Annotated in this window: 61 protein-coding genes and 1 tRNA gene (2 of these 62 only partly in view); 16 read left to right on the top strand and 46 right to left on the bottom strand. The window is 67.8% G+C overall.

Annotation, left to right across the window (positions count from 1 at the left end; all coding sequences use genetic code 11):
• Positions 1-1,425 carry the 5' portion of a membrane-bound PQQ-dependent dehydrogenase, glucose/quinate/shikimate family gene (locus WC597_RS07150; protein WP_372692644.1) on the bottom strand. Its footprint begins 987 nt before the window's first position, so the window shows 1,425 of its 2,412 coding nt (coding positions 1-1,425); it begins with the start codon at positions 1,423-1,425; the stop codon falls past the left edge of the window.
• Between the two features lie 228 nt (positions 1,426-1,653).
• Here WC597_RS07150 and WC597_RS07155 point away from each other — a divergent pair, with 228 nt between their 5' ends.
• From WC597_RS07155 to WC597_RS07175, 5 genes are all read left to right on the top strand, one after another.
• Positions 1,654-3,081, top strand: coding sequence for an NAD(P)-dependent oxidoreductase (locus WC597_RS07155; RefSeq protein ID WP_372692742.1), 1,428 nt, complete (start codon positions 1,654-1,656; stop codon positions 3,079-3,081).
• Positions 3,078-7,643, top strand: coding sequence for a glutamate synthase large subunit (gene gltB, locus WC597_RS07160; protein WP_372692645.1), 4,566 nt, complete (start codon positions 3,078-3,080; stop codon positions 7,641-7,643). The genes WC597_RS07155 and gltB overlap by 4 nt, the downstream gene beginning before the upstream one ends.
• Before the next feature lie 29 nt (positions 7,644-7,672).
• Complete coding sequence (locus tag WC597_RS07165; protein ID WP_372692646.1) at positions 7,673-8,986, top strand: ammonium transporter; 1,314 nt, start codon at positions 7,673-7,675, stop codon at positions 8,984-8,986.
• 127 nt (positions 8,987-9,113) lie between these two features.
• Positions 9,114-9,536 carry an Hsp20 family protein gene (locus WC597_RS07170; protein WP_372692647.1) on the top strand — a complete coding sequence of 141 codons (423 nt, stop codon included), beginning with the start codon at positions 9,114-9,116 and terminating at the stop codon, positions 9,534-9,536.
• A 64-nt stretch (positions 9,537-9,600) separates the two neighbouring features.
• Positions 9,601-9,852, top strand: a complete 252-nt coding sequence (locus WC597_RS07175; protein ID WP_159846327.1) for a DUF1150 domain-containing protein — start codon at positions 9,601-9,603, stop codon at positions 9,850-9,852.
• A 36-nt stretch (positions 9,853-9,888) separates the two neighbouring features.
• Here the strand turns inward: WC597_RS07175 and ptsN are convergent, their stop codons facing one another.
• The 8 genes from ptsN to WC597_RS07215 all read right to left on the bottom strand — a co-directional run bounded on the left by ptsN (position 9,889) and on the right by WC597_RS07215 (position 15,804).
• Positions 9,889-10,353 (bottom strand): PTS IIA-like nitrogen regulatory protein PtsN, encoded by a 465-nt coding sequence (ptsN, locus tag WC597_RS07180; RefSeq protein ID WP_372692648.1) that lies wholly within the window; start codon positions 10,351-10,353, stop codon positions 9,889-9,891.
• A 77-nt stretch (positions 10,354-10,430) separates the two neighbouring features.
• Positions 10,431-11,093, bottom strand: a complete 663-nt coding sequence (hpf, locus tag WC597_RS07185) for a ribosome hibernation-promoting factor, HPF/YfiA family (RefSeq protein ID WP_372692649.1) — start codon at positions 11,091-11,093, stop codon at positions 10,431-10,433.
• A gap of 62 nt (positions 11,094-11,155) precedes the next feature.
• Positions 11,156-12,655 (bottom strand): RNA polymerase factor sigma-54, encoded by a 1,500-nt coding sequence (gene rpoN / locus WC597_RS07190; protein ID WP_372692650.1) that lies wholly within the window; start codon positions 12,653-12,655, stop codon positions 11,156-11,158.
• Between the two features lie 251 nt (positions 12,656-12,906).
• Positions 12,907-13,695 carry an LPS export ABC transporter ATP-binding protein gene (lptB, locus tag WC597_RS07195; protein WP_372692651.1) on the bottom strand — a complete coding sequence of 263 codons (789 nt, stop codon included), beginning with the start codon at positions 13,693-13,695 and terminating at the stop codon, positions 12,907-12,909.
• A gap of 28 nt (positions 13,696-13,723) precedes the next feature.
• A complete protein-coding gene (locus tag WC597_RS07200) occupies positions 13,724-14,236 on the bottom strand; it encodes an LptA/OstA family protein (protein WP_372692652.1) in 513 nt (170 codons plus the stop codon).
• Complete coding sequence (gene lptC / locus WC597_RS07205) at positions 14,233-14,892, bottom strand: LPS export ABC transporter periplasmic protein LptC (RefSeq protein ID WP_372692653.1); 660 nt, start codon at positions 14,890-14,892, stop codon at positions 14,233-14,235. Before lptC ends, WC597_RS07200 begins: the two co-directional genes overlap by 4 nt.
• Before the next feature lie 7 nt (positions 14,893-14,899).
• Positions 14,900-15,514 (bottom strand): ribonuclease D, encoded by a 615-nt coding sequence (locus WC597_RS07210; protein ID WP_372692654.1) that lies wholly within the window; start codon positions 15,512-15,514, stop codon positions 14,900-14,902.
• A gap of 203 nt (positions 15,515-15,717) precedes the next feature.
• Positions 15,718-15,804, bottom strand: a tRNA-Leu gene (locus WC597_RS07215).
• Between the two features lie 224 nt (positions 15,805-16,028).
• On the opposite strand from WC597_RS07215, the gene WC597_RS07220 reads away from it, so the two are divergent.
• The 3 genes from WC597_RS07220 to WC597_RS07230 all read left to right on the top strand — a co-directional run bounded on the left by WC597_RS07220 (position 16,029) and on the right by WC597_RS07230 (position 18,902).
• Positions 16,029-16,883 carry a WecB/TagA/CpsF family glycosyltransferase gene (locus tag WC597_RS07220; protein WP_372692655.1) on the top strand — a complete coding sequence of 285 codons (855 nt, stop codon included), beginning with the start codon at positions 16,029-16,031 and terminating at the stop codon, positions 16,881-16,883.
• Positions 16,884-16,981: 98 nt separating this feature from the next.
• Complete coding sequence (locus WC597_RS07225) at positions 16,982-18,313, top strand: FAD/NAD(P)-binding protein (RefSeq protein WP_372692656.1); 1,332 nt, start codon at positions 16,982-16,984, stop codon at positions 18,311-18,313.
• A 55-nt stretch (positions 18,314-18,368) separates the two neighbouring features.
• Positions 18,369-18,902, top strand: coding sequence for a polysaccharide biosynthesis/export family protein (locus tag WC597_RS07230; protein ID WP_372692657.1), 534 nt, complete (start codon positions 18,369-18,371; stop codon positions 18,900-18,902).
• A gap of 182 nt (positions 18,903-19,084) precedes the next feature.
• On the opposite strand, the gene fliE is transcribed toward WC597_RS07230, so the two are convergent.
• From fliE to flgB, 3 genes are read right to left on the bottom strand one after another with little or no spacing between them, the layout of a single operon-like run.
• A complete protein-coding gene (gene fliE / locus WC597_RS07235; RefSeq protein ID WP_159846359.1) occupies positions 19,085-19,387 on the bottom strand; it encodes a flagellar hook-basal body complex protein FliE in 303 nt (100 codons plus the stop codon).
• A 10-nt stretch (positions 19,388-19,397) separates the two neighbouring features.
• Positions 19,398-19,820: a flagellar basal body rod protein FlgC gene (gene flgC / locus WC597_RS07240; protein WP_372692658.1), complete on the bottom strand. Its 423-nt coding sequence runs from the start codon at positions 19,818-19,820 to the stop codon at positions 19,398-19,400.
• 13 nt (positions 19,821-19,833) lie between these two features.
• Positions 19,834-20,238: a flagellar basal body rod protein FlgB gene (flgB, locus tag WC597_RS07245; RefSeq protein WP_372692659.1), complete on the bottom strand. Its 405-nt coding sequence runs from the start codon at positions 20,236-20,238 to the stop codon at positions 19,834-19,836.
• A 144-nt stretch (positions 20,239-20,382) separates the two neighbouring features.
• On the opposite strand from flgB, the gene WC597_RS07250 reads away from it, so the two are divergent.
• The 3 genes from WC597_RS07250 (at position 20,383) to WC597_RS07260 (ending at position 22,031) form a co-directional block, all read left to right on the top strand.
• Entirely contained in the window at positions 20,383-20,658 is a 276-nt protein-coding gene (locus tag WC597_RS07250; protein WP_372692660.1) for a FliO/MopB family protein, read from the top strand.
• A complete protein-coding gene (gene fliP / locus WC597_RS07255; protein WP_372692661.1) occupies positions 20,655-21,638 on the top strand; it encodes a flagellar type III secretion system pore protein FliP in 984 nt (327 codons plus the stop codon). The genes WC597_RS07250 and fliP overlap by 4 nt, the downstream gene beginning before the upstream one ends.
• A 114-nt stretch (positions 21,639-21,752) precedes the next feature.
• Positions 21,753-22,031, top strand: coding sequence for an HU family DNA-binding protein (locus tag WC597_RS07260; RefSeq protein ID WP_087120554.1), 279 nt, complete (start codon positions 21,753-21,755; stop codon positions 22,029-22,031).
• A 78-nt stretch (positions 22,032-22,109) separates the two neighbouring features.
• Here the strand turns inward: WC597_RS07260 and WC597_RS07265 are convergent, their stop codons facing one another.
• Positions 22,110-24,953 carry a tetratricopeptide repeat protein gene (locus WC597_RS07265; RefSeq protein WP_372692662.1) on the bottom strand — a complete coding sequence of 948 codons (2,844 nt, stop codon included), beginning with the start codon at positions 24,951-24,953 and terminating at the stop codon, positions 22,110-22,112.
• A gap of 329 nt (positions 24,954-25,282) precedes the next feature.
• Here WC597_RS07265 and WC597_RS07270 point away from each other — a divergent pair, with 329 nt between their 5' ends.
• Positions 25,283-25,672: a DUF983 domain-containing protein gene (locus WC597_RS07270; protein WP_372692663.1), complete on the top strand. Its 390-nt coding sequence runs from the start codon at positions 25,283-25,285 to the stop codon at positions 25,670-25,672.
• Here WC597_RS07270 and WC597_RS07275 read toward each other — a convergent pair.
• The 14 genes from WC597_RS07275 to tolB all read right to left on the bottom strand — a co-directional run bounded on the left by WC597_RS07275 (position 25,669) and on the right by tolB (position 38,717).
• Positions 25,669-26,190 carry a nucleotidyltransferase family protein gene (locus tag WC597_RS07275; protein WP_372692743.1) on the bottom strand — a complete coding sequence of 174 codons (522 nt, stop codon included), beginning with the start codon at positions 26,188-26,190 and terminating at the stop codon, positions 25,669-25,671. The genes WC597_RS07270 and WC597_RS07275 overlap by 4 nt on opposite strands.
• 50 nt (positions 26,191-26,240) lie before the next feature.
• A complete protein-coding gene (thiD, locus tag WC597_RS07280; protein WP_372692664.1) occupies positions 26,241-27,041 on the bottom strand; it encodes a bifunctional hydroxymethylpyrimidine kinase/phosphomethylpyrimidine kinase in 801 nt (266 codons plus the stop codon).
• Positions 27,038-27,382, bottom strand: a complete 345-nt coding sequence (locus WC597_RS07285; protein WP_372692665.1) for a multidrug efflux SMR transporter — start codon at positions 27,380-27,382, stop codon at positions 27,038-27,040. The genes thiD and WC597_RS07285 overlap by 4 nt, the downstream gene beginning before the upstream one ends.
• A gap of 42 nt (positions 27,383-27,424) precedes the next feature.
• Positions 27,425-27,781, bottom strand: coding sequence for a DMT family protein (locus WC597_RS07290; protein ID WP_372692666.1), 357 nt, complete (start codon positions 27,779-27,781; stop codon positions 27,425-27,427).
• Between the two features lie 65 nt (positions 27,782-27,846).
• Positions 27,847-28,650, bottom strand: a complete 804-nt coding sequence (gene folP, locus WC597_RS07295; RefSeq protein WP_372692667.1) for a dihydropteroate synthase — start codon at positions 28,648-28,650, stop codon at positions 27,847-27,849.
• On the bottom strand, positions 28,647-28,949 hold the full coding sequence (locus tag WC597_RS07300; RefSeq protein WP_372692668.1) for a winged helix-turn-helix domain-containing protein: 303 nt from the start codon (positions 28,947-28,949) through the stop codon (positions 28,647-28,649). Before WC597_RS07300 ends, folP begins: the two co-directional genes overlap by 4 nt.
• Positions 28,950-28,952: 3 nt before the next feature.
• Positions 28,953-29,606, bottom strand: a complete 654-nt coding sequence (locus tag WC597_RS07305; protein WP_372692669.1) for a hypothetical protein — start codon at positions 29,604-29,606, stop codon at positions 28,953-28,955.
• A 62-nt stretch (positions 29,607-29,668) separates the two neighbouring features.
• A complete protein-coding gene (locus WC597_RS07310; protein WP_372692670.1) occupies positions 29,669-30,883 on the bottom strand; it encodes an acyltransferase family protein in 1,215 nt (404 codons plus the stop codon).
• A 322-nt stretch (positions 30,884-31,205) separates the two neighbouring features.
• Complete coding sequence (ftsH, locus tag WC597_RS07315) at positions 31,206-33,164, bottom strand: ATP-dependent zinc metalloprotease FtsH (protein WP_372692672.1); 1,959 nt, start codon at positions 33,162-33,164, stop codon at positions 31,206-31,208.
• Positions 33,165-33,250: 86 nt separating this feature from the next.
• Positions 33,251-34,498 carry a tRNA lysidine(34) synthetase TilS gene (tilS, locus tag WC597_RS07320; RefSeq protein WP_372692674.1) on the bottom strand — a complete coding sequence of 416 codons (1,248 nt, stop codon included), beginning with the start codon at positions 34,496-34,498 and terminating at the stop codon, positions 33,251-33,253.
• Positions 34,489-35,334: a tol-pal system protein gene (locus tag WC597_RS07325; protein ID WP_372692675.1), complete on the bottom strand. Its 846-nt coding sequence runs from the start codon at positions 35,332-35,334 to the stop codon at positions 34,489-34,491. Before WC597_RS07325 ends, tilS begins: the two co-directional genes overlap by 10 nt.
• A 41-nt stretch (positions 35,335-35,375) precedes the next feature.
• On the bottom strand, positions 35,376-36,518 hold the full coding sequence (locus tag WC597_RS07330; protein WP_372692676.1) for a DUF3667 domain-containing protein: 1,143 nt from the start codon (positions 36,516-36,518) through the stop codon (positions 35,376-35,378).
• A gap of 126 nt (positions 36,519-36,644) precedes the next feature.
• On the bottom strand, positions 36,645-37,208 hold the full coding sequence (pal, locus tag WC597_RS07335; protein ID WP_372692677.1) for a peptidoglycan-associated lipoprotein Pal: 564 nt from the start codon (positions 37,206-37,208) through the stop codon (positions 36,645-36,647).
• A 144-nt stretch (positions 37,209-37,352) separates the two neighbouring features.
• Positions 37,353-38,717 carry a Tol-Pal system beta propeller repeat protein TolB gene (gene tolB, locus WC597_RS07340; protein ID WP_372692678.1) on the bottom strand — a complete coding sequence of 455 codons (1,365 nt, stop codon included), beginning with the start codon at positions 38,715-38,717 and terminating at the stop codon, positions 37,353-37,355.
• 143 nt (positions 38,718-38,860) lie between these two features.
• Between tolB and WC597_RS07345 the strand changes: the two genes are divergently transcribed.
• Both WC597_RS07345 and WC597_RS07350 read left to right on the top strand, forming a co-directional pair.
• A complete protein-coding gene (locus WC597_RS07345) occupies positions 38,861-39,094 on the top strand; it encodes a CopG family transcriptional regulator (RefSeq protein WP_372692679.1) in 234 nt (77 codons plus the stop codon).
• Complete coding sequence (locus WC597_RS07350; protein WP_372692681.1) at positions 39,091-39,531, top strand: TA system VapC family ribonuclease toxin; 441 nt, start codon at positions 39,091-39,093, stop codon at positions 39,529-39,531. Before WC597_RS07345 ends, WC597_RS07350 begins: the two co-directional genes overlap by 4 nt.
• Here WC597_RS07350 and WC597_RS07355 read toward each other — a convergent pair.
• The 17 genes from WC597_RS07355 to WC597_RS07435 form a co-directional block, all read right to left on the bottom strand.
• Complete coding sequence (locus WC597_RS07355; RefSeq protein ID WP_372692682.1) at positions 39,528-40,403, bottom strand: hypothetical protein; 876 nt, start codon at positions 40,401-40,403, stop codon at positions 39,528-39,530. The genes WC597_RS07350 and WC597_RS07355 overlap by 4 nt on opposite strands.
• A gap of 5 nt (positions 40,404-40,408) precedes the next feature.
• Positions 40,409-40,873, bottom strand: coding sequence for an ExbD/TolR family protein (locus WC597_RS07360; protein WP_372692683.1), 465 nt, complete (start codon positions 40,871-40,873; stop codon positions 40,409-40,411).
• Positions 40,874-40,876: 3 nt separating this feature from the next.
• Entirely contained in the window at positions 40,877-41,629 is a 753-nt protein-coding gene (gene tolQ, locus WC597_RS07365) for a protein TolQ (protein ID WP_372692684.1), read from the bottom strand.
• Between the two features lie 139 nt (positions 41,630-41,768).
• Positions 41,769-42,200, bottom strand: a complete 432-nt coding sequence (locus tag WC597_RS07370; RefSeq protein WP_372692685.1) for a hypothetical protein — start codon at positions 42,198-42,200, stop codon at positions 41,769-41,771.
• Between the two features lie 204 nt (positions 42,201-42,404).
• A complete protein-coding gene (ybgC, locus tag WC597_RS07375; protein ID WP_372692686.1) occupies positions 42,405-42,872 on the bottom strand; it encodes a tol-pal system-associated acyl-CoA thioesterase in 468 nt (155 codons plus the stop codon).
• A gap of 291 nt (positions 42,873-43,163) precedes the next feature.
• Complete coding sequence (locus tag WC597_RS07380) at positions 43,164-43,547, bottom strand: hypothetical protein (protein ID WP_372692687.1); 384 nt, start codon at positions 43,545-43,547, stop codon at positions 43,164-43,166.
• Positions 43,544-45,010 (bottom strand): alpha/beta fold hydrolase, encoded by a 1,467-nt coding sequence (locus tag WC597_RS07385; protein WP_372692689.1) that lies wholly within the window; start codon positions 45,008-45,010, stop codon positions 43,544-43,546. The genes WC597_RS07380 and WC597_RS07385 overlap by 4 nt, the downstream gene beginning before the upstream one ends.
• A 98-nt stretch (positions 45,011-45,108) precedes the next feature.
• Positions 45,109-45,360: a BrnA antitoxin family protein gene (locus tag WC597_RS07390; protein ID WP_372692690.1), complete on the bottom strand. Its 252-nt coding sequence runs from the start codon at positions 45,358-45,360 to the stop codon at positions 45,109-45,111.
• Complete coding sequence (locus WC597_RS07395) at positions 45,338-45,613, bottom strand: BrnT family toxin (protein ID WP_372692692.1); 276 nt, start codon at positions 45,611-45,613, stop codon at positions 45,338-45,340. Before WC597_RS07395 ends, WC597_RS07390 begins: the two co-directional genes overlap by 23 nt.
• Positions 45,610-46,641 (bottom strand): Holliday junction branch migration DNA helicase RuvB, encoded by a 1,032-nt coding sequence (gene ruvB / locus WC597_RS07400; RefSeq protein WP_372692693.1) that lies wholly within the window; start codon positions 46,639-46,641, stop codon positions 45,610-45,612. The genes WC597_RS07395 and ruvB overlap by 4 nt, the downstream gene beginning before the upstream one ends.
• 88 nt (positions 46,642-46,729) lie before the next feature.
• Complete coding sequence (gene ruvA / locus WC597_RS07405) at positions 46,730-47,347, bottom strand: Holliday junction branch migration protein RuvA (protein WP_372692694.1); 618 nt, start codon at positions 47,345-47,347, stop codon at positions 46,730-46,732.
• A gap of 166 nt (positions 47,348-47,513) precedes the next feature.
• Complete coding sequence (ruvC, locus tag WC597_RS07410) at positions 47,514-48,032, bottom strand: crossover junction endodeoxyribonuclease RuvC (protein ID WP_372692695.1); 519 nt, start codon at positions 48,030-48,032, stop codon at positions 47,514-47,516.
• 59 nt (positions 48,033-48,091) lie between these two features.
• Positions 48,092-48,463: a hypothetical protein gene (locus WC597_RS07415; RefSeq protein ID WP_372692696.1), complete on the bottom strand. Its 372-nt coding sequence runs from the start codon at positions 48,461-48,463 to the stop codon at positions 48,092-48,094.
• A gap of 23 nt (positions 48,464-48,486) precedes the next feature.
• A complete protein-coding gene (locus tag WC597_RS07420) occupies positions 48,487-49,005 on the bottom strand; it encodes a hemerythrin domain-containing protein (protein WP_372692697.1) in 519 nt (172 codons plus the stop codon).
• Between the two features lie 75 nt (positions 49,006-49,080).
• On the bottom strand, positions 49,081-49,455 hold the full coding sequence (locus WC597_RS07425) for a DUF86 domain-containing protein (protein WP_372692698.1): 375 nt from the start codon (positions 49,453-49,455) through the stop codon (positions 49,081-49,083).
• Positions 49,445-49,741 carry a nucleotidyltransferase family protein gene (locus WC597_RS07430; protein ID WP_372692699.1) on the bottom strand — a complete coding sequence of 99 codons (297 nt, stop codon included), beginning with the start codon at positions 49,739-49,741 and terminating at the stop codon, positions 49,445-49,447. Before WC597_RS07430 ends, WC597_RS07425 begins: the two co-directional genes overlap by 11 nt.
• A 58-nt stretch (positions 49,742-49,799) precedes the next feature.
• Positions 49,800-50,573 carry a YebC/PmpR family DNA-binding transcriptional regulator gene (locus WC597_RS07435; protein WP_372692701.1) on the bottom strand — a complete coding sequence of 258 codons (774 nt, stop codon included), beginning with the start codon at positions 50,571-50,573 and terminating at the stop codon, positions 49,800-49,802.
• 136 nt (positions 50,574-50,709) lie between these two features.
• Between WC597_RS07435 and WC597_RS07440 the strand changes: the two genes are divergently transcribed.
• A complete protein-coding gene (locus WC597_RS07440; RefSeq protein WP_159846453.1) occupies positions 50,710-50,910 on the top strand; it encodes a hypothetical protein in 201 nt (66 codons plus the stop codon).
• 91 nt (positions 50,911-51,001) lie between these two features.
• On the opposite strand, the gene WC597_RS07445 is transcribed toward WC597_RS07440, so the two are convergent.
• Both WC597_RS07445 and WC597_RS07450 read right to left on the bottom strand, forming a co-directional pair.
• Positions 51,002-52,576, bottom strand: coding sequence for a carboxylesterase/lipase family protein (locus tag WC597_RS07445; protein ID WP_372692702.1), 1,575 nt, complete (start codon positions 52,574-52,576; stop codon positions 51,002-51,004).
• Positions 52,577-52,744: 168 nt separating this feature from the next.
• A complete protein-coding gene (locus WC597_RS07450; protein ID WP_372692703.1) occupies positions 52,745-53,179 on the bottom strand; it encodes an acyl-CoA thioesterase in 435 nt (144 codons plus the stop codon).
• A 136-nt stretch (positions 53,180-53,315) separates the two neighbouring features.
• Between WC597_RS07450 and WC597_RS07455 the strand changes: the two genes are divergently transcribed.
• Positions 53,316-54,294 carry the 5' portion of a zinc-dependent alcohol dehydrogenase family protein gene (locus tag WC597_RS07455; RefSeq protein ID WP_372692704.1) on the top strand. 152 nt of this gene lie beyond the right edge of the window, so only the first 979 of its 1,131 coding nucleotides appear in the window; it begins with the start codon at positions 53,316-53,318; its stop codon lies beyond the right edge, outside the window.

Genomic DNA, 54,294 nt, shown 5'->3' on the forward strand with positions numbered 1-54,294 from the left:
GGTCGGCATGTCGACCAGGGTCACCTGCGAGCCCAGGTCATAATCCCACACGTCGCGACGCACGGTCTGGTAATGCCAGCGCGGCTTGCCCGTCGTGACATCCAGCGCGACCAGCGAACTGGAATACTGGTCTTCCTGAGGCCGGCGCAGGCTGGAATAATAGTCGGCGGCCGAGTTGCCCATCGGCAGATAGACCAGGCCCAGGGCCTCGTCCGCCGTCGCCGTGGTCCACATGTTGGGCGTGCCGGGGGTATAGGTCTGGCCCGCCGGCGGCGTGGTGGTGGTTTCGGGACGCATCATGTCCCAGGCGAAGCGCAGCTGGCCGGTGATGACGTCATAGCCCTGGATCACGCCCGAGGCGTTCCAGCGTTTCTGGCCGTCCAGCACCTGGTGGCCCGTCACGATGACGCCGCGCACGATGACGGGCGGCGAGGTGATCGAGACCATGCCGGGATAGGGGTCGCCCATCCCTTCCTTGATGCTGACGGCGCCGTTGGTGCCGAAGGCCGGGCAAGGCACGCCGGTCTTGGCGTCCAGCGAAATGATGCGGCCGTCCAGCGTGCCTTCGATGATGCGGGTCGCGCAGGGCTGGGCCTGATCGACGTTCGGCACGGCGTAATAGGTCACGCCGCGGCAGGCGGCCGTATAGGGGATCTGCTCGTCCGGCACCTTGGGATCATAGGTCCACTTCTGCTTGCCGGTGTTGGCGTCCAGGGCGAACATCCGGTTGCGGGCCGAACACAGATAGACGGTGTCGGCGATCTTCAGCGGCGTGGTCTCGGCGCCGAACCGCTCGCCAGGCAGGTCGCCCGTACGGAAGGTCCAGGCCCGCTCCAGCTGGCCGACATTGTCCTTGTTGATCTGATTCAGCGGCGAATAGCGCTGGGCGGCGTCCGAACCGCCATAGGCGGGCCAGTCCATGCCGGCCTTGATCAGTGCGGGATCGCCGAACGGTCCCCGCGCGCCCGGCACCGGGCTGTCGACCTGGGCCTTGTTCACCTGACCCACGACCAGGCCGCACACCACCGTCAGGACCGCCAGGCCCAGGGCGCCGACGCCAGCGGTCTTGCCCCCGCCGCGCGACCGCAGCACCGGCAGGGTCGCCAGCACCAGGAACATCAGCACCAGAGGCCCGACCAGGCGCGGCACCATGGCCCAGCCGTTCAGGCCCTTTTCCCACAGCGCCCAGATCACGGTGGCGACGAAGACCGCCCCATAGACCCAGGCCCCACGCACGTCGCGCCAGACAAGCAAAAGGCCTGCTGCGATCAGCGCCAGGCCCGCGATCAGATAATACCAGGAGCCGCCCAGCGCCGCGAGTTGCACGCCCCCGACGGTCAGGACCAGACCGATCACGGCCAGCAAAAGACCGAGAAGCAGCGTCAGCCACCCTCCCGGTCCGGTCGGGGTTGTCCATCGCGGCATGATCGCACTCTCTGGCTGCAGATTGAGCCTCGGCAACGCTTGGGCGCCGCGTGGGTTCCTAATTGTCGCACCCCGGAACAAAAGGCCGTTGCGCCGCACACGCCTCCACAGAGCAACTTTTGACGACGAAACATCCGCAATTGGACGATTTTTTCTTTTTCAACGGCTGAGAACCGCTCGCGGCAATAATATTTGCCTTGAACCGAGCGTTTGCGGCATATGCGCGGTATGCATAAGACCCTGAAGCAAGGCGGGACTTTCGTTGTCGAACCACGCCGCCTCTCGAAGGCCTCGGCCGAACTGCGCGCGCGCGGTTTCGGCGAGATCACGATTCCGCCGTCCACCGAGACGGCCGAGAAACAGGCGTCGCGCTGCACCGACTGCGGCGTGCCGTTCTGCCAGAACGCCTGCCCGCTTCAGAACAACATCCCCGACTGGCTGCGCCTGTCAGCGGAAAACGAGCCGCGCGAGGCCTGGCGCGTCGCCGCCCTGACCTCGACCATGCCCGAAATCTGCGGTCGCATCTGTCCGCAGGACCGGCTGTGCGAAGGCTCGTGCACATTAAACCAGTCCGGCTGGGACGCCGTCACCATCGGCTCGGTCGAGGCCTGGCTGGGCGATCAGGCCTTCGCCAACGGCTGGGTCGAACCGATCCGCCCGGCGGCCGAGCGTGGCGAAACCGTGGGGATCATCGGCGCCGGCCCGGCCGGTCTGGCCGCCGCCGACCGTCTGCGCACCGAGGGCTATCAGGTCACCGTCTATGACCGACACGACCGCGCCGGCGGCCTGCTGATCTACGGCATTCCCGGCTTCAAGCTGGAGAAGCACGTCGTCCAGCGCCGCGTGGACCGGCTGATCGACGGCGGCGTCCAGTTCGTGCTGGGCTGCGAGGTCGGCAAGGACGTGACCCTGACCGAACTGCGCGACCGTCATAACGTGGTCCTGCTGGCCATGGGCGTCTATCAGCCGCGCATCCTGTCGGCGCCCGGTCGCGGCGCGGACTCGACCGTCGAGGCGCTGTCCTATCTGACGCATCAGAACCGGCGCGACCTGGGCGACGCCGAACAGGACGGCTGGCACGAAGCGCGCGGCAAGCGAGTGGTCGTGATCGGCGGCGGCGACACCGCCATGGATTGCGTCCGCACCGCCGTGCGCCAGGGCGCGGCTTCCGTCACCTGCCTGTATCGTCGCGACAGGGAGAACATGCCCGGCTCGGCCCGCGAGGTCGTCAACGCCGAGGAGGAAGGCGTCGTCTTCGAATGGCTGGGCGCGCCCAAGGCCCTGCTGTCGCAAGGCGACAAGGTCACTGGCGTCCGCGCCGCGCGCATGCAACTGACCGAGGCCGCCCCCGGCCAGCGTCGCGACATCGTCCCGGTGCCCGGCGCCGACTTCGACATTCCCGCCGACATCGTCATCGAGGCCCTGGGCTTCTCGCCCGAGCCGTTCGCGGCGCACGAGCCCGATCTGCGCCTGCGCGACGACGGCACCATCAAGGTCGGCTCCATCAGCTTCGCCACCAGCCTGCCCGGCGTCTTCGCCGCCGGCGACGCGGTGCGCGGCGCCTCCCTGGTCGTCTGGGCCGTCCGCGAAGGCCAGGACGCCGCCGCCGAGATCGACCGCTACTTCAAGACCCGCACCGAGGAGGTCGCAGCATGAGCGCTCATGCAGGCCAAGGGCCGATAGCGCCCCAAGAGGGTGACTGGCTGACCAAGTACGAAGAAACCCGCGACCGACTGGAAGCCGGCAACGCCTATGACCGCAGCTCCGAGCGCGACGCCTGCGGCGTGGGTCTGGTCTGCTCCATCGACGGCACGCCCCGCCGCGACGTGGTCGAATATGCGATCCGCAGCCTGAAGGCCGTGGCCCACCGCGGCGCGGTCGATCCCGACGGCCTGTCGGGCGACGGCGCCGGCATCATGGCCGAACTGCCCCAGGGCTTCTTCGCCGAACAGGTGGCCTCGATCGGCCAAAGCTTGCGTCCCGGCCCGATCTGCGTCGGCCAGGTCTTCCTGCCGCGCACCGACCTGGGCGCCCAGGACCGCGCCCGCGCCATCGTCGAGACCGAGGCCCTGCGCGCCGGCTTCTGGATCTATGGCTGGCGCCAGACGCCCATCGACCTGTCGGTCGTGGGCACCAAGGCCGGCGCGACCCGGCCCGAGATCGAACAGATCATGCTGGCCCCGCCGCTGGACGACGCAGGACAGCCGCTGGACGGCGAGGCGCTGGAGCGCGAGCTGTACCTGTGCCGCCGCCGCATCGAAAAGACGGTCAAGACCGAGAACCTGGCCGCCGTCTATATCTGCACCCTGTCCGCGCGCTCCATCGCCTACAAGGGGATGGTGCGGGCCGAGCTGCTGGGCGACCTGTATCCCGACCTGGAGGACCCGCGCTTCGTCTCGGCCTACGCCGTCTTCCACCAGCGCTATTCGACCAACACCTTCCCCGAATGGAAGCTGGCCCAGCCCTTCCGCATGATGGCCCACAACGGCGAGATCAACACGCTGAAGGGCAATCTGAACTGGATGAAGTCGCACGAGATCCGCATGGCCGCCCAGGCCTTCGGCGACCGCGACCGCGAAGTGAAGCCGGTGGTCCAGCCGGGCGGGTCCGACAGCGCCGCCCTCGACAATGTCATGGAGGTGCTGGTCCATGCCGGTCGCCCCGCGCCGATGGCCAAGGCCCTGCTGATCCCCGAGGCCTGGTCCAAGGACGACGTGGTCATGCCCGAGGCGCACCGCGCCTTCTACGCCTATTGCAACGCGGTGATGGAGCCGTGGGACGGCCCGGCCGCCATCTGCGCCGCCGACGGTCGCTGGATCGTGGCGGGCAAGGACCGCAACGGCCTGCGTCCCTTGCGCGCCGTAGAGACCGTCGATGGTCTGCTGATGGCCGGGTCGGAAGCCGGCCTGGTGCCGATCCCCGAGAGCCGGGTGAAGCGCCGCCTGCACATCGGCCCCGGCAAGCTGATCGCCGTCGATATGAAGCACGGCCGTCTGTACGACGAGCATGAGGCCATCGACGCCCTGTCCGCCGCCCACCCCTATACCGAGTGGCTGGACAATATGGTCGATCTGGAGCCGATCATCGGCCCCGGACCCGAACCGCGCTCGGCCTCGGGCGAGGCCCTGACCCGCCGTCAGATCGCCGCCGGATACAGCCGCGAGGACCTGGACCTGCTGCTGGACGCCCTGGTGCGCGACGGCAAGGAGGCGGTCGGCTCCATGGGCGACGACGCGCCGCCGGCGGTCCTGTCGGCCCTGCCGCGTCCCTTGTCGCATTACTTCCGCCAGAACTTCAGCCAGGTCACCAACCCGCCCATCGACCCGCTGCGTGAAGCGGGCGCCATGAGCCTGAAGACCCGGTTCAAGAACCTGGGCAACATCCTGGCCGAGGAAGCGGCCCAGACGGATGTCTTCGTTCTGGACAGCCCCGTCCTGACCAACGGCATGTACGAGCGGATGGTCGAGACGATCGGCGCAGGTTCGACCGTGGTCATCGACTGCAGCTATGACGTGCCGGGCGAAGACGCCCAAAAAACCTACAAGGCGGGCGCCGGCCTGCGCGCGGCCCTGGACCGGATCATGGACGAGGCCGAGGCCGCCGCCCGCGACGGCGCGGCCCTGATCGTACTGACGGATCAGGCGGGGGCCGTCGATCGTCTGGCCGCGCCGATGATCCTGGCCACAGCCGGGGTCCACGGCCGCCTGACCAAGGCGGGCCTGCGTTCCTACTGCTCCATCGTGGTGCGCACCGCCGAGACGCTGGACCCGCACGGTTTCGCCGTCCTGGTCGGGGTCGGCGCCACCACCGTCAACGCCTGGCTGGCCCAGGACCTGTTCCAGGAGCGTCTGGACCGGGGCCTGTATCCCGGCCTGACGCTGCGCGACGCCTGTCTGAACTACAAGGCCGGCATCGAGGCGGGCCTGTTGAAGACCCTGGCCCGCAAGGGGATCAGCGTCATCTCCGCCTATCGCGGCGGCTGCGAGTTCGAGGTGCTGGGCCTGTCGCGCGCCCTGACGGCCGAGTTCTTCCCCGGCGCCCCGTCGCGCATCTCCGGCATCGGTTTGGCCGGTCTGGAGCAGGCGGCGATGAAGCGGCACAAGGTCGCCTGGGGCGAGGCCCTGCCCTCCCCCGCCATCGGCGGCTTCTTCAAGATCCGCTCGGGCGGCGAGGCCCACGCCCATGAGGCGAAGACCATCCACCTGTTGCAGGATGCCTGCAACCGCGGCGACTACCGCCGCTTCAAGCAGTTCTCCGAGGTCGTCCGCGCCCAGGCCGACCTGTCCCTGCGCGACCTGCTGGACTTCCGCGAAGGCGTCGCCATTCCGCTGGATCAGGTCGAGAGCGTGTCGGACATCCGCCGCCGCTTCCTGACCCAGGCCATGTCGCTGGGCGCGCTCGGCCCCGAGGCGCACGAGACGCTGAACATCGCCATGAACCGCATCGGCGCCCGCTCGGTGTCCGGCGAAGGCGGCGAGGATCCCGAGCGCTATCACCCGCGCCCCAACGGCGACGACGCCAACTCGGCGGTAAAGCAAGTCGCCTCGGGCCGGTTCGGCGTCACCGCCGAATATCTGAACCAGTGTCGCGAGATCGAGATCAAGGTGGCCCAGGGCGCCAAGCCCGGCGAGGGCGGGCAACTGCCCGGCTTCAAGGTGACCGAGTTCATCGCCCGGATGCGCCACGCCGTGCCCGGCACCACCCTGATCTCGCCGCCCCCGCACCACGACATCTATTCGATCGAGGACCTGGCCCAGCTCATCTACGACCTGAAGGCCATCAACCCCGATGCGCGGGTGACGGTGAAACTGGTGTCCGCCTCGGGCATCGGCGCCATCGCGTCCGGGGTAGCCAAGGCCAACGCCGACGCCATCCTGATCGCCGGCCACAACGGCGGCACCGGCGCCTCGCCCCAGACCTCGATCAAACACGCCGGCCTGCCATGGGAGATCGGCCTGGCCGAAGCCCACCAGGTGCTGACGCTGAACAACCTGCGCGGCTCGGTCACCCTGCGCACCGACGGCGGGGTCCGCACCGGCCGCGACGTGGTCATCGCCGCCATGCTGGGGGCGGAAGAATACGGCGTCGGCACCGCTGCCCTGATCGCCATGGGCTGTCTGATGGTGCGCCAGTGCCATTCGAACACCTGTCCCGTCGGCGTCTGCTCACAGGACGAGCGCCTGCGCGAGAAGTTTACCGGCACCCCCGACAAGGTGGTCAATCTGTTCACCTTCATCGCCGAGGAGACCCGCGAGATCCTGGCCTCCATCGGCGCGCGCACGATGGACGAGATCATCGGCCGCACCGACCTGCTGCGTCAGGTCCGTCGCGGCGGCTCGCACCTGGACGACCTCGACCTGAACCCTCTGCTGGTTCAGGTGGACGAGGGCGCGGCCGGCAAATGGGCCGACAAGACGACCCGCAAGCCCATCGCCGACAGCCTGGATGCCCGGGTGCTGCAGGACGCGGTCCGCTTCCTGGATCGCGGCCAGACGCTGGAGCTGTCCTATCCGCTGAACAACACCCAGCGCACGGTCGGCGCCGCCATCTCGTCCGCCATCGTGCGGCGCTTCGGCCCGCAAGGTCCGGCCGGTCGCCTGAAGCTGCGTCTGGAAGGCATCGCGGGTCAGAGCTTCGGCGCCTTCGCCGCCAAGGGTCTGGAACTGCACCTGACGGGCGAGGCCAACGACTATGTCGGCAAGGGCCTGTCGGGCGCCGAGATCTCGGTCCGCACGCCCGAATGGCGCGAGGATCAGCTGATCTGCGGCAACACCACCCTGTATGGCGCAACCTCCGGCCGGCTGTTCGTGGCCGGCGCGGCGGGCGAGCGGTTTGCGGTGCGCAACTCGGGCGCCGAGGCTGTGGTCGAGGGCCTCGGCGCGCACGGCTGCGAATATATGACCGGCGGTCGTGTGGTCGTGCTGGGCTCGGTCGGCTGGAACCTGGCGGCGGGCATGAGCGGCGGCGAGCTGTTCGTGCTGGACCAGCCTGGCTTTGCAGAACGGGCGCTGAACGGCGACTTGGCGGGCGTGTCCGACATCGACGCGGCGGCGGCCGAACGGCTGCGTGAGCTGATAGAGGCGCATCTGGCGGCAACGGCATCGCCCCTGGCGCGGCGTCTACTGGCGGATTGGGACAACAGCCTGAACCGCTTCGTCCGCATCGTGCCCCTGACCGACATCGTCGCCCGCACGGAACGCCTCAAGACCTCCGCCTGATCGCCACCCGTCCGCTCCAGAAAGACGCCATGACCCGACACGCCGCCCTCGCCGCCACACTCGTCGCGGGGGCGGCGTCGCTGGCGTCGCCCGTCCTGGCGTCGCCCGCCCTGCTGGCGCACCAGGCGCCGCTGGTCATCGACACGGCTGCGACGGCCTGGATCCTGACCTCGACGGCGCTGGTGCTGCTGATGACCCTACCGGGCCTGGCGCTGTTCTACGGCGGCATGGTGCGCAAGAAGAACATCATCAGCGTCATCGCCCAGTCGGCCGCCGCCTTCGCCATCGTCTCGGTGCTTTGGTTCCTGGTCGGCTACAGCCTGTCGTTCGGCAAGGGGCCGGACGCGATCAACGGCTTCATCGGCGGGGTCCAGGCGGCCTTACTGAACGGGGTGACGGCCCAGACGGCCCACAGCCTGCTGCCCGGCCTGCCCGAACTGCTGTTCGTCAGCTTCCAGATGACCTTCGCCATCATCACCCCCGCCCTGATCGCCGGCGCCTTCGCCGAGCGGATGAAGTTCTCGGCCAGCCTGCTGTTCTTCGCCCTGTGGCATCTGATCGTCTATGCGCCGATCTGTCATCAGGTCTGGGGCGGCGGCTATCTGGGCGGGCTGGGCGTGCTCGACTTCGCGGGCGGGGCGGTGGTCCACGTCAATGCGGGCGTCGCCGGCCTGGTCTGCGCCCTGGTGCTGGGGCCGCGTCACGGCTTCGGGCGCGACAACATGGCCCCCGCCAACCTGGTCTATAGCGCCATCGGCACCGGCCTGCTGCTGGTCGGCTGGCTGGGCTTCAACGCCGGTTCGGCAGGCGCAGCCGACGCTCTGGCCGCCACCGCCGCCTTCAACACCATCCTGGCCGCCGGCGCTGCGGCCCTGGGCTGGATGACCATCGAATGGTTCGACCGCAAGCGTCCGACCCTGCTGGGCCTGCTGTCCGGTATCGTCGGAGGTCTGGTCGCCATCACCCCCGCGGCCGGTTTCGTCGATCCCAAGGGCGCCTTCTTCATCGGCCTGATCGCCGGCCCGGCCTGCTATGCGGGCGCGGTCTGGCTGAAGCACGCGCTGAAATACGACGACAGCCTGGATGCGTTCGGCGTTCACGGGGTCGGCGGCATCGTCGGCGCCCTGCTGACCGGCGTCTTCGCCACCACGACCGTCAACGCCCTGTCGGACGGGGCCACGGTGTGGAAACAGGCCATCGGCCTGGGCGGCGTCATCGTCTGGAGCGCGGCGGGCACCTTCGTCGTCCTGATGATCTGCAAGTTCACCACAGGCCTGCGCGTGACCAGAGACGAAGAGGTCGAGGGGCTGGACTATACCCAGCACGGCGAGGCCATCCACTAACCGGCCCACAGGGCGCCGGACGGGGGCGGTTGATCCCGCCCCCATCCGCCCCCATCTTCATCTGTGACGGAAGGTCTTGCCGATTGCGGGAGACCGGCCGCTCGGTCGCTTTATGCAAGGACCCCAGATGACGACGACGCGCACCATCCTGTTCGACAGTCCCTTCCTGCTGGGCTTCGACCACACCCGCGCCCTTATCGACCGCGCCGCCAAGGCTGCGGCTGAAAGCTATCCGCCCTATAATGTCGAACAGATCGGCGAGGCGGGCGTCCGCATCAGCCTGGCCGTCGCCGGCTTCGCGCCCGACGAACTGGCCATCACCCTGGACGGTCGCCAACTGACCATCGCCGGCAAGCGCGAAGACGCGGGCAAGGGAGAACAGGCTTTCCTGCACCGGGGCATCGCGGCGCGCGGCTTCGTGCGCAACTTCGTGTTGGCCGACGGCCTGGAGGTCGAAGGCGCCCGGCTGGAGCACGGCCTGCTGCACGTCGACCTGATCCGCCCCGAAGCCGAACGCCAGGTGCGGCGCATTCCGATCACGGCCGGCTGAAAAGCGCGACTGTCAGAACCGCCCGTCGATATGGGCGTTGTAAAATATGAAGGAGGCGGTCCTAATGACGCCGATGACGATGACCAAGGAAGATTTTGCAGGACTGGGCGCCCCCGACCTCGTCTATGTGCGGGAGATCAAGGCCTCGGACCTGCTTGAAGAGGCTGTCGAGATCAAGGACGTGGACCTGAACCCCGGCCAGTCCCTCTATGCCGTCCACAGCGCCGACGGCGAGCGTCTGGCCGTCATGATCGACCGCGACACTGCCTTCGCCGCCGCCGTGGCGCACGAGCTGGAGCCGGTTTCGGTTCACTGATTTCAATGACGGGCGGCGCCGAACACGCCGCCTGTTTCAGGCTGCCGTGGCAGCCGTATCCTTGACGAACAGCGCCCGGATCGCATCTGTCGTGCGCGCCTGACGCAGCTGTTCGCGCAGTTCGGGCGACCGCATGGCGCGCGACACCGCCGCCAGCGCCCGCAGATGCTCCGCGCCCGCCTTGGACGGGGCGTACAGCCCAAAGATCAGGTCCACCGGACGATCGTCCACGGCGTCATAGGCCACGGGCGTATCCAGCCGCACGAAGACCGCCGTCACCTGGCTCACCTCGTCCAGACGGGCATGCGGCACGGCCACGCCGGATCCCAGTCCGGTCGATCCCAGCGCCTCGCGCTCCATCAGAGCGTCGAAAATCCGGGATTCGTTGATGCCCAGGGCGTGAGACGTCGCCTCGGCCAGCGCATGCAACGCCTGTCGCTTGGACGACGCGCCACCGCGCAGCACCACGCCCTTGGGCGCGAGCAGATCACCGATGTCCATCAGACAACCTCGATACACGCAGAGACACGGCGCGGGCGCCCGTTTAGAGGCTCCCGCGCCGAAGTCAAACTTGGCCGTTAGTTCACTGAGCCGTTGGTCTTGGCCTTGCCGTTGGCGGCGCTGGCGATTTCAGGGTCGATCCACCCCACATTACCGTCCGGGCGACGATAGACGACCGCCAGGCCGCCATGCGCGGCATTGCGGAACAGCACGACGGGATAACCCGTCATATCCAGCTCCAGCACCGCGCGTCCGACCGTGATGGTGCGGATTTCGTGCTCGGTTTCGGCGATAACCATGCCCACAGGCGGCGGGCCGTCGTTATCGCCGGTGTCGCCGAAGACATCGTCCTCCACGCTATCGGGATCACGCAGCACGATGCTGCGTGCGACTTCGCGGGCGGCGTTCTCGGTCTTCTCAGGCGACAGACCCTTGGGTCCGATGTGGTGATCCTTGAGCCGACGCTTGTAGCGACGGACCCGCTTTTCGAGCCGATCCAGCGCCTCGGTGAAGGCGGAATGAGCGTCGCCGCCCATGCCGGTCGTCACCAAGGTCTGGCCCGACGCGAGGCGAACCCAACAGTCCACCTTGAAGTTGTGGCCGTCCTTGGACACCACGACCTCGGCGTCTTCACCGCCTCGGGCGAAGTATTTTCCGACCCCGTCTTCGAGTTCCTGGGAGATGCGCGAGCCTAACGCTTCGCCGACATCCACTTGCTTGCCGCTCACTTGGACTTGCATATGGATAGAACGCTCCCGACCGGATTTGGTGTCAATCGGGATCACCGTTTTGTGGTTACGCTTCAGGCGGTCTTCATCATCCGGCGGCGTTCGACAGAGGAAGGAATCCTCAAGGCTTCCCGGTACTTGGCCACGGTTCGACGGGCGATGTCGATGCCGGTTTCCTTCAGGATTTCGACGATCCGGTCATCGGACAAAACGTCGCCCCCCAGCTCCTCGCCGTCGATCATGATCTTGATCCGGTGACGGACGGCCTCGGCCGAATGGGTCGATGCGCCGTCCACCGACTGGATGGCGGCGGTGAAGAAGAATTTCAGCTCGAACACGCCGCGCGGGGTGGCGATATATTTGTTCGAGGTGACCCGACTGACGGTCGATTCGTGCATGCCGATGGCGTCGGCGACGGTCTTCAAATTGAGCGGTCTCAGGAACTCGACGCCGAAGGCCAGGAAGGCGTCCTGCTGGCGCACGATTTCGGACGACACCTTCAGGATGGTCTTGGCCCGCTGGTCCAGCGACTTGACCAGCCAGTTGGCCTGGGCGGCGCAGTCGGCGACGAAGGTCTTTTCCGTATCGGACCGCGCGCCCGCCTGAACCAGCCCGTGATAGCGCTTGTCCACCAGCAGACGCGGCAGGGTGTCGGCGTTCAACTCGACCCGCCATCCCCCGGCCGGGTCGGGCCGCACATGAACGTCGGGCACCACCGTCTGGGCCGGCTCGCCGCCGAACCCCGCGCCCGGGCGCGGCGTCAGCGCCTTCAGCTCGGCGATCATGTCGGTCAGGTCCTCGCCGTCGACGTCGCAGACCTTCTTCAGCCCCGCCAGGTCGCGCCTTGCCAACAGGTCCAGATTGTCCAGCAAGGCCGCCATGGCCGGATCGAAGCGATTGCGCTCGATCAGCTGCAGCTTCAGACATTCCGGCACCGACCGCGCCATGATCCCCGTCGGCTCGAACCCGTGGCAAACGGCCAGCACGGCCTCGATCCGTTCCAGCGGCACGCCCAGCCGGTCGGCGAATTCGGTCAACTCGCCGCGCAGATAGCCGCCCTCGTCTGTCGCATCGATCAGGGTCAGGACGATGCCGTGGTCAGCGAAGCTGAACCCGGCCGAGGAGGCCTGGGCCTGAAGATGTTCCCACAATGTCAGTTCGTGCGTGTCCGGGCGCTCGCCGTCGCCCTCGAACATCTGGCCGCCCTTGCCGGCGCTGGACCAGTCCGACAGACCCGGCTGGGCCTCGTCGGTCATCCGGTCGCTGGTGCGCTCGCCCGGCGCGGCGTCGCCATAGACATCGTCCGAGCCTGCATCCATCGAGGCCACGGATTCATGCCCGACCCCGTCGCCAAACGACATTTCTCCATCGGACGCCGCCTCGACGCGCTCGACCGGCTCGGGCGTGTCGCCCTCAGGTTCCTCGCGTTGCAGCAGCGGATTGCGTTCCAGCTCGGCCTCGACGAAGTCGTCCAGCTCAAGATTCGACAGTTGCAGCAGCTTGATCGCCTGCTGCAGCTGGGGCGTGATGACCAGCCCCTGCCCCTGCCTGACCTCTAACCTTTGCCCGATCACGTTCGAAATCTTCCCGCCCGGCCGCCGAGTGGCCCGGAACTTGCTGGGGCAGAATGTCGCCTAACCGGTTAACGTGAGACGAACGTCACATCGTCTCCTCCCTGTCGCGTAGTGATGGGGAGGTGGCGCGGCGCTCTTCGCGCCGTGACGGAGGGGTTCTTCACCGCATCACAGGTGCCCGTGGGACTTCAAGAGCCCCTCCACCACTTCGTGGTCCGCCTCCCCTCTTAGCAGGGAGGAGACGACGTAGATCAAACGTAGTTTTCGCCCAGATACACCCTGCGCACTTCGGCGTCGTGGACCGCCTCGTCCGACGTGCCTTCGAACAGCACGGCGCCGTTCGAAATGATCGAGACGCGGTCGGTGATGTCCAGGGTCTCGCGCACATTGTGGTCGGTGATCAGCACGCCGATGCCCTGGCTGGCCAGGTAGCGGATCACGGTGCGGATGTCGGCGATGGCCAGGGGGTCGATGCCGGCGAACGGTTCGTCCAGCAGCATGAAGGACGGCCGGCCCGCCAGCGCGCGCGCGATCTCGACCCGACGCCGCTCGCCGCCCGACAGGCCGGTGGCGGGGGCGTGCCGCAGGTGGTCGATGTGCAGTTCGTTCAGCAGGCGGTCGGTCTCGGCGCGGATCTGGTCGCGCGGATAGTTCAGCTCGACCACCGCCTTGACGTTCTGCTCGACGGTCATGCCACGGAAGATCGAGGCTTCCTGCGCCAGATAGCCCAGCCCCATGCGGCTGCGCTGGTACATCGGCTGGCCGGTGATGTCCTCGCCGTCCAGCCAGATCGTGCCCGAGTCCGGCGGGATCAGGCCGGTGATCATGTAGAAGCAGGTGGTCTTGCCGGCGCCGTTGGGGCCTAGCAGGCCCGCGACCTCGCCCCGCTGCACCGTCAGGGACACGTCGCGCACCACCTGACGCGGCCCGAAGGACCGGGCGAGGTTCAGCACCCGCAGACCCTTTTCCGCAGGCGAAACGACGGGCGCCAGTTGGGGCCGGTCGTCCAGGTTCAGGGCTGACAGTTCCTTGCGCGCCAAATGCTCAGGTCCGTAAAGGCCGACGGCCTCAGTTTGCGTTGGGGTAGAAGACGCCTTGCACACGGCTTCCGGCCGCGCCGCGGGGCGCTCCCGCCATGGTCGCCGCGTCCGTATTGACGTTGTAGTTCAACCGACCGCCGGTCAGGACGTTTTGACCCTGCGTCAGCACCACATTGCCGCTAACCACGAGTTCACCGTTGCCGAGCGTATAGACGGCGCGGTCGCCGCGCATGGATTGGTTGGGAGTGACGAAATAGACCGTCCCCGTGGCCTCGACCCGTTCGGGATCACCGGCAGCGTTACGATACAGGGTGATAGCATCCGCCCGCAATCGGTTCTGACCTTGCGCGACCTCTGCCCGCCCACGAAGGCTGATGCGATCGGCACTCTGTTCGCCAGAATCGGCGCCGAAAGCGATGGGCTGGTTCGAACTCCCGCGATTGGTTTGAGCATCGCCCACAGCGGGCAGCGACACGACGATCAACGCCGCCAACACGCCGAGAGATTTCACGCCCAGGAATTTCGATGTCATCGCCGTCATTCGCTTGATCCTGCGGGGGTTATGGTCCCGCTTATCTTGGTATCGCCAGAGCCGTTGAAAACCACCCGCTGTCCCTGATCATAGATCGCATAGGACGATGCGTTGATGGTTCCAATAGGGCCTGAACCCTGAACGCCCTTTGAACCGGTGACGTTTCCGGTCGAGGTGTCGACCACCGCCTCGGGCGTGGTCAGAACGAAGCCCGTGCCGCCGTCCGAAATTCGCACGTTCGGGCCGATGGTCACCGTCTTGGCCTGCTCATTGTACGTACCGCCGTCGGCGGTCAGTTCGGTGACCTTGCGTCCGCCCAGGTTCAGCTTCAGCGCCGGGCCGATCAGACGGAAATGGCCAGTCGCCGGATCGCGCACCGCCCCCTGGGCGCCGACGGTGAAGGCGCGGCCCTGCGCGTCCTGGCCGTGGAACAGGGGGCTGTCCAGACGGACCTCCTGGCTCTGGCTGGCCTTGCGCTCCACCCCCGACATGACGGTGCGGAACACGGTCCAGGTCAGGGCGCCGCCCGCCAGCACCAGAATGACGATCGGCAGCACCCGACGCAGCAGCTTGACCCGCCGCGAGCGCGCACGCCAGCGGGCGCCGGCCAGGGCGACCCTGGCCTCGTCGGCCTCGATGCGGGACTGTTCGCCGGGTTCGGTCAAGCGCGCCTCAGCTATGGGCGAAGATGTCGATCTCGTCCCAGCCGGCGAGATCGAGCGCCGACCGCGTCGGCAGGAAGTCGAAACATCTGGCGGCCAGTTCGGCGCGCCCCTCGCGCGCCAGCATCAGGTCCAGCTTGGCCTTGGCCGCGTGAAGATAGAGAACGTCCGACGCGGCGTAATCCAGCTGCGCCTGGGTCAAGGTCTCGGCGCCCCAGTCCGACGACTGCTGGGCCTTGGACAGGTCCACGCCCACCGTCTCGCGCACCACGTCCTTCAGGCCGTGCCGGTCGGTATAGGTCCGCGCCAGCTTGGAGGCGATCTTGGTGCAATAGACAGGCCGCGTCTCGACCCCCAGGTGCAGCAGGAACATGCCGATATCGAACCGGCCGAAGTGGAAGATCTTGGTCACCGCCGGATCGGTCAGCACCCGCTTCAGGTTCGGACAGTCGTAGGCGGGCCGGTTCAGCCGCACGACATGGGCGTCGCCGTCGCCGGACGACAGTTGCACCACGCACAGCGGATCGCGGCGAAAGCGCAGGCCCATGGTCTCGGAATCGATGGCGACCTCGGACCCCAGGTCCAGGTCGTCTGGCAGGTCGCCCTCGTGCAGGTAAACGGTCATGCTCTGGCTCTTACACGGCGAACGCGCCGCGCGAAACGGGCTACAGCCTTACAGCGCAACACGCTTCACGCCTTCACAGAACGGCCTCAAGCAGTCGAGCGCCGCGCGCGAGACGATAGGCCACAAAAAATGCCGCCGCGCGCGACGCGGTAGGCCAAAACAAAGAAAGCGCCGCACCGTTCGGCGCGACGCTTTCAATAATATGGTGCCCAGAAGAGGACTCGAACCTCCACGGCCGTTAAGCCACTGGCACCTGAAGCCAGCGCGTCTACCAATTCCGCCATCTGGGCCCCGTCGGCAGCGCCTTGCGGCGTTTCCATCGGGAAGGCGCGGACCTCTAAGGGAGGCTCCGGGCGGGGTCAACAAGGATTTTTCTCGCCATGTCGTTTTATTCCGCAAGCGGCGCTTCAAGCCTTGCCGCACGGCCTTTCGGACCCGCGTTCGGCTGGGACTTAACGTGCGCTAAGCCTCTTTTCTAACCCCGTCTTGAGAGCCGACCGCCTAGAAGCGCGCCATGGCGGACCCCTCCTTCAGCCCCCACACGCCCGAACGCCGCGCCAAGCCGCGCGCGCCGTTCCGTCAGCGTCGCCGCGCCCACGAACGCGTGTCCATGCTCGGCCAGCCGGTCGATCTGGTAAAGCCGGAAGAGGTTCTGCACCATGTGCAGCAGGCGGTGCTGCAGGGCGCAAAGAGCCTGATCGCCAATCACAATCTGCACAGCCTGTATCTGATTCAGAAACGCCCCGAGCTGGCGGCCTTCTATGACCGCGCCGACCTGGTCGAGGTCGATTCCACCCCCCTGCTGTGGTTCTCGCGCGCCCTGGGCCTGCACAGCCGGGGCTTTCACCGCTGCACCTATCTGGACTGGCGCGACCATTTCTGGAGCGTGGCGAACCGCGAGGGCTGGCGCGTCATGTCCATCGGCGGCGCGCCCGGCGTCGGCGACGAGGCGGCCCGCAGGCTGAAGGCCCGCTATCCCGGCGCCGACATCGCCATCCATCACGGCTTCTTCGACGCCCATCGCGATGGGCCCGAGAACGCGGCCGTCCTCGCTCAGATCACGGCCTTCCAGCCGCACATCCTGTTCGTCGGCATGGGGATGCCGCGCCAGGAACTGTGGATCGACGACAATTTCGACGCTCTGCCCGATTGCGTCGTCCTGTCGGTCGGCGCCGCCTTCGACTATGAGGCGGGCGTCCAGAGCGCCGCACCGCGCTGGATGGGGCGGGCCGGAATCGAATGGGCCTATCGTCTGGTTCACGATCCGAAACGCCTGTTCGTTCGCTACTGCGTCGAGCCCTGGACCCTGCTGCCCCTGGCTTTGCGTGACATCCGCGACGCCCGACGCCGCCGGTCTCCGTCCGCCTGATCACGTTATTCCTACTGACCAGATAGTTATTTATCGCCATGATCCGCCCCGCTCGTCGTGTGTTATCGACACGGACGGAAACGGAAACGGGGACGTGAGTGGCACAGCAGAATGGACCGCACGTCGCCATCGTCGGCGCTGGATTCAGCGGCCTGCTGACCGCCGTCAATCTGCTGAAGGCCTCGCCAGACGTGCGCGTCACCCTGATCGAACGGCGCGGCGTCTTCGGTCCCGGCACCGCCTATGACACCGGCAATCCCAACCACCTGCTGAACGTGCGGCTGGACAATATGAGCGCCTTTCCCGACCGGCCGGGCCACCTCGCCGACTGGCTGGCGGAACAGCCGTCGTGGCGCGCTCAGGACGGCTTCATCACCCGCGGCGTCTATGGCGAATATCTGCGCTTCCTGCTGGACGAGGCGCTGGACGACGCACCCGACCGGCTGAACCTCATCGGCGGCGAGGCCCGCTCCATCGATCGCCAGGACGACGGCTGGCATATCGTTACCAGCGACGGCGAGGTCACGGCCGATCAGGTGGTGCTGGCCCTGGGTAATCTGGAACCCGCCTCGCCCCCCGGCGTCGAGGCCGATGTTCGGAACTCTGCCGCCTATGTCGAGAACCCCTGGCGGTTCGACCCCCAGTCGGCCGGCGACGCGCGCAACGTCCTGCTGATCGGTTCGGGCCTGACGATGGTGGATGCCGCCCTGACGCTGCGCCGGCCGGGACGACGGCTGACCGCCCTGTCGCGTCACGGCCTCTTGCCCCGCGCCCACGCCACCGTTCCGCCGGGCGCCTATGCCGGGACCTTTGCCGGCAGCCCGGCCCAGATCCTGAAACAGGTCCGCGCCGCGACGGCGCAGGCCGACTGGCGCGCCGTCTTCGATACGTTGCGCCACTCGGCCCGCGACATCTGGCGCAGTTGGTCCCAAGTCGAGCGCAGCCGCTTCCTGCGTCACCTGCGCCCCCTGTGGGACGTGCATCGCCACCGGCTGTCGCCCGGCCCGGCGCGCGACATCCACTCCATGCTGGCGGGCGGCGAGCTGACCATTTTGGCGGGCAAGCTGACCGAGCTGAAGACTACCGACGTGATCGAGGTCTCCTGGCGTCCGCGCGGAAAAAAGCGCGCCATCAAGGAGCGGTTCGACCTGGTGGTGAACTGCACCGGGCCGCTGGGCGTGATCTCAAAGAGCACCGAGCCGATGATCCGCGACATCCTGGACAAGGGTTACGGCCGCCCCGATCCTCTTGGTTTGGGCTTGCAGGTCGATGACGAGGGCGGTCTGCTGGACGGCGCAGGCGCCCCGGCGCGTGGCCTTCACGCCATCGGCCCCCTGACGCGCGGCGCCTTTTGGGAGATGACGGCCGTGCCCGACCTGCGCGGCCAGGCCCGCGATCTGGCCGCACGCATCCTCGTGGACCGGCCCTAGACCCGAACAACCGACGCGTTTACCCTCCACACCCAACGCAATTGGGGAGGGCGACATGCAAGGACTGCGCACCGGCATGATCGGCCTGGCCCTGGCGTTCGCCTTGTCCGGCTTCACGCCCCAAACGGTCTCGGATTATCGCCTCGCCTCCGCCGACAAGGTGCGCATCGACGTCTTCGGCGAGGACGCCCTGGGCGGCGAGTTCGTGATCGAGGCGAACGGCCGGATCACCCTGCCGCTAATCGGTGAAATCCCGGCCGCCGGCCTGACGGTCGCCCAACTTCAGGACGCCGTCGCCCACGCCCTGCGCCAGGGTTATCTGAACCAGCCCCGCGTCACGGCCCAGGTCCTGACCTACCGCCCCATCTACATCCTGGGCGAGGTCAACCGGCCGGGCGAATACCCCTATGTCCCGGACCTGACTGTGCTGAACGCCGTGGCCACGGCCCAGGGCTTCACCTACCGCGCCAACACCCGCCGCATCTTCGTGCGCCGCGCAGGCTCGCAGACCGAAGAGCCCCAGCCGCTGACGGCCGACACGCGCGTCTCGCCCGGCGACACTCTGCGGATCGGGGAACGGTATTTCTGAAGTTCAGGCGTAGTTCCGCCCCTTACCGCCCCATAGCCGTCATCCTAGGCCTTGTGCCTAGGATCCAGAATCCCGGTCGGTGGTTATGGAACACGGACGGCGCCGTTCGTCTGTCCACGTCCATGTCTGAGTCTATGGACCTGGGCACAAGGCCTAGGATGACGGACTGGAAGAAGCCGCCCTCAGATCGGCATCGCCATGATTTCCTTGTAGGCGGAAATCACCTGGTCCCGGACCGAGATCACCGTCTCCAACGACGCCTCGGCCGAGCTCAGGGCCGTCACCACGTCGATCAGATTGCCCTGGCCCTGGACCGACTTCGTCATCTGGGTCTCGGCCGCGCGCGACTGCTGGGTCATGTCGGTCATGGCGTTCTTGACCAGGTCGGCGAAGCCGCCGTCTCCGGCGCCGGGCGCCTGCGCGGCTGTCGGCATGGCGCCGCCCTGGACGGCGGCATAGGCCTTGGCGGCCATCATCGGGTTCATGGCCTAGTCCTCAGCGCTTGATGATGTCGAGAGTGCGGCTCTCCATCACCCCCGCCGTCTCGATGACGTTCAGATTGGCCTCGTAGGCGCGCTGGGCCTCGCGCATGTCCATGGCCTCGACCAGGGTGTCGACATTGGGCCGCATGACGTAGCCCTGGGCGTTGGCCGCAGGATGCGACGGGTCGTAGTCCATTTTGAAGTCGCCCTGGTCGGGCCGCACCTCGGCCAGGGCCACGCCGGTCGCGCCGTCGATATCGCGTGCCTGGAATACCGGAATCTGGCGGCGATAGGGCTCGCCGCCGGGCGTGCGAGCCGTCGACTGGGCGTTGGCGATGTTCTCGGCGATGACGCGCATCCGCGACTGCTGGGCCTTCAGGGCCGAGGCGGCGACGGCCATGGCGCCGGCGTTCGGTGAAACGACGCGATCGGGCATTGATCAATCCTCCTCAGCCGCCGGGCCGCTTGGCGGCCATGCGGATCATGGACATGGATTTCTGGTAGAAGCCGATGGCGGCGTCATAGGACGAGCGGCTTTCGGCCATCTTCAGCATCTGCTCTTCGACCACGACCGAGTTGCCGTCCAGCGTGGTTTCCGAATCGGGCGACTTGGTCGGATCGAACCGCACCGGCGACCCCGCGGGCGCGATGTGGGCGGCGTTGGTGCGAACCATCTGCAGCCCCCCGCCCGACCGCATGGCGGCGGCGAAGTCGGTCGGCTGCTTCAGGTCGCGGCCGACGAAGCCGGGCGTGTCGGCGTTGGCCACGTTCTCGGCGATCACCCGCTGGCGCTCGTCCAGCCAGTTCAGCCGGCCCTTGATCTGGCTGATCAGGGAAATGTCGGCGACGCCCATAGCGATCTCCCGTGCGACGCGGATGCGTGCGATGGGCAGAAAATGCCGCCTCCATGGTTAATAACCCCTTATCTCAACGCCTCGTTAACCGTGGTGGTTAACATTCGCCGCCTAAGCGCCGACTGCGCGGGGCCTCAAAGCGTCATGAATTTCCTCGATCTCGTCCGGGCGGTCTTCGGCCTGGCCTTCACCCTCGGCCTGATCGGGATCGTGGCCTGGGCCGCGCGCCGCTATGCGCCCCAGCTCATGGCCAAGCTCAGCGCCGAACGCGGCGCCCGCCGGCTTCAGGTCGTCGAGACCCTGGTGCTGGACCCCGCCCGCCGCCTGGTCCTGGTCCGCGTCGATGACGAGGAACGGCTGATCCTGCTGGGCGAAGGCCGCGAGTTGATCGAGCCGCGCCAGCAGGGGTCAGAAAAATGAGCCGCCGCAACACCCCTCTCCCTCCCCGCTCCGGGGAGGGTCGTCGCGCAGCGACGGGGTGGGGGCGGCCTGGCAAGGCCGCACTGCCAGATGCCGGACAGGTCGGTGGGGCGTCGCCCTGCCGCCCCCACCCGACCTCGCTCCGCTCGGCCACTCTCCCCCGTCGGGGGAGGGAGAGCATCTTCAACACCCCCACCGGCGCCGAGCTGAAACGCGCGGCCCTGCTGTCGCTGTTCACCACCCTGGTCTGCCTTGCCTGGCCCGTCGCGGCCCTGGCCCAGCAGGCGGCCCAGTCCGGTTCGGCGCTCAACATCGACCTGGGCACCGGCGCCGGCCTGACCCAGCGCGTGGTCCAGCTGGTCGGGCTGATGACCGTGCTGTCGCTGGCCCCGTCCATCGTCATAATGACCACCAGCTTCGTGCGGATCATCGTGGTCCTGTCGCTGCTGCGCACGGCGCTCGGCCTTCAGCAGTCGCCGCCGAACGCCGTCCTGGTGTCCCTGTCGCTTTTCCTTTCCGCCATCGTCATGGCCCCGACCTGGCAGGACGCCTATGATTCGGGCATCCGTCCGCTGCTGGATCAGCAGATCGAACTGCCCCAGGCCTTCGATCAGGCGTCCGAACCTGTGAAAACCTTCATGCTGGCCCAGGTGGACCGCGGCGACCTCGCCCTGTTCACCCGCCTCAGCAAGATCGAGCCGCCCCAGAACGTTCAGGAACTGCCGCTGCGCGTGGTCACGCCGGCCTTCATGATCAGCGAGCTGAAGAAGGCGTTCGAAATCGGATTTCTTCTTTTCGTTCCGTTCCTTGTGATCGATCTGGTGGTGGCCAGCGTGCTGATGTCCATGGGCATGATGATGCTGCCTCCGGTGGTGGTCTCCCTACCGTTCAAGTTGATCTTCTTCGTGCTGGTGGACGGCTGGCGACTGGTCGCCGGAAGCCTGGTCGAGAGCTTCCAGCGGGCGTCCGGTACCGGATAATCCCCCGCCCCATATGGCTTTCCGCGTCATAGGCGCTTGCAAAGCTAATCAAAATCCGTGTTGATCCCCCGGTCCTCGCCCTGAATCGGGCGACTAACACTGGAAACGCTTCTTATGACCACTCAAGCCGAACTGATCGCCGCCGTCGCCAAAGACGCCGGTGTCTCGCAGGCCGACGCCGGCAAGGTGCTGACCGCCATCGTCGAAAACATCCACTCGACCCTGAAGTCGGGCGGCGACATCCGCATCTCGAACCTGGGCGTCTTCGACACCGCCGCCCGCGCCGAGCGCGAAGGCCGCAACCCGGCCACCGGCGCGACCATCAAGATCGCCGCCTCCAAGGCCGTGCGCTTCCGCGTCTCCAAGCCGCTGAAGGACGCCGTCAACGGCTAAGCCTTTTCGGTCCCGCCAGGCGGGATCGGCGATGCAAGACGGGCGGGGGTCGCGATGCGATCTCCGCCCGTTTCAATTTTAGGCGGCGGCCTTGGCGTCGGCTTCCTTGCGGAACGCCTGTTTGGCGCTGTTGACCCAGCCGACGAAGGTGTCCGCCTGACTGGACAGGTTGGCGAAATCGCCCGCACCCGCCACGCCAGACAGATTGTCGTCCAGGGCCACGCGAAGCGCTGCGGCCGACCGCGCTCCGGCGACAAAGGGCCCATAGCGCGCGTTCAGCCTTTGCAGGGCCGCCCGGTCGCCCGCCAGCGAATAGCCGACGCCCGCCCGGATCAGCCAGCTTTCCTCGGCCGGCGTCAGCGCCCCCGCCGTCTTGTAGCGTTCGCCCAGCCGCGCCTCGTACACCGGCGCCGCGTCGGCCCACTTCTGCTGCTTCCAGAAGATGTCGGCCCGCACCTCGCGCGCCGGGTTCGACTGGTCGCGGTCCAGCACCTCCAGCGCATGGTCGAACCGGCCCAGGTCCATCAGGGCGCGCGCTTCCAGCGCCCGGCGCTCGCTGTTCATCGCATTGGGCAACAGGGTGGTGCGCGAGCCCCAGATGGCCTGCAACGCCTTCTCCGGCTGGCGGTCCATCAGATAGACGGTAGCCAGGTTGGTGGCGACCTGGGCCTTGGCCACCCCGTCCAACCGCTCGTCCACCTGGTGTTTCAGCAGTTCGGCGGCCTGGTCCAGCAGGTCGACGTCGATCAGGCGGCGCGACAGGCGGCGCACCATCTCGTCCCCGTCGGCCCCGATGGGCGTCAGTTCGCGGAAATCATAGAACAGCGCCAGCGCCTGCACCGGCTGCAACCCGTCCGCCGCCCCTTCCAGGAACAGGGCGCGGAAGGCGTTGGATTGATCGGCCTGGACCTCGGCCGCGCCCGGTACGCCCGCCATCCGCTTGCCCGCCCCGCGCAACGCATCCAGCGCCTCGCGGTATCGCCCCTGTTGCAGATAGATGCCCGACAGCTTGCGCACGACCGCCATCTCGGTCGCATCCCCGCGCCAGCGCCACTTCAGCTGCTCCAGCTGCGCCGTCGCCTGATCCGGCGTGATCGCGCCCTTGTCCAGCTCCAGGCTGATGGCGCCCAGTTTGGCCGGCGTGGCGATCCCGTCCAGCGGCGCGCGGGCCACGGCCTTGTAGACCGCCAGCGCCCGGTCCTTGTCGCCGTTCAGGTCGAACATACGCGCCTGCACCAGCCGCGCCGTCAACTGATCGACGGCCGGGGCGTCCTGGCTGAACACATAGGCCAGCAACTGCTGGGCGGCGGGCAGGTCGTTCAACTGGATGGCGGCCATGGCGTGGGCGGCGCCGAAACGCGCGCGCCATTCCTTGGGGAAGTCGTCGATGACCGAGGCCCCAGCGGCGAAGTTGCGCCGCGCCCCCTCCCAGTCGCCCATCTCCGAGGCGATATAGCCCAGCCAGACCTTGGTCGCCGGGTCGTTGGTCAGGGCGGCGCCCGAGAAATCGACCTGGGCCTCTTCCAGCCGCCCGATGCCGACGCGCGCCACGCCGCGCAGGCCCCGCACCTCGGGCTCGCCCTGCAGATTGGGCGCCTTGGCGATCAGGGCGTTCAGCACGCCGATGGCCTCATAGTTCAGGCCCGACCCGACCAGGAACCGCGCCAGCGCCATCCGCGCCTCGATCGGCGCGCGCGGATTGTCGCTCGCCGCGATCGTCTCCAGCCCCGCCGCATCCTGCAGCCGGCGATAGCGATCCGAGAACCCCGCCTCGCCCGTCGTCGCCCAAGTCTCGTCGATCAGGGCCGGATGGGCCGCCCGCTTGGGCGCGTCGGCCGCATGGTCGCCGGTCTCCAGCCCCGCCGTCGGCGCCGACAGCGTCAGCCCCTTGGGCCGGCTCAGCGTCACCAGATCGCCCGCCGCCTCGATCTTCAGATCGTCGGCCCCGGTCTCGACCGCCAGGCCTTGCGCCGTCGGGATCAAGGCCAGATCGACCGTGCGGCGTCCCCCGGCATACCCCTTGCCGGGCGCCAGCGCCGTCACCGCCGCAAATCGGTCTCCGACCAGCGGATCGGTCAGCCAGATCGCCTTGGTCGCCCCGGCCATCTGCGCCACCAGCACCGGCGCGCCGTCGTCGGATCGGCCGACATCGACGCCCTCGACCGCCGCCTGGACCCCGCCAATGGTCACAGTCCAGGTTCCGCCCTGGCCCTGGGCCGAAACGCCCAGACCTTCCGGCGCGGTGATCCGCATGGCGGTATAGCCCGGCCCCGCCGCCCAGTGCGCGTCCTTGGCCGGCCCCAGAGCCTTGGCACCGGTCATATCCATGCGCGCGGCCGTGTCGAACACGATCCAGACCGCATCGCCCCGACGGAAGACGGCGGCCCCCACAGGCGCGCCCCAGTCGAAGGTCAGGACGGTCTTTTGTTCGCTGGATTCTGCCTTGACCGGCACCACGGCCTTGGTCGTCTCGGGCTTGGCCGCATCCGGCCCCTGCGGCGCCTTGCCCGGCGCATAGAGGTTCAGCCACACCGCCCCGTCCGCGACGCCGGAGCGGGCGTCCGCCCCCTCCTCCAGCGTCAGGATCAGGTCCGTGCCGCCCGCCCGCGCCATCCGCGTCTCGACCGACTTCACCCCGGCGGGCGGATCGACCCTCAGGCGCGACACGTCGGGCGCGGCGGTCGTGCCCATCCGCACCACGACCTTGTCGCCCTCGCGGCTGATGCGCGACCGCACTCCGATGACGCCGCCGAATTCGACCCGTGTGAAGGTGTCGTTCTGGCCGATGCTGATCGACAGCGGGTCGCGCGACCGGCCGACTTCCTGGGCCAGCGGCGCCATGGGCGCGAACACGACGGCGCCCGCCGTGGCGGCGGCCACAGTCGTCTTCAGCATGCGCTTGGTCGGCGAGGCCCCGGACATATCTCCCGACCCATGCCCCACAAGGCCTTTAATCGCGGTTAACCGCCGTTCACCGTAGTTCTACGGATCTGACCGCTTTTTTCCTTTCGTCATCCTCCGGCAAGCCGCGTCTTCGCGGCGCAGACCGGGGGAGCCAGCGGCGCCGAAGGCGATGCGTCCGCCCCACCACGTTTGAAAGATCGCACCGCGACAACTTCGCGCTCCCGCGCGCCGCTGGCTCCCCCGGTCTCGCTGCGCTCGCCGGAGGATGACGAAAGAAAAGGAAACCCTTGCCCGCTAGGACAACCGGTCCACGCGACAACGTCATCTCAAACGCCCATATTGACCCCATGACCGATTACCCCCGCCTCAGCACTCTCAAGACCGGCCTGGCCTGTCGTTGCCCGCGCTGTGGCAAGGGGCCGCTGTTCAAGGGGTATCTGACGCTTCAGACCGACTGTCCCGCGTGCGGTCTCAGCTACGCCTTCGCCGACCCGGCGGACGGCCCGGCCTTCTTCGTCATGTCGGCGGTGGGGATCATCGGCATGATCCTGCTGATGGTGTTCGACTTCACCGTCCACCCGCCGATCTGGGTCCATCTGGTGGTCACCCTGCCGATCCTGATCGCCATGTGCCTGGGCTGCCTGCGCCCCTTCAAGGCCTGGCTGGTCGCCGAACAATACATCCACAAGGCCGCCCCGCCCGAGTTCTCCTCGAACGGCAAGCACGGCCCCTTCTAGGGTTCGATCACCGTCAGCTCGGGCCAGCGCCCTCGGGCATTCTTGACGGTCTTCGCCCACCCCTTGGCCAGCGGCCTGTTCGGATTGGGCCGGATGGTCATCGAAAAAACGTCGTCCAGCCCGAACGGCGCGGCGACGCTGATCGTATCGTCCCCTTCCAGCCGCACCCCGACCGCGAAGGTCGGCGCCACGAACCGCCCCAAGGCCTCATCCGTCGATTCCAGCGCCTCATAGGGTTCGCCGAACCGATCCTGGAACCACAGGTGCACCCGCGCCTGGTTGCGCACCTCGACCTGGCTGCGGAACGGTTCGTCGAAGGCGGCGGCGACCCGTTTGATGACGACGTCCTCGGCGTCGTAGGACAGGTCCGACCCGTCGAAATAGGCCAGGTCGTAGTCCTTGATCCCGTACCTCGCCGGCCGCCCCGTCTTCACATTCCAAACCGCCTGATACACCGCCCCCGACACCAGCCGCCAATCCGGCAGGTCCAGCGCCCGCACCGTCGTCAGCACATGCATCAGCCCGGCGTCGGCGCGCACGAGGTCGGTCAGCCGCGCCTCCAGAGCGCTCACCCCCGCACAGGCCAGCCGTGGTCCAGCGGCCCGTGTCCGCCGCCCAGGCCCGGCGCGCGGCGGATCGCCTCGCCGACATAGGCCCAGGCCTCGGCCACCGCGACCTCCAGCGGCCGGCCCAGCGCCAGCCCGGCCGCGCAGGCGCTGGCCAGGGTGCAGCCGGTGCCGTGGGTGTGGCGGGTGTCGATCCGTTCGGCCTCCAGCACCGTCTCGCCGTCTGCGGTCATCAGCAGGTCGATCACCGTCGGCCCCGACACATGGCCGCCCTTCATCAGCACCGCCCGCGCGCCCATGGCCAGCAGGGCCTCGCCCGCCCGCCTCTGGCCGTCCAGATCGTGGACCGCGAACCCCGTCAGGGCCTCGGCCTCGGGCGCATTGGGTGTCAACAGGGCCGCGCGCGGGATCATCAGCGCCTTCACCGCCTCGACCGCCGCATCGGGCAACAGCGGATGGCCGCCCTTGGCCACCATGACCGGATCGACCACGGCCGGGGCGTCGGCTTCGTCCAGCAGGGCCGCGACCGTCTCGACCACCTCGACCGAGCCCAGCATGCCGGTCTTGAACGCATCCGTGCCGATGTCTTCCAGCACCGCCCGCGCCTGGGCCGCGATCAGGTCCAGCGGCAACGGATAGACCCCGTGGACCCCCAATGTGTTCTGCACCGTGATCGCCGTGATTGCCGTGGCGGCGTAGCCCCCCATCATCGTCACGGCCTTGATGTCGGCCTGAATGCCTGCGCCGCCGCCGCTGTCGGACCCGGCCAGGATCAAGACGCGTCCTTGATGAAGCGCACTCATGCCGCCGCTCCCGAAAACAGTTTCAGCCCGACGATGCCCGCCACGATCAGCAGGATGCACACCCCCCGCACCGCCGTCGCCGGCTCGCCATAGACCAGGACGCCCACCACGGCCGCGCCCACCGCCCCGATCCCGGTCCAGACCGCATAGGCCGTGCCGATCGGCAGCTTCTGCGTCGCCACCCACAACAGGACCATGCTGCCTGCCAGCGCGACCAGAACCCCCAGCGACGTCCACGGTCGGCTGACGCCAACGTTCTTGAGACCCGACGCCCACAGGACCTCCAGCAGACCGGCGACGACCAGCGTCGCCCACGGATTGATCGACATCACCCAGGACATGACGACCAGATGGAACAGGCCGCCGTCATGAGCAAGCCGCGATCAGACCCCGAGAGGCCCCTTGAAGATGAAGAAGGCGCCCAGGCCGATGAAGGCGAACCCGACCAGATGGTTCACCGTCAGCTTCTCGCCCAGATACAGCACCGAGAACCCGGCGAAGACCAAGAGGGTGATCACCTCCTGCATCGTCTTCAGCTCGGCCGGCGAATAGACCTGGATGCCGATCCGGTTGGCCGGCACCGCCAGCCAGTATTCGAAGAAGGCGATCCCCCAGCTGGCCATGACCAGCAGCCACAGCGGCTTGTGCTCGAACTTCAGATGCCCGTACCAGGCGAAGGTCATGAAGACGTTCGACAGGGCCAGCATGACGACGGGGGCGATATAGGAACCGAGGTTCATGGCGGCAGACCGAGGTTGTTGCTGTCGTCGCCTCTACACCGGCTGCGACCGTCCGTCGCGGGGCTTCAACCCGCCGCCCTGACCGCCGCCTGAACCTTCAACGCCTGCACCGTCTCGCGCACGTCATGGACCCGCACCATCCGCGCCCCGCGCCGCACGCCTTCCAGCGCGAGCGCCAGCGACCCGCCCAGCCGGTCGGTCGCCTCGACCGCCGTCTGATCTATGGCCTGGATCGTGCGCTTGCGGCTGGCGGCGTAGAGCACCGGGAACCCCAGATCGACCAGCGCCCCCAACCCCGCCGTCAGCGCCATATTGTGCGCCAGGGTCTTGCCGAAGCCGATGCCCGGATCCAGCCAGATGCGCTCGCGCGCCACCCCCGCCGCTATCGCCTCCTCGGCCCGCCCGCGCAGATAGTCCCGCACCTCGCCGACCACGTCGTCGTATCGCGGGTCCGCCTGCATCGTCCGCGGCTCGCCCTTCATATGCATCAGCACCACGTCGCAGCCCAGGTCGGCCGCGACGGCCAGACTGTCCGGCGCATGGCTCAAGGCCGTCACGTCGTTCCACATCGTCGCCCCGGCCGCGACGGCGGCGCGGGCCACGGCCGGCTTCATCGTGTCGACGCTGATCATCCCATCCCACCGCGCGCGAACGCCGGCGATGACCGGCGCGACCCGGTCGATCTCCTCGCCCTCGCCCACCGGCTCGGCGCCCGGCCGCGTGCTCTCGCCGCCGATGTCCAGCACGTCCGCCCCTTCGGCGACCAGCCGAATGGCCCGATCCACCGCGCCTTGCGTCGAGGCCCACCGCCCCCCGTCAGAGAAACTGTCGGGCGTCACGTTGACGATCCCCATCACCTGAACCGTCATGGCGTCCTCCCGATCAGTCCGCCCAGCGCCTCCAGATAGGCCGCGAAGGCCTTGCGCCCCGCAGCCGTGATCGACACTCGCGTCAGGGGCTTGTTGTTCACGAAGCTCTTGGCCACGGCGACATAGCCCGCCTCTTCCAGCTTCTTGATATGGACCGACAGATTGCCCTGCGTCGCCTCCAGCACCGTCTTCAGCTCGGTGAAGTCGGCGGCCTCGGCGTCGGCCAGATAGACCATGATCCCAAGCCGCATCCGGCCGTGGATGACCTCGTCGATCTTGCCGAGATCGTTCAGCCCCATGGATCAGCCGACGTCCGCATCGACGGCGCGCGTCTGCAAGGCCGCGCGCGTCATGATCCAGCCCGGCCCGGCGAAGAGCAGGAACAGGGCGGCGGTGCAGACATAGAGGTAGATTTCGCCATGCCGCACCAGCAGGCCCAGCGCCACCGCCGTGATCCAGCCGCCGATCGACGCCGCCAGCATCCAGGGCTTCTTCTTCAGGTTCCAGGCCACGAACCAGGCCGCCGACTGCAGGGCGAAGATCATGGCGGGATAATAGAGCCAGATAGCGAAGTCCCCGTCCCGCCGCGCGCCGAAGCCGAAGACGATGACGATGGCCAGATTGGCCATGCCCGCGCCGCTGAAGGCCGCGTTCAGCGTCCGCGTCACGATCGGCCCCGCCGTGCCCGCCTTGCGGTCCTCGCGCACGGCCCACATCAGCACGATGAAGAAGACCACGGTGATCGCGACGATGAAGGCCAGGTTGGCCAGGTCGGGCCAGCGCACGACGCCCCACATCTGGCCGACATGGAACAGGCACTGAAGCCCATACAGCAGGCCGCCGGCTAAATAGGCCACGCCCAGCGTCAGGGTCGCCTTGGGATTGTTCCCGCCCTGGACGATGGCCTTCAGAAAGGCCAGGTCGGCTTCGGGCGTGCTGCGAGAGTTGTCGGACATCGGGTGATTCCTGTGCGACCGGCGCACGTTCTCGGATGAACGCCGCCGTCGGGGTTGGCAAGCTATTCGGCGGTGACCAGGGCGGGCGTCGGCTTTCTGCGCCACGGCACGCGTCGCCCGTTCAGCCAGCGCCCCATGAAACTGTGGCGGATCAGCAGTTCATAGCTGGCGACGGATACGGCCAGCACGCCGCCGACGACGAGCACCAGCTTGACCGCCCACGGCAGGGTCCAGTCCTGCACCAGCACCTGCGCCGCCATCACCAGCGGCAGATGGACGATGTAGATCCAGTAGGAGGCGTCGGCGACATAGCGCCGCGCCGCGCTGTGACCCGAGCAGAACCGCAGGGCCAGCCCCATGGCTGCAAGGGCCGAGGCGTAGGTCGCCACGCCGAACGCCGCCGCCGTCATGGCCTTGGTCACGGGATCGGTCATCGGGGTCAGCACCGGGTTCGGCCCGCCCGCCAGCATCAGGGCCGCAACCCCGGCGGCGACCGCCAGCCCCAGATGGAGCGCCCACAGGCGCTTGATCCGCTCCAGCAGATCACGCCGACGATCCAGCAGGGCGCCGAGCCCGAACGCCAGGCCGAACGCGACCAGGGCCGCCGGATTGGGAACCAGCCCCGCATCCGGCGTCGGCACGCCGAAGAAGGCGAGCCACTTCGGATGCAGCCACAGCGCCACGGCCAGGGGCGCGCCCAGAACGAACGGTCCCAACGGCCCGATCAGGCCGCCTGTCGCCCGATCCACCGCCCGGCCCCACGCCCCGTTGCGATCCAGCGCCTTGAACGACGCGCGCAGGATCAGCATGCCGGCATAGAGGATCAGCAGCACCCACAGGAACCACAGGTGGGTCAGCGGCATGTTGGTCCAGTCATATTTGGGCGGCGGCGGCGCATCGGCGGCCGTCAGACCGTTCAGCGACGCATTCCAGATCACCACGGCGATGATGGCCGCCAGGGCCACGCCCCAGAAGACGCTCAGCGGCCCGGCGATGCGGATCATGCGGTTCTTGATGAACTGCCACACCCCCATCCGCCTAACCATCATGTGCGCGAACAGACCCGCGATCACGAAGAAGGTCGTCATCCGAAACAGGTGGATGGCGAAGAAAAGACCGCTGGCCCAGACGGACCTCTGGTCGTCCGCGACGATCCAGATCTGCGTCGGAAAGAACGACAGGGCGCCATGCAGCACCACCCCAAGCAGCAGCGCCCCACCCCTCAGCGCATCGAGCCCGTGCAGGCGCTCGGATTGACCCGTTTCAAATGCCGACATGACGACCCTCCCACTATGGAAGCCGCCATATCTCACAGACTTGTCTGTGATTCAAACTTGTTCGCTATATCACCACACAGCCCTCATCCTAGGCCTTGTGCCTAGGATCCAGACTCCCGGTGCGTGAAGTGAGGCAGGGGCGGCGACGTGCAGTCATCACCACCGCCTGAGTCTCTGGATCCTAGGCACAAGGCCTAGGATGACGGCGTGGGGAGCAGAGCCTCGTCCCGACGTCGCCGCCACGCACCGGCTCTCCACCCCAACGAAAAACCCGCCGGGAGATCGCTCTCCCGGCGGGTCCATCTTCAGATCAGGCTTCGGCTCAGTGAACCGTCGGCACGCTCGTCGCGGCCGGCGCGGCGACCGGGACCTCGATGTCGGTTCCGTCCGACACCGGCGTCACCGGCACCGAGACCGAAGGCCCGGCGTTGGGGAAGTTGTTCTCGTCGCGGTTCGGCGCGACACCCTTCTCCAGCAGGTCCTTGATCTCTTCGCCAGACAGGGTCTCGTATTCCAAGAGGGCCTGCGACAGCTTCTCGTGGTGATCGGCCTTGGTCGTCAGGATGGTGCGCGCCTCGTCCCAGCCCGAGGCGACCAGGCGACGGACCTCCTCGTCGATGGTGCGGGCCGTCTCTTCCGAGACGTTCTGGCTGCGCGCGACCGAGTGGCCCAGGAAGACTTCTTCCTGGTTCTCGCCGTAGGCCACCGTGCCCAGCTTCTCGGAGAAGCCCCAGCGCGTGACCATGGCGCGCGCCAGCTTGGTCGCCTGTTCGATGTCCGACGAGGCGCCCGAGGTGATGTTCTCCTTGCCGAAGATCAGCTCCTCGGCGACGCGGCCGCCGGCCATGATGGCGATCCGGTCGATCATCTGCTGGTATTTCATCGAATAGCGGTCGCCTTCCGGCAACTGCATCACCATGCCCAGCGCCCGACCGCGCGGAACGATGGTCGCCTTGTGCACCGGGTCGGCCATCTTGACGTTCATGGCGACGATGGCGTGACCGGCCTCGTGATAGGCGGTCAGGCGCTTTTCTTCCTCGTTCATGGCCATGGAGCGACGCTCGGCGCCCATCAGCACCTTGTCCTTGGCGTCCTCGAAGTCGCGCTGGGTGACCATGCGACGGTCCTTGCGGGCCGCCGTCAGAGCCGCCTCATTGACCAGATTGGCCAGGTCGGCGCCCGAGAAACCGGGCGTGCCGCGCGCAATGGTCTTGGTGTTGACGTCGGCGGCGAGCGGCACATCCTTCATGTGGACGCGCAGGATGCGTTCGCGACCCGAAACATCCGGGTTCGGCACCACCACCTGGCGGTCGAAACGGCCGGGACGCAGCAGGGCCGGGTCCAGCACGTCGGGACGGTTGGTGGCGGCGATCAGGATGATGTTCTCGGACGCTTCAAAGCCGTCCATCTCGACCAGCAGCTGGTTCAGCGTCTGTTCGCGCTCGTCGTTGCCGCCGCCCAGGCCGGCGCCGCGATGGCGACCCACGGCGTCGATCTCATCGATGAAGATGATGCACGGCGCGTTCTTCTTGGCCTGTTCGAACATGTCGCGCACGCGGCTGGCGCCGACGCCGACGAACATCTCGACGAAATCCGAACCCGAAATGGAGAAGAAGGGCACGCCGGCCTCGCCTGCGACCGCACGGGCCAGCAGCGTCTTGCCGGTGCCGGGAGGGCCCACCAACAGGGCGCCCTTGGGGATCTTGCCGCCCAGGCGCTGGAACTTGCCCGGATCCTTCAGGAAGTCGACGACCTCCTGCAGTTCGTCCTTGGCCTCGTCCACGCCGGCGACGTCGTCGAAGGTCTTCCTACCCTTGTGCTCGGTCAGCAGCTTGGCCTTGGACTTGCCGAAGCCCATGGCGCCCTTCGCCCCGCCCTGCATCTGGCGCATGAAGAAGATCCACACCCCGATCAGCAGGGCGATGGGCAGGATGCCCAGCAGCAGGCTCATCCAGATCGACTGGCCGCCCGACTTGGCGTCGATCTCGACGTTGGCCGCCAGCATCTGGGCCACCAGCTGTTCGTTGGGATAGACGGTGGTGGAGGTGAAGCGTTCGCCGCTCTTCAGCTCGCCGTTCACCTTGTCCAGACGAATGGTGACTTGCTTGACGTCGCCGGCGTTCACCCGCTGCACCAGTTGGGAATAGCTCATCACTTCGGGTTTGCCGCCGGCCGGCTGGCCCGCAACGCCGTTCATGGCCCCGCCCTGGGACAGGGCCGCATAGCCCGCCAGAAGCGCCAGGATGATCACGCCGGTGATCGCCAGATTACGCAGATTCATTGAGGTCCTCGGTCGTCCGCGAACCCGGATGGGTCGACGGTCTGGATGTGTCTGTCTGGGAAAATAGGAGCTTAATCAGCGTTACGCTATCGGGTGGCGGAAATCAGGTCGTCTTCGTGCGTCGTTTCGTCCAGCGCTAGCCTGAGCCGTTCCGCGACAAGCGCGCGCCGTTCGACCCCTTCGCCTGCAAGAACCGGCGCCAGAGCCCCGTCCCTGATCAACACAGGCCAGGCCCCGCGCGTCGCCGCCGGCAGGCGATTTATCTCGGTTCGGTCGGCGTCCGACAGGCTCGCCAACCGCCCCCGCGCCGCCTCGACCGACCAGCCGGGGTGTTCGGCGCGAAAGGTGAACCGCCCGTCCCACACCGCCTCGACGCCGGGCGTCAGCACCTGCGGCGCCGTCCCCCGCCGCCCCAGATCGCCCGCCTCGCGCATGACCCGCACCGCGTCGCCGGCCGCCTCGATCCGCGCGCCGCACAGGGTCGCGGCGAAATTTTCGCCCGCCCTCAGCCGCGCCGTCAGAGCCTGCAACCGCGCCCCACGCGGCGGCGTCGCCCCGCCGCCGACACAGACCAGGGCCGCCGCCAGCGCCCGCGCCCCTATGTCGCGGCGCACATTCACCATCGCCTCGCCGTCCATCGTCGGCCGGCCGCCAGCCAGAGCCCGCGCCTCTTCCGGTGCCGGGGGCGCCGCACCCGCCAACGCCTGCCGCGCCCGGCTGCGCCCAAATTTAGGATCGACGTTGGCGGGATCCTCGATCCAGTCCGCCCCCTGCCCGGCCAGCCAGTCCCGCAACACCGCCCGCCGCTCGCCCAACAGGGGCCGCAGCAACATCAGCCCTCGTCCCTGCGGCCAGGCCGGCGACGGCGACCATTCGCGCACCCGCCCCAGCGTCGAGCCTTCGCTTCGCATCAAGTCGGCCTCGGCGATATCGTCGGCAGTCTGGGCAAACAGCACGACCCGCGCCCCCGCCTCGCGCGCCGCCTGCGCGATCAGCCCATGCCGCGCCGCCCGCGCCGCCGCCGTCAGCCCGGTCTGCGGCTTGTCCCCATCCCAGCTCAGCCCGCACCAGTCCGCCCCCGCCGCCCGAGCAGCCTCAGCCGCGAACGCGGTCCAGCCGCCGCTCTCGGGGTTCAGCCCATGATCCACGGTCAGGGCCAGCACCGACCGCCCGCGCGCCCGCGCCCACTCGGTCGCCAGTCGCAACAGGGCGATGGAATCTCCGCCCCCCGACAGGGCCAACGCCACCGGCCGCCCCGTATCCCGCGTCAGTCGTGCATCCAGCCGCGCGAACGCCCGCGCCGTCAGATCGCCTTCGTCGGGCGTCAGGCGCACCCGCCCGTGGTCTTCAACTGCGCCGCGCGCGCCTTCTGCGGGTCAGAGGCGGCGGGTGCATAGCGGCGCGTGAACTCACCCAGGGCGGCGCAGCCCTGCGGTTTCCTCTGTGTCGCGAACAGGGCGTCGGCCAGTTTCAACGTCGTATCCGCCGCCCAGCCGATACGCGGCCAGTCCTTCAGCGCGGCGGCGTAATAGGGCACCGCCCCCGCCTTGTCGTTGGCCGCGACCCGCAGGTCGCCCAGGCGAGAGTTCGCCTCGCGCGATTGCGGCGTATCGGGCCAGGCCGCGATCACCGTCTCCAGCGCCCGCTCGCCCCGCGGCCGGTCGCTGGACAGCAAGGCCACCGCCGCCGCCAGATCCCGCGTCGCATCCCCGGTCGGCGAGGTCGCCTCGATCGGCGCATTCAGCTCGGCCGCCGTCTCCAGCTTCTGCATCCGGGTCTCGGCGTCTCTCAGACGGGTCTGCAGGGCCTGGTTGTCGCGCGTCGCCTCATCCAGCTGGAAGGTCAGCCGTTCGTTGTCGCCATTGATCCGGCGCACCGTGGCCTCCAGATCGCCCAGCCGCCGGTCCATCAGGGCGAACTGTCCTTGCAGGGTCACCACCTCCGGGTCCGGCTCGACCAGCACGGGCTGACCTGCGGCGTTCCTCTGGGTCAGGGCCCGCTCCAGCCGGCGCACATTGCGGTCCAGCTGGTCCAGGCGGCGATTGTCCCACTCGGTCCGCTCCATGATGTTGGGCTGAACCTGTTGCGCGACGGCGCCGCCGCCGATCAGGACGACCCCGAGGGCGGCGGCGGCGAGAAGGTGAACACGAGAGATCGAGAGCTTGGTCATACCTCTAGCTTTCACCGATTTGGGGCCGCCGCAAGGCCGAGCTAATGCCCCAGCCCCAGATAGACGATGGCCGTGACGAACAGGCCCACCACGATGTTGCAGAACATCAGCAGCGCCGCCGTCCGCCACAGGGCCGAGAACCAGGACAGCGAATAGGCGCCCTTCATCTGGGCGAACATATGCACTGGCACCGCCAGCACCCCGACCGTGATCACGATCCGCCCCAGCCAGCCCGCCAGCGTCGCCGAAAGCACCATCAACATCAGCAGCATGGCCATGAAGGTCAGCGAATACAGGACATAGACCCCGTGGTCGTACAGGGTGAACCCGCGCTTCCACAGGAACAGCAGGGCCACGAACGGGATCGACAAGGGCACCAGCAGGAAGGCGAACTTGTACATCGTCTGCTGCAACTTGTAGAGCGCCAGGTCCGGGTTCTGCAGCTTCTTCAGCACCGTGGCGCCGACGCCGTGGCCTTGCTTCTCGGCATCCTGGCCCATGACCTTCAGCTTGGTCTCGCCGCCCTGGCCGGTCGCCATATCCTTGATGCTGGCCTGCCAGCTTCCGGGCTTCAGCCCGTCCGCGCGTCCGTCGCGCTGTTCCGCTTCCAGCCGTGTCAGCGCCGCGCGCCGATCCTGAACCAGCTTCTGAGCCGTACCCAGCGCCATCTGCGTCGCTGAATCCGGCCGGGCGCCGCTATCGGCCCGCACCTGGGCCAGGGCCGTTTCGGCCTCCGTCAGGTTTTCGCGCTGGGCGGCGATCCGTTCGCTCATGTCCGCCCCTTCGCCGGTCTTGGATTCCGGGTGCGGCATGAAGCTGAGCGCGAAGAACATCACGAACAGGGTGAACAGGAAGATCGCCAGCGGCGAGACATAGCGCGACCGCTTGCCCTCGACCCATTCGCGCGTCAGCCGGCCAGGGTTCAGCCACAGCAGCGGCAGGGTGCGCCAGATGCGGGCGTCGAAATGCATGACCCCGTGCAGCAGCTCTTCGCCCAAATGCAGCAGGGTGCGGTGGACATGGGTCGGCTGACCGCAATTGGCGCAGAAGTTGCCGCTGGTCTCGGCGCCGCAGTCGGAACAGACGCCACGGGCGTGGTCCTCGCCCGCCTTGCCCGTCGGCATCTCGATCGCGCCCGCGACCAGGCCGCCCGTGACGACGGCGCCCGCCCCTTCGATGTCCATGTCCTGATCCCCCGATCCCTGTGGCCACGTTCTTGCCGCTCGCCCGGCGTCAGGACAAGCGCCGAAACGAAAAGAGGCGCCGGCCTTTCAGCCGACGCCCCTTCGCTCAGTCTTGCCAGCCGGTGGTTAGCGCGGCGCGCCCGACACGATGGCGGTGTGGGCGTTGCGGTTGCGCGCGAACGAATCCTCGCTCGACCCTTCGGCGATGGGCCGTTCCTTGCCGAAGCTGATGGTGTCGATCCGGCCCGCCGGAATGCCGCGGTTGATCAGATAGGTCCGAACCGATTCGGCGCGGCGGGCGCCGAGCGCGAGGTTGTATTCGCGCGTGCCGCGTTCGTCGGCGTTGCCTTCGATGCGGATCGTCACCGACGGATAGCGTTGCAGCCACTGGGCCTGGGCGTCCAGGCGCGGCATGGCCTCAGGACGGACCTCATAGGAATCCAGGTCGAAATAGATGCGGTCGCCCACGTTGACGACGAAGTCCTGTTCCGAGCCGGGGACCGACGAACCCAGGTTTCCGCCCGACACGGGGCCGGTCGGGGCGGTCGGATAGGCCGGACCCGTCGGTTGCGTCGTGCCGTCGTTGGGGCCAGGCACGCCGGTCTCGACCGGGGGCTTGCGGGTGCAGGCGGCCATGGCGGCGACGGCGCAGCCCACCATCGCCAGCTTCAGAATGCGGGAAGTCTTCATGGGGTCGTCTCCTGACGGTGTTTCTTATGCGAGGCGGCGGTCCTCAAGCTTGGCGTTACTGTCTGCCTTGGGCGATTTTTCGGCGCCAGAGGCGATAACGCACAGTTGAGCTTTAAGGCTCCGACGTGATCGGGATGGGGTGGCTCAGGCCGGGCAGCTGTCCGCGCCCTGCCCAAAGCCCAGATTGGTCGGCGGGCGGTCCAGCAACGGCGACCAGGCGGGGTCGGTGCCGCGCCCGTTATAGCCCGCCTGGGACACCACCCGACCCGACAGGTCCACGGTCCACAGACGCGTGTCGCCGCCGCGTGTCTGGCGCGCGAACATGACGTAACGGCCGTTGGGCGCCCAGTTCGGGCCTTCCTCGAAATAGCTGGACGACAGGATGCGCTCGCCCGATCCGTCGGCGTTCATCACCCCGGTCGAGAACTGGCCCCCGCCCTGTTTGGTGAAGGCGATCAGATTGCCTGTCGGGCTCCAAGACGGCGCCGTATAGAGACCGCCGCCGCGCGAGATCGGCCGCTGGCCCGATCCGTCCGAGCGCATGACATACAGGCGCGCCGACCCCGAACGGTCCGAGGTGAAGACGATCTGGCTGCCGTCCGGGCTGAACGAGGGCGAGGTGTCGATGCCGGGATCGGACGTCAGTCGCGTGATCTGACGGCTGCGCAGGTCCATCACATAGACGTCGGTATTGCCGCCCCGGATGATCGAGAACGCGATCTTGTTGCCGTCGTTGGAGAAGCGCGGCGCCAGCACCTGCCCGTCGAACTCGCCCAGGCTCTCGCGCCGGCCGGTCGTCAGATTGTACAGATAGATGCGGCTGTAATCCTTGCCCAGCGCCACATAGGTGATCTCGTCCGGCTGCGACAGCGAGAAGCGCGGCGACATGATCACCTCGTCGCCCTGCGTCAGATAGGTCGGGTTGAACCCGTCCTGGTCGGCGATGGTCAGGCGGTTGATGCGGTTCAACTGCGTGCCCTCCTCGGACACGAAGATCACGCGGGAATCGAAGAAGCCGCTCTCGCCCGTCATCCGCTGATAGATGACGTCGGAAATCTTGTGCGCGATCCGGCGCCACTGTTCCTGGGTCGCGGTGAACTGATAGCTGACCAGCTGGCACTGGCGATACGGGTCATACAGGCGAAAGCCCACGTCCAGCCGCCCGTCGCCGCGCGTCGTCACACCGCCGTACAGCACCGCCTGCGCCCCGATCTGGGTCCACTGCGGAAAGTTCGGCGCATTGGCCAGCGTCAGGCCGGTCTCGATGAAGCTGGACGGATTCAGCGGCTCGAAGAAGCCCGACCGCTTCAAATTGCCGCTGACCACGTTGGAAATGTCCGACCCGTGTGTCCCCGCAAACGGCGCGACCGCGATCTGAAGCGGCCGCAGCACGCCCTGATCGATCTCGACCTCGACGGGCTGGCTTTGCTGAGGCGTCTGGGCCGCCGTCGTCAGAGGCGCGGCCAAGGCCAGGGCCGTCACGGAGGCCAGAAGAAGGTTCAGACGCATCAGATGCTCCCATAAGTCTCGAAGGATCGCCGCCCCTTATCGCCGGGCCGTTCGACTTTCGCCAGCTTCACGGGGAATGGGGCGACATTCGGGACGGCGACGATCACATTGATGCTTGATGCGTGATGCATTATGTTGTGGTTATGCGCACCACCCTCGCCATCGACGACGACGTGCTGAACGCGGCGCGAGCCATCGCGGTCCAGACCCGCACCTCCGTGGGCGAAGTCATCTCCGATCTCGCTCGCCGCTCGATTACCCAGGCCAAACCCGAAAAGCCGCCCGAGTTCCGCAACGGGATTCTCCTGCTGCCGCACCGCAAAGGCGTCGTTGTGACGACCGAGCAGATCAACGCCTTGCGCGACGAACTGCCTTGATCGCGCTGCTGGACGTCAGCGTCCTCATCGCACTGATCGATCCGTCGCACACAGAGCATCTTAACGCCCACGCCTGGTTCGCACGTGAGCACAGGGCCGGTTGGGCGACCTGTCCTCTGACCGAGAACGGCGTCCTTCGAATCCTCAGCAATCCCAAATATCCGAACTCGCCGGGCGCACCGGCTCAGGTCCTGCCCGCGCTTCACTCCCTGCTGAGCCAACCCGGCCATGCCTTCTGGCCCGACGACATCAGCCTGCTCGGCGACGCATTGATCGCACAGGACCGCCTGCTCACATCAGGCCAGTTGACGGACACCTACCTGCTCGCCTTGGCCGTCTCGAACGGCGGTCGGCTGGCGACATTCGACCGCCGCCTGGCGCCCGACGCGGTCACAGGCGGCAAGTCGGCGCTGCATCTCATCGCACCTGACGCCTAACGATTTCGGCACGCCCGTTCTGTGTTGAACGTCGGGCGATAGACGCCGCCGGGGAAGCCCTGCGGCACGTCGAACGGCGCGGTCTGGCGCAGGGCGCGCAGGGCGCCGTCGGCGGCGGCGCGATAGACGCTGGTGGACTGGGCGTTGATCAGGCTGGGTCCGCGCGTGATCCGCCCATCCGCCGACAGGGTCAGCTCGACCTGGATCCGCAGCTGGTCCGCGCCGGGGATGTCGCAGGGCAGGATCCAGTTCGGATAGACCTGATTGAAGATGGCCGTGATCTGCGGCCCGGTCGCCTGTGACGCCGTGCCCGCTCCCTGTTGTCCCGTCGCCGGTCGTCCGCGATTGTTGGTCGGGCGCGTGGGCCCGGCCAGGGCGTCCAGATCCAGACTCGGCTCGGGGCGTTGCGGCGCCGGGCGGGCGGGCGCGGGCGTCGCCGGGCGTGGATTGGTCGGGGCCTTGGTCGGCGGCGTGGGCGTCGCAGGCTGAGGCCGGGGGGGCGTAGGGCGCGGCGGGGTCGGACGCGGCGTAGGGGTCGGTGTCGGCGCGGGCGTGGGGCGCGCGGGCGTCGGACGGGGTGGCGTGGGCGTCGGACGTGGCGCAGGCTGGGGCGGCGTCGGTTGGGGCGTGGGCGGCACGGGGTCGGGCTGCTGCACCGGCGCGGTCGCGGCGTCGTCGGGCGAGGGTTCGGGCTGCGGATTGTCGGCCGGCGCCGCCTGGATCACCTCTTCGGATACGATGGTCACCGGCACCGAGGCGACCAGCGGCGTCTCCTCTTCGTCCGCCTTATGCGAGAACGTCACGAAGGCGAGCGCGATCACCCCGGCGTGCAGGGCGAGGGATCCGAGGATGGCCGGGCTCGGACGACGCAAGGGGCTCAGGCCTCCGGCGCCGTGTCGGTGATCAGGTTCAGCTTGGTGAAGCCGGACGCGCTCAACCGCGCCATCACCCGCGCCACCGCCTGATAGGGCGCACGCCCATCGGCCCGCACGAACACCGGCCGCTCGGACGCCTGTTCCGCGCCCCCGGCCTCGGTCTGCAAGCGCGCCGACAGGGCGTCGAACGCCGTCTCGCTGTCGCCCACGAAGATGGCGCCCTGCTGGTCGATGCTGACCGACAGGGGTTCCGACTTGATCTCGACCGCGCTGGCCTCGGTCTTGGGCAGTTCGACCGGAACCCCCACCGTCAGCAACGGCGCCGAGATCATGAAGATGATCAGCAGCACCAGCATCACATCCACCAAGGGCGTGACGTTGATCTCGGTCAGCGGGCCTTTGCGCCCCCGCCGTCCCCCCCCTCTGGCGCGACGCCCGCCGCCGCTCGAACCACCGCCCAGCGCCATGGCTCAGCCGCCCCGCTTCAGGCTGAGGTCGCTGGACGGCGCGGGCGGGGGCGGCGGAGCCGACGGGCTGCCCAGGCGGCGCGCCACGGCGGCCTGCAGGTCGTCCGCAAACGCCTCCAGCCGGTTCGAGAACTTGCCCGCATCGATCGAGAACTTGTTGTAGGCGATATAGGCCGGGATGGCCGCCGCCAGGCCGATGGCCGTCGCGAACAAAGCTTCCGCAATGGCCGGCGCCACGGTCGTCAGATTGGTGTTGCCCGCCGCCGCGATCCGCCCGAACGCATTCATGATGCCCCAGACCGTGCCGAACAGGCCGATGAAGGGCGAGGCCGTCGCCACGACCGACAGCACGCCCAGCCCGTTCTCGATCCGCTGGCTCTCGCGCGAGATCAGGCTGTTCATCGCCCGGTCGATGCGGGTCATCAGCAGGTCGCCCTGGTGTTCGTTCAGCGCCCCGCGCTGACGCGCCTCGCGCCAGTCAGACAGGGCGATCACCAGCATGCGCGGCAGGGCGTGGTCCGGCGCAGGCCCGGCCTGGGCCGCCACGTCCTCCAGCGACCGACCCGACTGCACCGCCTTTTCGAAGTCGTCGGCCTGTTTGTTCAGCGCCGTGAACCGCACCGCCTTGTCGATGATGATGGTCCACGACCAGATCGAGGCCGCCGCCAGCCCGATCATCACCGTCTTCACCACCCAGTCGGCGGTCACGAACAGCTCGACGGGGTTCATCATCGAGGCGTCGACGGGCATTGTCATTCAGGCGCTCCGGGCGGAATCGAGTGGGTTCACGTTCTCTTCGACCCAGCGGACGTGACCATTGTGTGGCGTCCGGCCCGTTTAGCTCCGACCCGACCGCCCGTCATCTGACAGGCGCGTCATAACGGTTAACAGAGGGTTATTCCGTGCCCGATCTGCGGCTCGGATCGACCGCTACCGACACCGGGGCCCCGACGCTGATGATCACGCCCTCGTGGCCTTCCTTGGCGATGGAATAGGTGGCGGCGTCGCGCAGCAGCTGCTCTTCGCACAGACGGTCTCCGGCCCGGCCCAGTTCAGCGCAGCCCCGCTTGGCCGCATCGGTCCAGCCCAGCACCCGGCGCGTCGCCGCCTCGGCCCGTTTGATCGCCGCCTCGTCCTCTGCGGCGGCTTGCGCGATCAAGGCCTGACGCGCCCCCTGCTGATATTGCAGCTCGGCCTGGCCCGCCATCTTGCGTTCCCAGACCTTGTAATACGGACAGCCCACCAGCCCGCCGCCGACCAGCAGCAGGAACAGCAGGACCGTGACGATCACCGCGCTAGTGGACATCTTGTAGGTTTCTGTGGCCACGACATTTCCCCCTCGTTTCGGAACGATTTTAGAGGAATCAGCGACGCCCGACAGCCCCCTCTCTTCCGCTCATCCCGGCGAAAGCCGGGACCCAGCGCTTTGGGCGAAGGTTGTCTGAGATCAAAAGTCGGTGGTCATCCGACGCACTGGAGATGCGACAGAACTGGGGCCCGGCTTTCGCCGGGATGAGCGGGAAGGGAAAGTCTAAACCTTGCCCGCGCCCCCGCCCGCCGCCAGCCAAGGCGTCACCTTCTCGACCAGCCCCTTCGAAGGCCGGCGCGGCCGGCCGTCCAGATGAATGCAGACCGCCGTCACCTCGGCCCGGCAAAGCACCTCGCCCGCCCGCTCCACGCTCTGGCGGATGATCAACCGCACCCCCTTCACGCTCTCGTAGATGGTCCGAACCACCAGGGCGTCGTCGATCCGCGCGGGCTTCAGATATTTGATGTTCATCTCGGCCACCACGAAGGCCAGCGGCTCGGCCTCTTCCAGCAGGTCAGCGTGCCCCACACCGATGGCGCGCAGGAAGTCCGACCGCCCACGCTCGAAATAGCGCACATAGTTGGCGTGATAGACCAGGCCGGTGAAATCGGTGTCCTCGTAATAGACGCGCACCGGCAACAGGTGGTCGCGCCCCTCGAAACGGCCGGCGGTGGGTTGGTCGATGCTCATCCGGCTACTCTAGGGCATTCGGCGGTTGAATTGGACCGGCCAACTCATCAGCGCCGTTCAGAACAAGGTTCATCACAGCGATCACGACGAGAGCACGAAGAACACGACGGAGCCATGCCGGTTCGGCAAAGGCTTGATGGCCTGCGGCGGCGAAGCCGCAGATCGATGGACGGCCTGGATATGGAGCTGCGAGCCGACGCGCGTTCGGTCCCGTCGTGTTCTCCGTGGCCTCGTCGTGCCCGTTCTGATGGAACGCCTTTCAGGACCGCACCAACTCAATCGTCCATGGCTCTAGCGCACCGCCTGCGACGAAGGCCTCTCCAAAAATCCGGGGCAATACCGCTGACGCATTTCACGAAATTCGGTCGGCAGGGGATCGTCGCTGAACAGGATGCGGTTGGGGATGGACACGAAGCCGACCGCCGGACCGCCCGCGACCCGCCCGATATAGCCGCACACCGCCCGCCTCTGACCGTTCTCCGCGTAACGCAGCTCGGCGGCGTGTCCGGCCTGGACATGGATCTGGCGCGTGACCCGCGTCGAGGCCGGCTCGGGCGACGGCGTGTTCGCCGGCCGCATCGCGACCCACGCCCCGATGGCGCACAGGGCCAGCACGACCGCCGCCGCGATCATCGTCCACCGCTGTCGCGGGCTGCGATGCGGCGTCATCCTCATGCGGCGGGCGCATCCAGGGTGAAGTCCAGCGGCGCGTCGGCGACCGGCAGGCAACTGCGATCCACCGGCTGTGACGGATCACGCAGGAAGTCGCGCGCCATCTTGCGTGTGCAGGGGCTGGCGTTGATCACGCCGTGGGTGGCGTTGGTCACGATCACCACCTGACTGTGGGAATAGCCCTTGGCGGCGGCCTCGGTCAGGGGCGGCGGACAACCGGGATCGATCTCGGCGGCGACGAACAGGGTCGGGATGTCGGTCTGGACCGGCAGGTTCTCGATCGGCTTGGCCGGCCGCTCGCCCACCGCCGCACAGACGTCGAACAGCCGCGACAGCGACGGAACCAGAACCTCCGCCACCGGATCGCCCGCAGCGCCGGCCGCCAGCCGCGCCCTGGATTCGAACGGCAGCTCCTCCTTGCACAGATGGGCCATGTGCTGGCCCTCGAAATAATATGTCCGGTCCTCGGCGATCTCGGCGACGGGGCTCAGGTCGCCGGCGATGATCTTGTCCAGATCGACCGGCAGCCCCCGCACCCCCATCGCGCTATAGGTCGTGTCCATCAGAAAGGCCGACAGGTCGTCGACGATAAACGTTCGCCCATCCTGGCCCGTCACCGGCCCCGCCAGCCATTTGCGCGCCTCGGTCTCGAACCGCGCCTGAAGGTTCGGATGCTGCGCCGCGCATGCGACTTGCGCCGTGCATTTGGCCAGGATGATCCTCACCGCCGCCGACACCTGTTCCGGCGTGCCGACGGCCCAGTTGCCCTCGGGCGGCCAGGGGCTGTCCATTACGGCGGCGCGCACGATCTGGGGCTGATGCGTGATGACGGCGGCCTCGATACGCGGCCCGTACGATCCGCCCCACAGGTCGATCTTCGCCAGGCCCAGCGCCTGGACCATGTCCTTCACATCGTCGGCGATGGCGGCGGCGTTGTACTGGTTCAGATCGATCCCTTGCGCCTGATACCCCTTCAGACAGGCGATCAGACCGTCGCGATCCGCGTCGGACGGCGGCCCGGCGTCGGTCAGTTGCACGCCCGGACAGTCCATCGACGGCTTGCTCGCCCCGCCGCCGCGCTGATCGAACAGGATCACGTCCTGATCCACAGCGAAGGCGTCGGGCCGGCGCGTCAGGGCCTGCAACATCCGCCCTACGCCGGGCGTCAGATCCCCGCCGGGTCCGCCATGGAACATCACGATCGGCGGCAGCGCCTGTCCCGAGGCGTCCTTGAACGGCGCGCTGGCCTTGACGATCACCACGGCGATGTCGATGCGCCGGTCGCTGACCGACCCATCGCGCGCCTCATCCACCGTCAGGGCGCCGCAGAGCACCTCGCGCAGACCCGTCGGCCAGTCGCTGGGGCAAGCCTTGTCGGTGAACACCGGCGCCGCCGCCTTCGCAGGCGGAGCCAACGCCGTCAGGCCGGACATGACCGCCACGACGGCCAGGGTGCGCAAGATCATGGGACGGCTCCGGTTCGCCCCCAGCAAACCCCCGCCCGCCCCGCTTGGCAACCGCCTATCGGAGATCAGGCCCCGATCAGCCCCCGATCAGCCCTGCATCAGGCCGCGCGCTTCTTTCGCGCCGCTTCCGTCAACGCCTCGGCCATCCGCTCGCGCCAGTCCTCGCCCTCTTCGACGAAGGCGCGAATGGTGGCGGCGGGCAGCGTCAACTCGACTTCGCTCACCCCGGTCAGACGCGCATAGGCGGCCGAAGACAGCACCTCGCGCGCCGGGCGCATGCGCGCGATGTCGGCGTCGGTCAGTTCGGGGTTGTCGTCGTCGACCGGGTCAACGATTGCGGAGTTCGTCATACTTTCTGACCTCGCGGGGATTGGCCCGCCTGAGACTGATCATCCAGGTCGCGTCGCCGCGTTCGGTATAGACGGCGACGTGAACCCGACCATCGATCGGTAGATAAGCATACCACCGAAGCTCGCCGTAGTCGCGGCGGTCGTCCAAAGCGACGAAGGCGGCCGTCCAATCTGCATCCTCGGCGGAGGCCAGCGACAGTCCATGCTTGTCTTGATTGCTCGCATCCTTGCCCGGATCGAACGCGACCTTCACTCGAACAGGTCGCCCGGCACGGGACCAGCCGCAGGGGGAGCTGGCGCGCTCAAGCCCAGGTGCGCATAGGCCTTGTCGCAGGCGACGCGTCCGCGCGGGGTGCGCATGATGAAGCCCTGTTGCAGCAGATAGGGTTCGATCACGTCCTCGACCGCGTCGCGCGCCTCGGCGATGGCGGCCGCCAATGTGTCCATCCCCACCGGCCCGCCGCCGTAGTTCTCGATCAGCGCCCTCAGGAACCGCCGGTCCAGACTGTCCAGCCCGGCCTCGTCCACCTCCAGCCGCGCCAGCGCCCGCGCCGCCACCAGTTTGGTGATCGTCTCCGCCCCCTCGGCCGACGCAAAATCCCGCACCCGGCGCAGCAGCCGCCCGGCGATCCGCGGCGTGCCCCGCGCCCGCGACGCGATCTCGCGCGCGCCTTCTTCGTCGATGGCCGCGCCCATCTTGCGCGCCGTGCCGCGCACCACGGCCGTCAGTTCGTCGGCCGAATAGAACTCCAGCCGCAGCGGGATCCCGAACCGGTCCCGCAACGGTGTGGCCAGCAGCCCCGCCCGCGTCGTCGCCCCCACCAGCGTAAACGGCGCCAGATCGATCCGCACCGAGCGCGCCGAGGGCCCTTCGCCGATGATCAGGTCCAGCACATGGTCCTCCATGGCCGGATACAGGATCTCCTCGACGTTGGGGCTCAGTCGGTGGATCTCGTCGATGAACAGGACGTCGCGGGGCTCCAGGTTCGTCAGGATCGCCGCCAGATCGCCGGCCTTGGCCAGGATCGGACCGGATGTGGCCCGGAACCCCACCCCCAGCTCGCGCGCCACGATCTGCGCCAGCGTCGTCTTGCCCAGTCCGGGCGGCCCGAACAGCAGCACATGGTCCAGCGCCTCGGCCCGCCCCCGCGCCGCGTCGATGAAGACTTTCAGATTGCCCTTGGCCTGCGACTGCCCGACGAACTCGGACAGCGTCTGCGGTCGCAATGCGCGATCAAACGCTTCGCCGGTTTCGGCCTCTGGAGAGATGACGCGGGTCATGCGGTTTTCCAGCTGTGAGTCGTGAGGCGTGACTCGTGATTCATAGTCGCCGACGACTCACGACTCACGAATCCCCACTCACGCCCCTTCACCGCCCCAGCTCCTGCAGTGCCGCCCGGATCACGGCCGGCAGTTCGGCTTCCTCGCCCAGCCGGATCAGCGCCTGATCCACGGCCCGGCGCGCATTCACCTCGGCCACGCCCAGCCCCAGCAGCGCCGACACGGCCTCGCCGGTGATGGACGGCGGCGGCGGCGCGATTTCGACATGCATGCCCGGCGCGGTCGGCGCAAAACTGACGTCGCCCAGCGGCTTGCCCTTCAGCTCGGTCACGATCCTCAGCGCCAGTTTCGGCCCCACCCCATTGGCCCGCGCCACGGCAGCCTTGTCCTCGCGCGCCACGGCCCCGGCCAGTTCGCCCGGCGGCAGCACGTCCAGCACCGCCAGCGCCGCCTTGGGCCCCACGCCCTGGATCGCCAGCAGGGTCGTAAACGCCCGCCGCTCGTCGCGCGTCAGAAATCCGTACAGGCGCGGCCCCGCGTCCTCGCTCCACTGCGAATGCACATGCACCGTCGCCTCGTCGCCCGGCGCCGGCAACCGCCCCAGCGTCCGCGCCCCGCACGCCACGACATAGCCCACGCCGGCGCAGTCGATCAGGCATTCCGCCTCCCCGACCTCGGCCAAGACGCCCCGCAAACGTCCTATCATGACTGTCTCCTCCCCATCTTGATGGGGAGGGGGACCGCGAAGCGGTGGAGGGGCTCTTGACGCCCCACGGACGCCAAACGTGCGGAAAGAACCCCTCCGTCACGGCGCGAAGCCGCGCCGCGCCACCTCCCCATCTGCGATGGGGAGGAGACCTGATCCGCCCCCCTCACGCCGCCCCCCGATGCATGGCTTCCAGCAAGGACCGCTTCCTCAGTTGCGCATGGGTGACCGCCACGGCCAGGGCATCCGCCGCATCCGCCTTCACGTCCCCCGCGGTCGGCAGCAGCCGCTTGATCATGAAGGCGATCTGGCTCTTGTCCGCATGACCCGCGCCCACCACCGCCTTCTTGATCAGGTTCGGCGAATATTCCGCCACCGTCAGCCCCAGCTTGGCCGGGGCCAGCATCACCGCCGCCCGCGCATGACCCAGCTTCAGGGTCGAGGACGGATTCACGTTCACGAACACCTCTTCCACTGCCGCCTCCTCGCAGCCGTGGTCGGCGCAGATGACGCCCAGCGCCTCGAACAGATGCAGCAGCCGCTCGCTGAACGGCGCGCTCTCCGGCGGGGCCACCACCCCGTGCGCGACCCACCTCAGGCGCGCGCCGTCGGACACGATCACCCCCCAGCCGGTGCGTCGCAGACCGGGGTCCAGGCCGATGATTCTGACAGGTTCGTTCGCCATCCGTTCCCCTCATGCCGCAAAGAGGGTTATCGGGCAATGAACGGTTTCGGCCGTCGCGCTCAGCGCTGCATCAACAAGGGCCGCCGACGCTCGGTTTGCGGCGCCACAGGCGCAGGCGGCTCCGGCGGGGGCGGATCCGCTTCGACCGTCTCGACGCTCACAGGAACGGTCACGGGCGGTGGCGCCGGCTGCAGCGTCGGCACGACCGAAGGGCCCTCGACGACCAGCCGTTCAGGCTCAGCCGCCTCCGGTCGATCCACTAGCGCCGTCTGTACACGCGAAACCAGCCAGGTCGCCACGGCGGCGGCGCACAACAGCACGACGACCGCCCCGCCCCAGGCGCAGACCTTCACCCACGCCCACTGCCGTCCCTCCACCGGCGGACCGGCGGCGCCCGGCAGATCGGACCTCGGATCGCGATCCTGCGGCATCGTCCGTCTCTCCCCGCCCCGCCTCAGCCGTGCTTCTCGATATAGGTCTCGGGATCCTTGTTGACCGGCTTGACCCCGGTGATGTGCTCGGCCTCGAAGGCGGCGAACCTGACCGCCAGCGCATGGCGCGTCTCGATGTCCGCATTCATGCGGAAGTCGGTCAAGCCCTGCCGCTCCTCCTCGCCCATATGTTTGGAGTTGACGACGTTCGCCTCGCCCACGGCGTCGAACCAGGCCTTGCTCCCGACCTTGTGCTTCTCGACCGCCTTGACCGCATCGCGCAGCTTGTTGTGATCCTCGATGGCGTCTTCGGTCTCGCCCTCGACCGTGCCGTCCTCGGCGTCGTTGGCGCCTTCGCCCTGTTTCAGCAGCTCGGGATAGAAGAACCGCTCCTCGGCCTCGGCGTGCACATCCAGGAACGCCGACAACCGCGACCAGACGGCGCTCAGCGCGTCGGTGTCCTTGGGATCGATCTGTTCGATGATCGCGAACAGCCGGCGCTGTTCGGCATGGTCGTCGAGGATGAGCTGGGTGATGTCCATGGGGCGCTCCAGGCGTAACGGTGAAGCCTCGTTACGCCTGCGCCGCCCCCCGGTTCCGTGCGAACGACTCGCGGCCTATTTCGGGCGCTGGTCTCGCATCGGCTCGTCGCCCAAAACCGCTGTTGCAGCGTCGATCAGATCGTTCAGTTCGCCATGCACGATGGCCCAGACACGGCTTTCAGCGACGTTCTGATAGACGTGCCGAAACACATTGCCCGAGTCCTCGATCTGCCGCCAACGGATCGAGGGATAATCGGCCTGCTGGGCGCCACGCAGACGCCGCGCCGCTTCCGACACGATCTCCAGACACCGCGTGACCGCATAGAAGGTCTTGCGATCCGCTGCGAACTCGTCGGCCGACAGGGCCGCGCAGAAGCTTTGCGCCAGCAGGCAGTTGTCCAGAACAGCCCGCCAGGCCAGGCGTTCGCGGCGATCCGGCTCAGAAGGCAAAGATCGCCTCGCGTTCGGCCTCGCGGCGGACGGGTTCGATCAGCATCTCGCGATCCGACACGTCCGCGCGACCGGCGAACAGGTCGCCGATGAACTGGGTGATGCCGACATAGTCGTATAGGTTCACGTCCGCTGCGGGATCGATCTGGACCATGATGTCCAGATCGCTGTCGGGACCGTCATCTCCCCGCGCGACCGATCCGAACAGGGCGGCGTGCGTGACGCCCTGACGACGCAACTCGCGTTCGTGCTCGCGCAGGACGGCAATGACGGCGGCGCTGTTCATGCAGACAGATTAGCGCGAACGCCGCTCCGACGCGAGAGCGGCGAAATTCGGCCGGAAATCACCCCGCGTATTTCGCCGCGTCCTCGTCGGAGACAGCCTCGTTGGAATAGACCGACGACACGTCGTCCTCGGCGTCCAGCGCGTCCAGCAGCTTGAACAGCGTGCCCACCGCGTCGCCGGTGACCGGCACGTCCGACTGCGGTTTCCAGACGATGGCCGTGGATTTCGGATCGCCCAGAACCTTGGACATGGCCTCGGCGACCTCGTTCAGGTCCTCGAAGGCGGTCCAGATCGTATGGCCCGGCGCGTCCTCATAGATGTCGGGCTTGACCAGGTCGCTCTCGACGTCCTGGGCGCCGGCCTCGATGGCGGCTTCCATGACTTCGTCCTCGGTCCCGGCCTCGGCCTTGTAGATGATCTGGCCGACCTTATCCCACATGAAGGCGACCGAGTTCATCTCGCTCAGGGCGCCGCCGTTCTTCTTGAACGCCGCGCCGATGTTGGACGCCGCGCGGTTGCGGTTGTCGGTCAGGGCTTCGACGATGATGCCCACGCCGCCCGGCCCCCGGCCCTCGTAGCGGACCTCTTCCATTGTATCGACGTCGCCGCCCGAGGCCTTGTTGATGGCCCGCTGGATCACGTCCTTGGGCAGGCTTTCGGCCTTGGCGTTGTTGACCGCCAGACGCAGGCGCGGGTTCAGCGCCGGATCGGGCATGCCGTTCTTGGCCGCCACGGTGATGTCGCGCGACAGTTTGGAGAACAGCTTGGAGCGCTGCGCATCGGCGCGCCCCTTGCGGTGCATGATGTTCTTGAATTTCGAGTGGCCGGCCATGGGATCGTCTTCGTGCGTTCTGGAACCTGAGCGGGCCTCCTAAACGATGAGCGGCATCCTGTCACGATGGGTGACAGGGGTGGAACCTCGACCGTTTGCGCGTATTGATCCCCCGCAAGACAGACGGAGCGCAGCCATGACCGCAGACGACACCATCTACGAGGCCGAAGGCTTCATGGACGAAGACCTGCACGAGGCCGACATCGTGGAATGGTACGAGGCCCGCCCCGTCACCGTCCCCGCCGCCGTCGCCGCCGGCTCCATCATCGCCGCCTTCACCCTGGGCGCCCTGACCGCCGTCGGCGCCCTGTTCCTCATCGGCCGTCTGGACGACTGAGAGTTCAAACTCCGCTCATCCTTCGCGAAAGCGGGGACTCAGTCCTTTGGGCGGGCAGATCAGAATGCGCGGATGAGGTCTACTCGATCGGTTAGCGAATAGATTCGTACACCCTCTCGAACCCGTCGAGCGCCGCCGTGTTCGGCAGCACCCCTGGCTTAGACTCCTCGTCAAGCATTATCACGCGCTCGTCGCCGGTTTCGAACACGGGCCAGGCCGGGCGGCTGTCGCCGTTGGGATCGCCATGGCTGGCGAAGGCCACCCAATAGCCCGCCATATCGTCCGCAAGCCGCCGATCGGCCGGTGTCCACGGCCAAGGCTGTTGATCGAGATGATCGAACATGTACCAGAGCTCGGCGAAATGTCCGGCTCCCCAAGCTTGTTGGATAGAGCCTTCGGCATACGGTGGACACCGAGTGAAATAGTAGGCGTAAACAGGCGACCGGCCTTGAGAGGCCGCGAGGCGCGCCCAGGCGCGGATGTCCCAGCCGAACCGCAGATCGCGCTCGAAGTCGGCTCGGGCCTTGCGAGCCTCGGCATCGGTGGCGAAGGGGTAAGGCTCAAGCAAGGCTGGCGGCAGCGCTCCCCACCGCTTGTTCAACCGCTCATGAAAGTTTTGCGCCGTCACCTCAGAGACATCTGTCAGCGAAAGCGCCTCTTCAGCATTGAAGCCCACGAGCAGCGGCACGTCGTTGTGGCGCCCAGCGGCAAAGACATCATAAGGCGGCTCCGGCAGCATGCGCGGTTCGATGACGGGATGGATCACCGCATCGGCACGACGATCGCCTAGGAACCGCTCGACCGGCAGGCCGCGAAGCGCGGCCAGCGTCGGCGCTCCCAAAGCCGCGCCATACGCGGCCCCGTCAGCCTCTGCCTTCTCCAACACATAGCGCGGCGCGAGGGCTAATGGCTCGAACAGACCGCCACTCTGGCCGATGGCGCGCTGAAACAGACCTTTGGTCCGGGGCGAGGCCATCAGAATGCTGACCGATGTCGCACCCGCCGACTGACCTGCAACCGTAACTCGGTCGGGATCCCCGCCGAAGGCCGCAATGTTTTCCCGAACCCACTGGAGAGCTGCGACCTGATCCATCAGGCCATAGTTGCCCGAGCCGCCCGCCCCGGATTCTGCGGTCAGCTCCGGATGGGCAAGGAACCCCAGCACGCCAAGACGATAGGCCACCGTCACGACGATCACGCCTCGCTGCGTCAATGCGGTCCCATCGTAGAGAGGGATCGAAGTCGAGCCGTTCGTCAGCCCGCCGCCTGGAATCCAGACGATGACGGGATACGACCGATCGTCGCGGACCGCAGCCTCCGGCGCCCAGATGTTGAGATAGAGACAGTCTTCATCCGTCGGAGAGGGCGGCTCGCCGGGCATGGAGACGCCGACCTGTGGGCAGGCTGGAGCAAAGCGGGTGGCGTCGCGGATTCCGCTCCAGCCCTCCATCGACTGCGGATCGCGCCAACGAAGGTCACCGACGGGCGCCCGCGCATAGGGCACGCCGAGATACCGTGTGGTCCCGGCGTCGCGGCTTCCCTGGAGCCGTCCCTTCGTGGTGACAGCTTCCTGCGCCAAGGCTGCACCGGTCGCAACCGCCATGGCGGTTGCGACGCAGAGGATGATGAGTGAGTCGACGAAGAAGACTCTGGAACGGCTAAGCATGCGCCATAGAGGCTTCGACGCAGCTCAGCGGATGCAGTCGCCGATAAAAATACAGTCGACCTTCATCTTCACGTGGCGGCATTGCGTCAGGCCCGGTCATCCAGACTCGACTATCGCAAGGTCCGCTAGGGTCAAAAGCCGGCGCCGACACCTTGCCTAATCGCCCCCTCACCCCGCTCTTAGGTTCTCCACCACCGCCTTCAGCTTGGCCGGCAGCGGCTTGGGCCGACGGGTCTCCGCGTCGACATAGACGTGGACGAAATGGCCGATGGCGGCAGGGACGTCGGCGCTGCGCTTGAACACGGCGAAGCCGTAGGTGACGCTGGATGTGCCGATCTTGTCGACCTTGATCCCGACCTCGATCACGTCGGGGAACTTCAGCGACGAGGTATAGCGGCAGCCCGAATCCACCACCAGGCCGATGGACTCGTCCAGCGCATTGGCGATCAGCAGGTGGGCGTTCACCGCCGAGTCGACGAACTCGTAGAATTTGGCGTTGTTGATGTGCCCGTACTGGTCGTTGTCGGCCCAGCGCGTCGAGACCATGTGAAAGGCCTTGTAGGTCGCGCGGTGGGCCAGGGCGCCCTCGTCTCGTTTCGGCATCGTCGTCTCCCTCGGCGACGCGAACCGTCGCTCTGGATCACGACGCTCTAGCTTGGACGACGTTAGGTCAAGCGCCTATCGATAGGAGTCTGATCACGAACGCGCTGGCCGACAGCGCCCCAGAGGGCCGACCGATATGAGCCTCCAGACCCGCGCCGCCGTTCTGTTCCGCATGGGCGCCGCCCAACCCTACGCCGACAGCCGCCCCCTGTCGGTCGAGACCGTGACGCTGGACCCGCCCGGCCCCGGCGAGGTCCTGGTCGCCATCAAGGCCGCCGGCCTGTGCCACTCGGACCTCAGCGTCATCAACGGCGACCGCCCCCGCCCCCTGCCCATGGCCCTGGGACACGAGGCGGCCGGCGTGGTCGAGGCGCTGGGGGACGGCGTCACGGACCTCAGTATCGGCGATCACGTCGTCATGGTCTTCATGCCGTCGTGCGGCCATTGCGACCCGTGCGCCGGCGGCCGTCCCGCTCTGTGCGAACCCGGCGCCGCCGCCAACGGCCGGGGCGAACTGCTCTCCGGCGGCCGTCGCCTCTTCCGCGAGGGTCAGCCGGTCAACCACCACCTCGGCTGCTCCGCCTTCGCCGAACACGCCGTCGTCTCTCGCCGCTCGCTGGTGAAGATCGACCCGGATCTGTCGTTCGAGGAGGCGGCCCTGTTCGGCTGCGCCGTCCTGACCGGCGTCGGGGCCGTGGTGAACACCGCCGGGGTCAAGGCGGGCCAGAGCGTCGCCGTCATCGGCCTGGGCGGCGTGGGCCTCGCCAGCGTCCTGGGCGCCCTCGCCTCCGGCGCCTCCCCCGTCGTCGCCGTCGATCTGTCGCAGGACAAGCTGGCCTTGGCCCGCACCCTGGGTCCGGTCCAGACCGTCGACGGCGCCGCCCCCGACGCGGTGGATCAGGTCCGCGCCCTGACCAACGGCGGCGCGGATTTCGCCTTCGAAATGGCCGGCTCGGTCCGGGCGCTGGAAAACGCCTGGAAAATGACCCGGCGCGGCGGAACCACCGTCACCGCCGGCCTGCCGCCCGCCGACGCCACCCTCGCCGTCAACGTCGTCTCACTGGTCGCCGAGGAGCGCACGCTGAAGGGCTCCTACATCGGAACCTGCGTCCCCA

The sequence above is a fragment of the Brevundimonas sp. genome (assembly GCF_041648115.1).
Lineage (GTDB): Bacteria > Pseudomonadota > Alphaproteobacteria > Caulobacterales > Caulobacteraceae > Brevundimonas.

Excerpts from the sequence above, each read along its gene's own strand:
- WC597_RS07155 (WP_372692742.1), top strand. The coding sequence starts at position 1,654 with ATGCATAAGACCCTGAAGCAAGGCGGGACTTTCGTTGTCGAACCACGC.
- gltB (WP_372692645.1), top strand. The coding sequence starts at position 3,078 with ATGAGCGCTCATGCAGGCCAAGGGCCGATAGCGCCCCAAGAGGGTGAC.
- WC597_RS07165 (WP_372692646.1), top strand. The coding sequence starts at position 7,673 with ATGACCCGACACGCCGCCCTCGCCGCCACACTCGTCGCGGGGGCGGCG.
- WC597_RS07170 (WP_372692647.1), top strand. The coding sequence starts at position 9,114 with ATGACGACGACGCGCACCATCCTGTTCGACAGTCCCTTCCTGCTGGGC.
- WC597_RS07175 (WP_159846327.1), top strand. The coding sequence starts at position 9,601 with ATGACGCCGATGACGATGACCAAGGAAGATTTTGCAGGACTGGGCGCC.
- ptsN (WP_372692648.1), bottom strand. The coding sequence starts at position 10,353 with ATGGACATCGGTGATCTGCTCGCGCCCAAGGGCGTGGTGCTGCGCGGT.
- hpf (WP_372692649.1), bottom strand. The coding sequence starts at position 11,093 with ATGCAAGTCCAAGTGAGCGGCAAGCAAGTGGATGTCGGCGAAGCGTTA.
- WC597_RS07200 (WP_372692652.1), bottom strand. The coding sequence starts at position 14,236 with ATGACGGCGATGACATCGAAATTCCTGGGCGTGAAATCTCTCGGCGTG.
- WC597_RS07210 (WP_372692654.1), bottom strand. The coding sequence starts at position 15,514 with ATGACCGTTTACCTGCACGAGGGCGACCTGCCAGACGACCTGGACCTG.
- WC597_RS07220 (WP_372692655.1), top strand. The coding sequence starts at position 16,029 with ATGGCGGACCCCTCCTTCAGCCCCCACACGCCCGAACGCCGCGCCAAG.
- WC597_RS07230 (WP_372692657.1), top strand. The coding sequence starts at position 18,369 with ATGCAAGGACTGCGCACCGGCATGATCGGCCTGGCCCTGGCGTTCGCC.
- fliE (WP_159846359.1), bottom strand. The coding sequence starts at position 19,387 with ATGAACCCGATGATGGCCGCCAAGGCCTATGCCGCCGTCCAGGGCGGC.
- flgC (WP_372692658.1), bottom strand. The coding sequence starts at position 19,820 with ATGCCCGATCGCGTCGTTTCACCGAACGCCGGCGCCATGGCCGTCGCC.
- flgB (WP_372692659.1), bottom strand. The coding sequence starts at position 20,238 with ATGGGCGTCGCCGACATTTCCCTGATCAGCCAGATCAAGGGCCGGCTG.
- WC597_RS07250 (WP_372692660.1), top strand. The coding sequence starts at position 20,383 with ATGAATTTCCTCGATCTCGTCCGGGCGGTCTTCGGCCTGGCCTTCACC.
- fliP (WP_372692661.1), top strand. The coding sequence starts at position 20,655 with ATGAGCCGCCGCAACACCCCTCTCCCTCCCCGCTCCGGGGAGGGTCGT.
- WC597_RS07260 (WP_087120554.1), top strand. The coding sequence starts at position 21,753 with ATGACCACTCAAGCCGAACTGATCGCCGCCGTCGCCAAAGACGCCGGT.
- WC597_RS07265 (WP_372692662.1), bottom strand. The coding sequence starts at position 24,953 with ATGTCCGGGGCCTCGCCGACCAAGCGCATGCTGAAGACGACTGTGGCC.
- WC597_RS07270 (WP_372692663.1), top strand. The coding sequence starts at position 25,283 with ATGACCGATTACCCCCGCCTCAGCACTCTCAAGACCGGCCTGGCCTGT.
- WC597_RS07275 (WP_372692743.1), bottom strand. The coding sequence starts at position 26,190 with ATGCATGTGCTGACGACGGTGCGGGCGCTGGACCTGCCGGATTGGCGG.
- thiD (WP_372692664.1), bottom strand. The coding sequence starts at position 27,041 with ATGAGTGCGCTTCATCAAGGACGCGTCTTGATCCTGGCCGGGTCCGAC.
- WC597_RS07285 (WP_372692665.1), bottom strand. The coding sequence starts at position 27,382 with ATGTCCTGGGTGATGTCGATCAATCCGTGGGCGACGCTGGTCGTCGCC.
- WC597_RS07290 (WP_372692666.1), bottom strand. The coding sequence starts at position 27,781 with ATGAACCTCGGTTCCTATATCGCCCCCGTCGTCATGCTGGCCCTGTCG.
- folP (WP_372692667.1), bottom strand. The coding sequence starts at position 28,650 with ATGACGGTTCAGGTGATGGGGATCGTCAACGTGACGCCCGACAGTTTC.
- WC597_RS07300 (WP_372692668.1), bottom strand. The coding sequence starts at position 28,949 with ATGGGGCTGAACGATCTCGGCAAGATCGACGAGGTCATCCACGGCCGG.
- WC597_RS07305 (WP_372692669.1), bottom strand. The coding sequence starts at position 29,606 with ATGTCCGACAACTCTCGCAGCACGCCCGAAGCCGACCTGGCCTTTCTG.
- WC597_RS07310 (WP_372692670.1), bottom strand. The coding sequence starts at position 30,883 with ATGTCGGCATTTGAAACGGGTCAATCCGAGCGCCTGCACGGGCTCGAT.
- ftsH (WP_372692672.1), bottom strand. The coding sequence starts at position 33,164 with ATGAATCTGCGTAATCTGGCGATCACCGGCGTGATCATCCTGGCGCTT.
- WC597_RS07325 (WP_372692675.1), bottom strand. The coding sequence starts at position 35,334 with ATGACCAAGCTCTCGATCTCTCGTGTTCACCTTCTCGCCGCCGCCGCC.
- WC597_RS07330 (WP_372692676.1), bottom strand. The coding sequence starts at position 36,518 with ATGGACATCGAAGGGGCGGGCGCCGTCGTCACGGGCGGCCTGGTCGCG.
- pal (WP_372692677.1), bottom strand. The coding sequence starts at position 37,208 with ATGAAGACTTCCCGCATTCTGAAGCTGGCGATGGTGGGCTGCGCCGTC.
- tolB (WP_372692678.1), bottom strand. The coding sequence starts at position 38,717 with ATGCGTCTGAACCTTCTTCTGGCCTCCGTGACGGCCCTGGCCTTGGCC.
- WC597_RS07345 (WP_372692679.1), top strand. The coding sequence starts at position 38,861 with ATGCGCACCACCCTCGCCATCGACGACGACGTGCTGAACGCGGCGCGA.
- WC597_RS07360 (WP_372692683.1), bottom strand. The coding sequence starts at position 40,873 with ATGGCGCTGGGCGGTGGTTCGAGCGGCGGCGGGCGTCGCGCCAGAGGG.
- tolQ (WP_372692684.1), bottom strand. The coding sequence starts at position 41,629 with ATGACAATGCCCGTCGACGCCTCGATGATGAACCCCGTCGAGCTGTTC.
- ybgC (WP_372692686.1), bottom strand. The coding sequence starts at position 42,872 with ATGAGCATCGACCAACCCACCGCCGGCCGTTTCGAGGGGCGCGACCAC.
- WC597_RS07380 (WP_372692687.1), bottom strand. The coding sequence starts at position 43,547 with ATGAGGATGACGCCGCATCGCAGCCCGCGACAGCGGTGGACGATGATC.
- WC597_RS07385 (WP_372692689.1), bottom strand. The coding sequence starts at position 45,010 with ATGATCTTGCGCACCCTGGCCGTCGTGGCGGTCATGTCCGGCCTGACG.
- WC597_RS07390 (WP_372692690.1), bottom strand. The coding sequence starts at position 45,360 with ATGACGAACTCCGCAATCGTTGACCCGGTCGACGACGACAACCCCGAA.
- ruvB (WP_372692693.1), bottom strand. The coding sequence starts at position 46,641 with ATGACCCGCGTCATCTCTCCAGAGGCCGAAACCGGCGAAGCGTTTGAT.
- ruvA (WP_372692694.1), bottom strand. The coding sequence starts at position 47,347 with ATGATAGGACGTTTGCGGGGCGTCTTGGCCGAGGTCGGGGAGGCGGAA.
- ruvC (WP_372692695.1), bottom strand. The coding sequence starts at position 48,032 with ATGGCGAACGAACCTGTCAGAATCATCGGCCTGGACCCCGGTCTGCGA.
- WC597_RS07415 (WP_372692696.1), bottom strand. The coding sequence starts at position 48,463 with ATGCCGCAGGATCGCGATCCGAGGTCCGATCTGCCGGGCGCCGCCGGT.
- WC597_RS07420 (WP_372692697.1), bottom strand. The coding sequence starts at position 49,005 with ATGGACATCACCCAGCTCATCCTCGACGACCATGCCGAACAGCGCCGG.
- WC597_RS07430 (WP_372692699.1), bottom strand. The coding sequence starts at position 49,741 with ATGAACAGCGCCGCCGTCATTGCCGTCCTGCGCGAGCACGAACGCGAG.
- WC597_RS07435 (WP_372692701.1), bottom strand. The coding sequence starts at position 50,573 with ATGGCCGGCCACTCGAAATTCAAGAACATCATGCACCGCAAGGGGCGC.
- WC597_RS07440 (WP_159846453.1), top strand. The coding sequence starts at position 50,710 with ATGACCGCAGACGACACCATCTACGAGGCCGAAGGCTTCATGGACGAA.
- WC597_RS07445 (WP_372692702.1), bottom strand. The coding sequence starts at position 52,576 with ATGCTTAGCCGTTCCAGAGTCTTCTTCGTCGACTCACTCATCATCCTC.
- WC597_RS07450 (WP_372692703.1), bottom strand. The coding sequence starts at position 53,179 with ATGCCGAAACGAGACGAGGGCGCCCTGGCCCACCGCGCGACCTACAAG.